General features: G+C 73.5%; 50 protein-coding genes (2 of these 50 cut by a window edge). 26 read left to right on the top strand and 24 right to left on the bottom strand.

Translation table 11 applies throughout. The features are described from left to right. Nucleotides 1–1369, bottom strand: partial view of an ATP-binding protein gene (locus tag Plo01_RS19905; protein WP_203892145.1) — the start only. It extends 2219 nt beyond the left edge of the window; only the first 1369 of its 3588 coding nucleotides appear in the window; the start codon lies at nucleotides 1367–1369; the stop codon falls past the left edge of the window. A 70-nt stretch (nucleotides 1370–1439) separates the two neighbouring features. Here Plo01_RS19905 and Plo01_RS19910 point away from each other — a divergent pair, with 70 nt between their 5' ends. Further along, nucleotides 1440–2816, top strand: a complete 1377-nt coding sequence (locus Plo01_RS19910) for an FAD-binding oxidoreductase (RefSeq protein ID WP_307837388.1) — start codon at nucleotides 1440–1442, stop codon at nucleotides 2814–2816. 153 nt (nucleotides 2817–2969) lie between these two features. Here Plo01_RS19910 and Plo01_RS19915 read toward each other — a convergent pair whose 3' ends face one another. Beyond that, the gene (locus Plo01_RS19915) at nucleotides 2970–3665 is read right to left on the bottom strand and encodes a DUF4097 family beta strand repeat-containing protein (RefSeq protein ID WP_203892146.1); all 696 of its coding nucleotides are present in this window, start codon (nucleotides 3663–3665) and stop codon (nucleotides 2970–2972) included. Nucleotides 3666–3925: 260 nt separating this feature from the next. On the opposite strand from Plo01_RS19915, the gene aceB reads away from it, so the two are divergent. The 6 genes from aceB to Plo01_RS19945 all read left to right on the top strand — a co-directional run bounded on the left by aceB (nucleotide 3926) and on the right by Plo01_RS19945 (nucleotide 11048). After that, nucleotides 3926–5512 carry a malate synthase A gene (aceB, locus tag Plo01_RS19920; protein WP_203892147.1) on the top strand — a complete coding sequence of 529 codons (1587 nt, stop codon included), beginning with the start codon at nucleotides 3926–3928 and terminating at the stop codon, nucleotides 5510–5512. Between the two features lie 19 nt (nucleotides 5513–5531). After that, nucleotides 5532–6116, top strand: a complete 585-nt coding sequence (locus Plo01_RS19925; protein WP_203892148.1) for a DUF1016 N-terminal domain-containing protein — start codon at nucleotides 5532–5534, stop codon at nucleotides 6114–6116. 63 nt (nucleotides 6117–6179) lie between these two features. Continuing rightward, complete coding sequence (locus tag Plo01_RS19930; RefSeq protein ID WP_203892149.1) at nucleotides 6180–7634, top strand: FAD-linked oxidase C-terminal domain-containing protein; 1455 nt, start codon at nucleotides 6180–6182, stop codon at nucleotides 7632–7634. Continuing rightward, the gene (locus Plo01_RS19935) at nucleotides 7634–8983 is read left to right on the top strand and encodes an FAD-binding oxidoreductase (protein WP_203892150.1); all 1350 of its coding nucleotides are present in this window, start codon (nucleotides 7634–7636) and stop codon (nucleotides 8981–8983) included. Before Plo01_RS19930 ends, Plo01_RS19935 begins: the two co-directional genes overlap by 1 nt. A 2-nt stretch (nucleotides 8984–8985) precedes the next feature. Next, nucleotides 8986–10224 carry a (Fe-S)-binding protein gene (locus tag Plo01_RS19940; protein ID WP_203892151.1) on the top strand — a complete coding sequence of 413 codons (1239 nt, stop codon included), beginning with the start codon at nucleotides 8986–8988 and terminating at the stop codon, nucleotides 10222–10224. Next, nucleotides 10221–11048 (top strand): IclR family transcriptional regulator, encoded by an 828-nt coding sequence (locus Plo01_RS19945; RefSeq protein ID WP_203892152.1) that lies wholly within the window; start codon nucleotides 10221–10223, stop codon nucleotides 11046–11048. Before Plo01_RS19940 ends, Plo01_RS19945 begins: the two co-directional genes overlap by 4 nt. A 69-nt stretch (nucleotides 11049–11117) precedes the next feature. On the opposite strand, the gene Plo01_RS19950 is transcribed toward Plo01_RS19945, so the two are convergent. Beyond that, nucleotides 11118–12062, bottom strand: a complete 945-nt coding sequence (locus tag Plo01_RS19950; protein WP_203892153.1) for an SPFH domain-containing protein — start codon at nucleotides 12060–12062, stop codon at nucleotides 11118–11120. 165 nt (nucleotides 12063–12227) lie between these two features. Here Plo01_RS19950 and Plo01_RS19955 point away from each other — a divergent pair, with 165 nt between their 5' ends. Continuing rightward, nucleotides 12228–13085, top strand: a complete 858-nt coding sequence (locus Plo01_RS19955; protein ID WP_203892154.1) for an IclR family transcriptional regulator — start codon at nucleotides 12228–12230, stop codon at nucleotides 13083–13085. Nucleotides 13086–13094: 9 nt separating this feature from the next. Next, nucleotides 13095–14204 carry a sensor histidine kinase gene (locus Plo01_RS19960; protein WP_203892155.1) on the top strand — a complete coding sequence of 370 codons (1110 nt, stop codon included), beginning with the start codon at nucleotides 13095–13097 and terminating at the stop codon, nucleotides 14202–14204. A 30-nt stretch (nucleotides 14205–14234) separates the two neighbouring features. Here the strand turns inward: Plo01_RS19960 and Plo01_RS19965 are convergent, their stop codons facing one another. Next, nucleotides 14235–15092: a TetR/AcrR family transcriptional regulator C-terminal domain-containing protein gene (locus Plo01_RS19965; protein WP_203892156.1), complete on the bottom strand. Its 858-nt coding sequence runs from the start codon at nucleotides 15090–15092 to the stop codon at nucleotides 14235–14237. 106 nt (nucleotides 15093–15198) lie between these two features. On the opposite strand from Plo01_RS19965, the gene Plo01_RS19970 reads away from it, so the two are divergent. Then, entirely contained in the window at nucleotides 15199–16095 is an 897-nt protein-coding gene (locus Plo01_RS19970; protein WP_203892157.1) for an alpha/beta fold hydrolase, read from the top strand. A 79-nt stretch (nucleotides 16096–16174) separates the two neighbouring features. On the opposite strand, the gene Plo01_RS40395 is transcribed toward Plo01_RS19970, so the two are convergent. After that, a complete protein-coding gene (locus Plo01_RS40395) occupies nucleotides 16175–17596 on the bottom strand; it encodes a pentapeptide repeat-containing protein (RefSeq protein WP_239316685.1) in 1422 nt (473 codons plus the stop codon). 105 nt (nucleotides 17597–17701) lie between these two features. Further along, on the bottom strand, nucleotides 17702–19135 hold the full coding sequence (locus Plo01_RS19980; protein ID WP_203892158.1) for a trimethylamine methyltransferase family protein: 1434 nt from the start codon (nucleotides 19133–19135) through the stop codon (nucleotides 17702–17704). Between the two features lie 171 nt (nucleotides 19136–19306). On the opposite strand from Plo01_RS19980, the gene Plo01_RS19985 reads away from it, so the two are divergent. The 11 genes from Plo01_RS19985 (at nucleotide 19307) to Plo01_RS20030 (ending at nucleotide 29748) form a co-directional block, all read left to right on the top strand. Next, complete coding sequence (locus tag Plo01_RS19985) at nucleotides 19307–20083, top strand: IclR family transcriptional regulator (protein ID WP_203892159.1); 777 nt, start codon at nucleotides 19307–19309, stop codon at nucleotides 20081–20083. Next, complete coding sequence (locus tag Plo01_RS19990) at nucleotides 20049–20720, top strand: cobalamin B12-binding domain-containing protein (protein WP_203892160.1); 672 nt, start codon at nucleotides 20049–20051, stop codon at nucleotides 20718–20720. Before Plo01_RS19985 ends, Plo01_RS19990 begins: the two co-directional genes overlap by 35 nt. Then, the gene (locus tag Plo01_RS41035; protein WP_275415404.1) at nucleotides 20717–20848 is read left to right on the top strand and encodes a hypothetical protein; all 132 of its coding nucleotides are present in this window, start codon (nucleotides 20717–20719) and stop codon (nucleotides 20846–20848) included. The genes Plo01_RS19990 and Plo01_RS41035 overlap by 4 nt, the downstream gene beginning before the upstream one ends. Then, complete coding sequence (locus Plo01_RS19995; protein ID WP_203892161.1) at nucleotides 20833–21684, top strand: dihydropteroate synthase; 852 nt, start codon at nucleotides 20833–20835, stop codon at nucleotides 21682–21684. Before Plo01_RS41035 ends, Plo01_RS19995 begins: the two co-directional genes overlap by 16 nt. Nucleotides 21685–21755: 71 nt before the next feature. Next, nucleotides 21756–23648: an ASKHA domain-containing protein gene (locus Plo01_RS20000; protein ID WP_203892162.1), complete on the top strand. Its 1893-nt coding sequence runs from the start codon at nucleotides 21756–21758 to the stop codon at nucleotides 23646–23648. A gap of 1 nt (nucleotide 23649) precedes the next feature. Then, nucleotides 23650–24285, top strand: coding sequence for a DUF1638 domain-containing protein (locus Plo01_RS20005; protein WP_203892163.1), 636 nt, complete (start codon nucleotides 23650–23652; stop codon nucleotides 24283–24285). 206 nt (nucleotides 24286–24491) lie between these two features. Further along, nucleotides 24492–26678, top strand: coding sequence for a hypothetical protein (locus Plo01_RS20010; RefSeq protein WP_203892164.1), 2187 nt, complete (start codon nucleotides 24492–24494; stop codon nucleotides 26676–26678). A gap of 104 nt (nucleotides 26679–26782) precedes the next feature. Next, nucleotides 26783–27265, top strand: coding sequence for a hypothetical protein (locus Plo01_RS20015; protein ID WP_203892165.1), 483 nt, complete (start codon nucleotides 26783–26785; stop codon nucleotides 27263–27265). 243 nt (nucleotides 27266–27508) lie between these two features. Next, nucleotides 27509–28099 carry an RNA polymerase sigma factor gene (locus Plo01_RS20020; RefSeq protein WP_239316687.1) on the top strand — a complete coding sequence of 197 codons (591 nt, stop codon included), beginning with the start codon at nucleotides 27509–27511 and terminating at the stop codon, nucleotides 28097–28099. Next, complete coding sequence (locus Plo01_RS20025) at nucleotides 28096–29211, top strand: CU044_5270 family protein (RefSeq protein ID WP_203892166.1); 1116 nt, start codon at nucleotides 28096–28098, stop codon at nucleotides 29209–29211. Before Plo01_RS20020 ends, Plo01_RS20025 begins: the two co-directional genes overlap by 4 nt. 162 nt (nucleotides 29212–29373) lie before the next feature. Then, nucleotides 29374–29748: a PepSY domain-containing protein gene (locus Plo01_RS20030; RefSeq protein ID WP_203892167.1), complete on the top strand. Its 375-nt coding sequence runs from the start codon at nucleotides 29374–29376 to the stop codon at nucleotides 29746–29748. A gap of 2 nt (nucleotides 29749–29750) precedes the next feature. Here Plo01_RS20030 and Plo01_RS20035 read toward each other — a convergent pair whose 3' ends face one another. Further along, nucleotides 29751–30272: a hypothetical protein gene (locus Plo01_RS20035; RefSeq protein WP_203892168.1), complete on the bottom strand. Its 522-nt coding sequence runs from the start codon at nucleotides 30270–30272 to the stop codon at nucleotides 29751–29753. Nucleotides 30273–30375: 103 nt separating this feature from the next. Between Plo01_RS20035 and Plo01_RS20040 the strand changes: the two genes are divergently transcribed. Both Plo01_RS20040 and Plo01_RS20045 read left to right on the top strand, forming a co-directional pair. Further along, nucleotides 30376–31056: a response regulator transcription factor gene (locus tag Plo01_RS20040; RefSeq protein ID WP_203892169.1), complete on the top strand. Its 681-nt coding sequence runs from the start codon at nucleotides 30376–30378 to the stop codon at nucleotides 31054–31056. 43 nt (nucleotides 31057–31099) lie between these two features. After that, nucleotides 31100–32443 (top strand): sensor histidine kinase, encoded by a 1344-nt coding sequence (locus Plo01_RS20045; protein ID WP_203892170.1) that lies wholly within the window; start codon nucleotides 31100–31102, stop codon nucleotides 32441–32443. 81 nt (nucleotides 32444–32524) lie between these two features. On the opposite strand, the gene Plo01_RS20050 is transcribed toward Plo01_RS20045, so the two are convergent. The 3 genes from Plo01_RS20050 to helR form a co-directional block, all read right to left on the bottom strand. Then, nucleotides 32525–34549, bottom strand: a complete 2025-nt coding sequence (locus tag Plo01_RS20050; protein ID WP_203892171.1) for a sensor histidine kinase — start codon at nucleotides 34547–34549, stop codon at nucleotides 32525–32527. 347 nt (nucleotides 34550–34896) lie between these two features. Beyond that, nucleotides 34897–35283, bottom strand: coding sequence for an anti-sigma factor antagonist (locus Plo01_RS20055; protein ID WP_203892172.1), 387 nt, complete (start codon nucleotides 35281–35283; stop codon nucleotides 34897–34899). 138 nt (nucleotides 35284–35421) lie between these two features. Beyond that, on the bottom strand, nucleotides 35422–37569 hold the full coding sequence (gene helR / locus Plo01_RS20060) for an RNA polymerase recycling motor ATPase HelR (protein WP_203892173.1): 2148 nt from the start codon (nucleotides 37567–37569) through the stop codon (nucleotides 35422–35424). 329 nt (nucleotides 37570–37898) lie between these two features. Here helR and Plo01_RS20065 point away from each other — a divergent pair, with 329 nt between their 5' ends. Then, nucleotides 37899–38264 (top strand): PepSY domain-containing protein, encoded by a 366-nt coding sequence (locus Plo01_RS20065; protein ID WP_239316689.1) that lies wholly within the window; start codon nucleotides 37899–37901, stop codon nucleotides 38262–38264. Between the two features lie 97 nt (nucleotides 38265–38361). On the opposite strand, the gene Plo01_RS20070 is transcribed toward Plo01_RS20065, so the two are convergent. The 12 genes from Plo01_RS20070 to Plo01_RS20125 form a co-directional block, all read right to left on the bottom strand. Then, the gene (locus Plo01_RS20070; protein ID WP_239316691.1) at nucleotides 38362–39054 is read right to left on the bottom strand and encodes an HNH endonuclease family protein; all 693 of its coding nucleotides are present in this window, start codon (nucleotides 39052–39054) and stop codon (nucleotides 38362–38364) included. 178 nt (nucleotides 39055–39232) lie between these two features. Further along, nucleotides 39233–42607: a 2Fe-2S iron-sulfur cluster-binding protein gene (locus Plo01_RS20075; RefSeq protein WP_203892174.1), complete on the bottom strand. Its 3375-nt coding sequence runs from the start codon at nucleotides 42605–42607 to the stop codon at nucleotides 39233–39235. Beyond that, complete coding sequence (locus Plo01_RS20080; RefSeq protein WP_203892175.1) at nucleotides 42604–42879, bottom strand: sarcosine oxidase subunit delta; 276 nt, start codon at nucleotides 42877–42879, stop codon at nucleotides 42604–42606. The genes Plo01_RS20075 and Plo01_RS20080 overlap by 4 nt, the downstream gene beginning before the upstream one ends. A gap of 49 nt (nucleotides 42880–42928) precedes the next feature. Next, nucleotides 42929–44140, bottom strand: a complete 1212-nt coding sequence (locus tag Plo01_RS20085) for a sarcosine oxidase subunit beta family protein (RefSeq protein ID WP_203892176.1) — start codon at nucleotides 44138–44140, stop codon at nucleotides 42929–42931. A gap of 128 nt (nucleotides 44141–44268) precedes the next feature. After that, on the bottom strand, nucleotides 44269–46896 hold the full coding sequence (locus Plo01_RS20090; RefSeq protein ID WP_203892177.1) for a GcvT family protein: 2628 nt from the start codon (nucleotides 46894–46896) through the stop codon (nucleotides 44269–44271). 94 nt (nucleotides 46897–46990) lie between these two features. Next, nucleotides 46991–47365, bottom strand: a complete 375-nt coding sequence (locus tag Plo01_RS20095; RefSeq protein ID WP_203892178.1) for a phosphomannose isomerase type II C-terminal cupin domain — start codon at nucleotides 47363–47365, stop codon at nucleotides 46991–46993. Between the two features lie 96 nt (nucleotides 47366–47461). Beyond that, on the bottom strand, nucleotides 47462–48220 hold the full coding sequence (locus tag Plo01_RS20100) for an SDR family NAD(P)-dependent oxidoreductase (protein WP_203892179.1): 759 nt from the start codon (nucleotides 48218–48220) through the stop codon (nucleotides 47462–47464). A gap of 247 nt (nucleotides 48221–48467) precedes the next feature. Further along, nucleotides 48468–50744: a tetratricopeptide repeat protein gene (locus Plo01_RS20105; RefSeq protein WP_203892180.1), complete on the bottom strand. Its 2277-nt coding sequence runs from the start codon at nucleotides 50742–50744 to the stop codon at nucleotides 48468–48470. A gap of 165 nt (nucleotides 50745–50909) precedes the next feature. After that, nucleotides 50910–51668 (bottom strand): SCO6745 family protein, encoded by a 759-nt coding sequence (locus Plo01_RS20110; protein ID WP_239316693.1) that lies wholly within the window; start codon nucleotides 51666–51668, stop codon nucleotides 50910–50912. A 96-nt stretch (nucleotides 51669–51764) separates the two neighbouring features. After that, nucleotides 51765–52571, bottom strand: a complete 807-nt coding sequence (dapF, locus tag Plo01_RS20115; RefSeq protein WP_203892181.1) for a diaminopimelate epimerase — start codon at nucleotides 52569–52571, stop codon at nucleotides 51765–51767. 87 nt (nucleotides 52572–52658) lie between these two features. Then, on the bottom strand, nucleotides 52659–53582 hold the full coding sequence (gene miaA, locus Plo01_RS20120) for a tRNA (adenosine(37)-N6)-dimethylallyltransferase MiaA (protein WP_203892182.1): 924 nt from the start codon (nucleotides 53580–53582) through the stop codon (nucleotides 52659–52661). Nucleotides 53583–53608: 26 nt separating this feature from the next. Then, on the bottom strand, nucleotides 53609–54124 hold the full coding sequence (locus Plo01_RS20125; protein WP_239316695.1) for a methylated-DNA--[protein]-cysteine S-methyltransferase: 516 nt from the start codon (nucleotides 54122–54124) through the stop codon (nucleotides 53609–53611). 19 nt (nucleotides 54125–54143) lie between these two features. On the opposite strand from Plo01_RS20125, the gene Plo01_RS20130 reads away from it, so the two are divergent. Then, a complete protein-coding gene (locus tag Plo01_RS20130) occupies nucleotides 54144–55067 on the top strand; it encodes a ribonuclease Z (RefSeq protein ID WP_203892184.1) in 924 nt (307 codons plus the stop codon). 83 nt (nucleotides 55068–55150) lie between these two features. On the opposite strand, the gene Plo01_RS20135 is transcribed toward Plo01_RS20130, so the two are convergent. Beyond that, nucleotides 55151–55840 carry a class III extradiol ring-cleavage dioxygenase family protein gene (locus tag Plo01_RS20135; RefSeq protein WP_203892185.1) on the bottom strand — a complete coding sequence of 230 codons (690 nt, stop codon included), beginning with the start codon at nucleotides 55838–55840 and terminating at the stop codon, nucleotides 55151–55153. A 327-nt stretch (nucleotides 55841–56167) separates the two neighbouring features. Further along, the gene (locus Plo01_RS20140) at nucleotides 56168–56758 is read right to left on the bottom strand and encodes a hypothetical protein (RefSeq protein ID WP_203892186.1); all 591 of its coding nucleotides are present in this window, start codon (nucleotides 56756–56758) and stop codon (nucleotides 56168–56170) included. A gap of 208 nt (nucleotides 56759–56966) precedes the next feature. On the opposite strand from Plo01_RS20140, the gene Plo01_RS20145 reads away from it, so the two are divergent. Further along, a protein-coding gene (locus Plo01_RS20145) for a hypothetical protein (protein WP_203892187.1) crosses the window boundary here: on the top strand, nucleotides 56967–57267 show its 5' portion. 248 nt of this gene lie beyond the right edge of the window; the window shows 301 of its 549 coding nt (coding positions 1–301); its start codon is at nucleotides 56967–56969; the stop codon falls past the right edge of the window.

Here is a 57267-nt window from a genome sequence, read left to right on the forward strand (position 1 = left end):
GCTGGTACAGGTCGAACAACTGCATGTCCGGACATTCCACGGAATCACCGGCGAGGAGGCGAACGGCGTCGGCGGCCTCCGGCCCCGCGTCCCGCAGCGCCTGCGTCCACGGCCAGAACGGCGGGGCCGTGGCGGTGTCGAGGCACCGCCCCCACAGCACCGTCATCCCCCGGGTCTCCGCCTCCGCGGCCGCCGCCCGGGCGAGCCGGGTCTTGCCGATGCCCGCCTCGCCCTCGACCAGCAGCACCCCGCCCTGCCCCCGCCGGACCCCGGCCACCAGCGCGCCGATCCGCGCGAGCTGCCGTTCCCTGCCGACGAGCGCCTCCCCTGTCCCCGGGGCCGGACGGGAGGGGAAGGACGCGGCCGCGCCCGTGAAGCCCGCGGAGCCCGTGACGTTGACGGAACCCACGGAACCCGCGGAGCCCACGAAGTTCGCTGAGCTTGAGGAGTTCGCTGAGCTTGAGGAGTTCGCTGAGCTTGAGGAGCTCGCGGAACCCGGGAACGCGGTCCCGAGCTCCGCGAGCTCCGCGAGCTCCACCGGAGCGGGAGCCGCACCGGCGGGCCCGCGGCCGGGAACCGGCCCGGCCAGCCCGGGATCCTGGCCGAGCACCGCCTGCTCCAGGCGGCGCAGCTCCGGGCCCGGATCCAGGCCGAGCTCCGCGGCGAGCATCTCGCGGGCCCTCCGCAGGGCGGCCAGCGCGTCGGCCTGGCGGCCGGAGCGGTACAGCGCCAGCGCGAGCAGCCCCTGGAGGCGTTCCCGGTAGGGGTGGGCCTCGACGAGCCGCTCCAGGTCGGCGACGCACGTCCCGCTCTCCCCCAGGGCCAGCCGCGCCTCGAACCTGTCCTCCTCGGCCGTGACGCGCAGCTCGGCGAGCCTGGCGAGGGCGGGCGCGGCGAACTCCTGGTCGGCGAACTCCACCAGGGGATCGCCCCGCCAGGCCGCCATGGCCCGGTCGAGGGTGCGCACCGCCTGGCCGTGCTCCCCGCGCACCAGGGCACGGCGCCCCTCCTCCGCCCAGGCCCCGAAGCGGAACAGGTCCACCTGTCCCGGGGCGACCGCGAGCAGGTAGCCGGGCTCGCGCGTGAGCAGGACGCGGGACGGGGCACGGGGCGGCCGGTCGGGTTCCAGCGCCCTGCGGAGGTGGGAGACGTACGCCTGGAGCGTCCCCGTCGCGCTGGAGGGCGCCTCTCCCGCCCACAGCTCGTCGATCAGCCGGTCGAGCGAGACCACCCGGCCGGGTTCGAGGGCCAGCATCGCCAGGACCGCCCGCTGCTTGCGGGTGCCCAGCTCGACCGCCCGCCCCTCGGCGTCCACGACCTCCACCGGGCCGAACAGCCGGATCTCCATCTCACCCCAAGTCGCGGACAAACCAACCTCAAACCCTCCACAAACGACCTCGGGCAGTATCGGTGCCAACGAAGACACGGGGAGGAAGAACGTGAGCAAGGACAGCATGAATATAGGCAGCGAGCTGCGCCGGACGGTACGCGGCCGGGTCCTCGTCCCCGGGGACGAGGGCTTCGACGAGGCCCGGACGCCGTGGAACCTGGCCGTCGGGCAGAACGTCCTGGCCGTGGTGGAGGCGCAGGACGCCGACGACGTGGCCGCCGTGATCGGATACGCCGGCCTCGCCGGGATCGGCGTCAGCACCCAGCCGAGCGGCCACGGCGCGAGCGGGGACACGGACGGGACGATCCTGCTGCGCACCGGGCGGCTGCGCGGGCTGGAGGTCCGGCCGGGTGAGCGGCTGGCCCGGGTGGGCGCGGGCGTCTCCTGGGGCGAGGTGCTCGCCGAGGCGAGCGGTCACGGCCTCATCGGCCTCGCGGGCAGCTCACCCGCGCCGAGCGTGGTCGGATACACCCTCGGCGGCGGGCTGAGCTGGTTCGGCAGGAAGTACGGCTTCGCCGCCGACAGCGTGCGCTCCTTCGACGTGGTGACCGCCGATGGGACGCGGGCCCGGGTGGACGCGGGTTCCGATCCCGAGCTGTTCTGGGCGCTGCGCGGCGGCGGCGGGGACTTCGCGGTGGTCACCGCGATGGAGTTCGCCCTGTACGCGGAGCCGCGCCTGTACGGCGGGCGGATGGTGTGGCCCGCCGGGCGCGCCGCGGAGGTCCTGGCCGCCTACCGCGAGGTCACGGCCGAGGCCCCGGAGGAACTGACCGTGTGGTTCTCGCTCGCGCAGTTCCCGCCGTTCCCCCATGTGCCGGAGCCGCTGCGCGGCCTGTCCGCGGTGGTCGTGGACGTCACCCATCTCGGCGACCCCGCCGAGGGGCAGGCGCTGCTGCGCCGGTTCGAGAAGATCGACGGCCGGGTCCTCGACACCCGGGGGCCGCTGCCGGTGTCCGAGCTGGGGAACATCTGCGCCGAGCCCACCGACCCGGGACCCGGGATGTTCCGCGGCGAGCTGCTGACCCGGTTCGACGACACGGTGGCCGCGACGGTCCTGGACGAGATCGCGGGCTCCGGCACTGTGGCCCCGCTGGTCGCGGCGCAGCTGCGCCACCTGGGCGGGGCGCTGGCCCGGCCCGTCGCCGGGGGCGGCGCCTGCGGACGCATCGAGGAGGAGTTCCTGCTCGGCATGCTGGGCGTGCCGTTCACCCCCGAGGTCGGGGCGGCCATCGGGGAGCGGCACCGGGCGGTCTCCGCGGCGCTGGTGCCGTACACCAGCGGGCGCAAGCCGTTCACCAACCTCGGCGCGGGCGAGAAGGCCGCGAACGCCTTCCCCGGCGACGTGCTGGCCCGGTTGCGGGACGTCAAGCGCCACCGGGACCCGCGCGGCGTGCTGCGCAGCAACTACCCCGTGCTGGCCGGCTGAGCCTCCGGCCCGTAGGTCCGAGAAGTCTGCGCCCGCGGACCTGAGAAGCCCGCGGGTCCGAGAAATCCGCGCCCGCGGACCTTCGCCCGCGCCGGGAGACCCCGGGAATCCGCTCAGGGGACCCTCAGGGGATCCCCGGGGTCCGCGCGGCGATCAGGAGGGCAGGACCTTCGCGTCCCCGGAACCGGTCGAGACCTGGACGGTCCGGGACGCGGACGGGTCGTTGGTGACCCCGACGGTCTCGTCCCCGCTGCCGGTCTCGGCGGTCACCCGGTAGGTCTCGCGCGGCAGCCGTACCGTGGCGTCGCCCGAGCCGGTCTCGACCTGGACGTCGTCCGGCACCGCGGTGAACTTCGCCTCGACGTTCCCCGACCCGGTGTCGGCGAGGAACCGCTTGCCGGTCAGGGTGCTGCCCTCGATGTCGCCGGAGCCGGTGCCCGCGTCCACCTCCCCGCTGAGCGAGCGCAGCGTGATGTCCCCCGAGCCGGTGTCCGCCTTGACCGACATCCCCTTGGGGATCTCGACCTTGTAGTCGACGCTGCAGGCCATCGAGTCGAGACCGTCCGGGCACTTGTACGTCAGCGTGAGGGTGTCACCGCTCACGACGTGCTCGGTCTTCGGCTTGTCCTTCCGCCAGTGGATCGTCTCGGTGACCTTGATCCCCGTCCGGCCGGACTCGTTCACCACGATGTCCCCGGACCCGCTGTCCACGACGAGCTTCAGCACCTTCTCGGGCACGTCGTAGGAGGCCACCTCCTGCTCGCTCGGGCCGAACCCGTCGAACTGACAGGCGGAGAGCACCATGACCGAGCCCACGACGGCCCCCGCGGCAAGCAGCTTCTTCTTCATCGGCTCAATCCTCAGCTCCCGGGAAGCTCGCCGCCTCCCTCATCCGACCGGTTCCCGCGCCCCCTCGGAAGGGGGTGACCCCACTATGGCCGTCCGGCGCGGCGCGCCCCATCCGGGAAGCCCCCCGAATCGGCCCTGAGGGGGACCTGAGGGAGCCCCAAGGAGGACCCTGCCTTTGACCGGCAAGTGACCGTCCAGTAGCGTCTATTCCACAATCCAGAAGAGATTTTCCATCATGTGGAAAATAGGAAAGGGAGCCCATGGACGGCGTTGAGATCACCGGCACCTCCCAGGACCGGTTCGACGAGATCCTCACGCCGGAGGCGCTGGCCTTCGTGGCCGCCCTCCAGCGCGAGTTCGGCGCCCGGCGCCTCGAACTGCTCCAGGCCCGCCAGGACCGGCAGACGGAGCTCTCGGCCGGCGGCACCCTGGACTTCCTTCCCGAGACCAAGCACGTGCGCGAGTCCGAGTGGCGGGTCGCCCCTCCCGCGCCCGGTCTGGTGGACCGCCGCGTGGAGATCACCGGCCCGGTCGACCGGAAGATGACGATCAACGCCCTCAACTCCGGGGCCAAGGTCTGGCTGGCCGACTTCGAGGACGCCAACGCCCCCACCTGGGAGAACACCGTCAACGGCCAGCTCAACCTGCGGGACGCGCTGGACCGGGCCATCGACTTCGAGACCGGCGGCAAGAGCTACACCCTCAAGCCCGACGAGGAGCTGGCCACCGTCGTGGTCCGCCCGCGCGGCTGGCACCTGGAGGAGAAGCACCTCGTCCTCGACGGCGCCCCGATGTCCGGCTCCCTCGTCGACTTCGGCCTCTACTTCTTCCACTGCGCCGCCCGGCAGATCGCCAAGGGCAAGGGCCCCTACTTCTACCTGCCGAAGATGGAGTCGCACCTGGAGGCGCGCCTCTGGAACGACGTCTTCGTCCGGGCCCAGGACCTGCTCGGCATCCCGCAGGGCACCATCCGCGCGACCGTGCTGATCGAGACCTACCCGGCCGCGTTCGAGATGGAGGAGATCCTCTACGAGCTCCGCGACCACTCGGCCGGGCTCAACGCGGGCCGCTGGGACTACCTGTTCAGCGTCATCAAGAAGTTCCGCACCCGCGGCAAGGAGTTCCTGCTCCCCGAGCGGAACGCGGTGACCATGACCGCGCCGTTCATGCGCGCCTACACCGAGCTGCTGGTGCGCACCTGCCACAAGCGCGGCGCGCACGCCATCGGCGGCATGGCGGCGTTCATCCCCTCCCGCCGCGACGCCGAGGTCAACAAGATCGCCATGGAGAAGGTCCGCGCCGACAAGACCCGCGAGTCCGGCGACGGCTTCGACGGCTCCTGGGTGGCCCACCCCGACCTGGTCCCGATCTGCCGCGAGATCTTCGACGGTGTGCTCGGCGACCGGCCCAACCAGCTCGACCGGCTCCGCGAGGACGTCTCCGTCTCCGCCGCCGACCTGCTCGCGGTCTCCGAGACCCCCGGCGACATCACCGAGGCCGGCCTGCGCAACAACGTGGACGTGGCGCTGCGCTACCTTGCCGCCTGGATGGGCGGGCTGGGCGCGGTGGCGATCCACAACCTGATGGAGGACGCCGCCACCGCCGAGATCTCCCGCTCCCAGATCTGGCAGTGGATCCACAACGGCATCGAGCTGGCCGACACCGGCGCGGTCGTCACCGAGGAGCTCGTCGAGCGGATCATCGACGAGGAGCTCGCCAAGATCAAGGCCGAGCCCGGCTACGACGAGGCCCTCTACGCCCAGGCCACCGCCCTGTTCAAGGAGGTCGCCCTGGACGACGACTTCGCCGAGTTCCTCACCCTGCCCGCCTACGCGCGCATGCCGTGACGACATGAGGAGGCCGGGGGTGGAGGATCGTCCTCCGACGAGGAGGATTTCCATCCCCGGCACCATTCGGGCACGGAGAGTAGTTAGACGCATCCGATACGTTCCGTCCATAAACGATTACACAAACGGCAAAGACATCCACCCCGACGAGTACGCCACGCTCCTGGCGGACATCAAGCGGGAGATCACCACAAGCAGGATCCGGGCCGTACTGGCGGCCAACGCCGAGCTGATCCAGCAGTACTGGCGGATCGGCCGCCATATCCTCGACCTGCAGGCCGACGGATGGGGCAGGAAGGTCATCCCGCGGCTGTCGGCCGATCTCCGTACCGCGTTTCCCGAGGCCAGGGGCTACTCCCGGACCAATCTCCTCTACATGAGGGCCTTCGCCGCGGCCTGGCCGGAATTTGTCCGACAGCCTGTTGGACAAATTCCGTGGGGCCGCATCATCATCCTTCTCGACATGCTGGACGAGCGCGGTCGGCACCCACACCGCGCCGCCTCCTCGCGTCCGGGCGGCCCTGCCGAGCGCGGAGGAACTGGCAGGTGCCATCACTCCGGTACTCAACAGGAACGCGGCTCCGGAGGACGATGTCCTGGATGAACCGATCGATTCTGGAATCGGCGACACGACCGCGCCTCCGCGTGTGCTTGAGGAGGATCCACATTGACCGAGACGCTCGATGAGCTGGCCCGGGGGTTGGCGGGGGTGCTGCCGCCGGGGGCGGTGATCACTGATCCGGTGCGGCTGCGCACCTACGAGTGCGACGGCCTCACCCACCACCGGGCCGTGCCCGGGGTCGTCGTGCTGCCGGAGAGCGCCGAGCAGATCGCCGCCGTCGTGGAACTCTGCAACGAGTACGGCGTGCCGTTCGTGGCGCGCGGCGCCGGGACCGGGCTGTCCGGCGGGGCGCTGCCGCGCACCGACGGGGTGCTGGTGGTGACCGCGAAGATGCGGCGGATCCTGGAGATCGACCTGGTGAACCGGCGGGCCGTGGTGGAGCCGGGGGTGACCAACCTGGCGATCACCGAGGCGGTCCGCGAGCACGGCTACTACTACGCGCCCGACCCCTCCAGCCAGCAGGTCTGCACGATCGGCGGGAACGTCGCGGAGAACTCCGGCGGCGCGCACTGCCTGAAGTACGGCTTCACGGTCAACCACGTGCTCGCCCTGGAGATCGTCACCCCCGACGGCGACATCGTCACGCTCGACGCCGACGACCCCGGCTACGACCTGCTGGGCGCGTTCGTCGGCTCGGAGGGCACCCTCGGGATCACCACCAAGGTCACCGTACGGCTCTCGCGGGCGCCGGAGACCGTGACGACGCTGCTGGCGGCGTTCGAGAGCATCGAGCAGGGCGGGCAGGCCGTCTCGGCGATCATCGGCGGGGGCATCGTCCCGGCGGCGATCGAGATGATGGACGCCCTGGCGATCGCGGCGGCCGAGGCGGCGGTGGCCTGCGACTATCCGGCGGGCGCGGGGGCGGTGCTCGTCGTGGAGCTGGACGGACCGGCCGCCGAGGTGGCGCACCAGTTCGCCGAGGTGGAGCGGATCTGCCGGGACAGCGGCGCGTTCGAGCTGCGGATCGCGGCCGGGCCCGAGGAGCGGGCGGCGATCTGGAAGGGCCGCAAGTCGGCGTTCGCGGCGGTCGGCCGGATCAGCCCGGCCTACATCGTGCAGGACGGGGTGGTCCCGCGGACCGCGCTGCCGGAGGTGCTGGCGAGCATCGACCGCCTCTCGGCCGAGTACGGCATCCGGGTCGCCAACGTCTTCCACGCCGGGGACGGGAACCTGCATCCGCTGGTGCTGTTCGACGACGCCGAGCCGGGCGCGGAGGAGCGGGCCGAGCTAGTCTCCGGGCGGATCCTCGACCTGTGCGTCGAGCACGGTGGATCCATCACGGGAGAGCACGGCGTTGGTGTAGACAAGTCCCGATATATGCCGAAAATGTTTACCGACGACGATCTGGACACCATGCAACTGGTCCGCTGCGCCTTCGATCCCCGCGGCCTGTCCAACCCGGGCAAGGTCTTCCCCACCCCGCGCCTGTGCGGCGAGGTCCCGGGCGTGCGCAGGGGCGTGCACCCGCTGGTGGAGTCCGGCCGGGCGGAGCAGTTCTGATGGGCGCACCGCACGGCACCGGCACGAATGGAGCACCGCACGGCACCGGCGCGGATCGACCGCGGCACGCCCCCGGGGCGGATGGCGCGCCGCGCGGCACCGGCGCGTACGACGCCCTGCTCGCGACCGGCGTGACCGTCCGGGACGCCGGTCCCGGCGACGCCGTGGCCGGAGTCGCGCCCCGCTGGGTGGCGCTGCCCGAGAGCACCGAGGAGGTCGCGGCGCTGATGCGCGTCTCGGCCGGGCACGATCTCGCCGTGGTCCCGGTCGGCGGCGGCACCAGGCTGCACTGGGGACTCCAGCCCGAGCGCTGCGACCTGCTGGTCGACACCTGCTGCCTGAACGGGGTCCTGGAGCACGCCTCCGGCGATCTCGTGGTGCGGGTCCAGGCCGGTGTGACCATGGACGCCCTGGCCGAGGTCCTCGCCGCCCGGGACCAGGAGCTGGCCCTCGACGTCCCCGTCGCCGGCGCCACCGTCGGCGGCACGCTCGCCACCGCCGCGGCGGGCCCCCGCAGGCTCCGCTACGGCACCGCCCGCGACCTGCTGATCGGCATCACGGTCGTGCTCGCCGACGGCACGATCGCCCGCTCCGGCGGGAAGGTCGTCAAGAACGTCGCGGGATACGACCTCGGCAAGCTGTTCACCGGCTCGTACGGCACGCTCGGGATCATCACCGAGGCCGTCTTCCGCCTCCACCCGATCTCCCGGGCCCGCCACTGGGTCACCGCCGCGCTCCCCGCCGGGCCCTCCACGGGCCCCGGGGCCGTCGCCGCCGCGCTGGCCGCCTCGCAGGCCGAGCCGAGCGCGGTCGAGCTGGACTGGCCCGCGCCCTCCGGGACGTTCACGGTCGCGGCGCTGGTCGAGGGCACGGCGGCCGAGGGGCGGGCGGGCGCCGTACGGGATCTGCTCGCGGGCGCGGCCGAGACCGTGCCGGAGGTGACCGGCGGGGAGAAGCCGCCCGGGTGGTGGGGGGTCCCGCCGGGCGAGGACGTGCTGCTGGAGGTGCGGGTCCCGCCCTCGGGGGTGGACGGCGCGCTGCGGGCGATCGCCGCGCGCGGGCTGCCCGTCCGGGTGCGCGGCTCGCTGGCCTCGGCGGTCCTGCAGATCGCACCGGCGCCGGAGCTCGGCGGGCCGGAGCTCGCGGAACTCGCGGCGTTCGTCTCGGGAGTGCGCGACGACGTCGCCCCCCTCGGCGGCAGGCTCACCGTGCTCGCCGCCCCGCCGGGGCTCGCCCGTCTCGTGGACCCCTGGGGCCCGGTCGGGGCGCTGCCGCTGATGCGGCGGGTCAAGGAACGGTTCGACCCCGGCCGGAGGATGTCCCCCGGCCGGATGGCGGGAGGCGTCTGACCGTGGATCCCAAGCTGATCAACGACTGCGTGCACTGCGGGTTCTGCCTGCCCGCCTGCCCGACGTACGTGCTGTGGGGCGAGGAGATGGACTCCCCGCGCGGCCGCATCCACCTGATGAAGCAGCACGTCGAGGGCACCCCGGTGACGGACGGGATGGCCGGGCACTTCGACGCCTGCCTGGGCTGCATGGCGTGCGTGACGGCCTGCCCCTCGGGAGTGCGCTACGACAAGCTGATCGAGCGGACGCGTGCCGTGGTGGAGGAGGAGCACGTCCGCGAGCCCGCCGACCGGGCGCTGCGCGAACTGGTCTTCCAGCTGTTCCCCTATCCCCGGCGGCTGCGGGCGATGCGGGTGCCGCTCCGGCTCACCGCGGGGCTGCGGCGCAGGGTCGCGCCGCGGCTGGAGCGGGTCAACCCGTCCCTGGCGGCGATGGCCGACCTCGCGCCCGACCGGGTCGAGCGGGTACGGCTGCCGCGCCGGGTCGAGGCGATCGGCAGGCGCAGGGCCACCGTCGGGATGCTCACCGGGTGCGTGCAGGGCGAGTTCTTCCCCCAGGTCAACGCGGCCACGGCGCGGGTGCTCGCGATGGAGGGCTGCGAGGTGGTGATCCCGCCGTCGCAGGGCTGCTGCGGGGCGCTGTCGCTGCACTCCGGCCGCCCGGAGGAGGCCCGGCGGTTCGCCCGGCGGACGATCACGGCCTTCGACCGGGCGGGCGTCGACACGATCGTGGTCAACGCGGCCGGGTGCGGATCGACCATGAAGGAGTACGCCGACCTCCTCGACGGCGCGTGGGCCGAGCGGGCCCGGGAGATCCGCACCGTGGACCTGGCGGAATATCTCGTCGAGCTCGGCCCGGTGGCCAGGCGCCACCCGCTCCCGCTCACCGCGGCCTACCACGACGCCTGCCACCTGGCGCACGCGCAGGGCGTGCGGTCCCAGCCGCGGGAACTGCTGACCGCGATCCCCGATCTGGAGGTGAGGGAGATCGCCGAGTCGGCGATCTGCTGCGGCTCCGCCGGCACCTACAACCTGTTCCAGCCCGAGGCCGCCCGCGAGCTGGGCGACCGCAAGGCCGAGCGGGTCCTCGCCACCGGCGCCGACCTGCTGGTCTCGGCCAACCCCGGCTGCACCATGCAGATCGCCTCGGCGGTCCGCCGGTCCGGCGCGCCCCCGATCCCGGTCGCCCACACCGCGCAGGTCCTGGACGCCTCCCTGCGCGGCCTGGGGAGGGTCGCATGAGCACGGACCACCTCGGCGCCGATACCGGTCACGCGAACGGGGACCGCCCGGCCGCGCAGTCCCCGGCCGCCAAGGCGGTGAACACGGTGCAGTCCGTCGACCGGGCGCTCGACCTGCTGGAGGCGCTGGCCGGGCACGGCGGCGAGGCCGGCATCTCGGAGCTGGCCGCCGCGACGGGCCTGCCGTACGGGACGATCCACCGGCTGCTGCGCACGCTGCTCGACCGCGGGTACGTGCGCCAGGAGTCCGACCGGCGCTACGCGCTGGGCGGGGCGCTGGTACGGCTCGGCGGCATGGCCGAGCGGCTGGTCGGCGTGTGGGCGCAGCCGTACCTGAAGAAGATGGTGGAGCTGTCCGGCGAGACGGCGAACATGGCCGTGCTGGAGGGCGACTTCATCGTCTACGTCGCGCAGGCGCCCTCGCCCCGGCGGCTGCGGATGTTCGCCGAGGTGGGCCGGCGGGTGCTGCCGCACAGCACGGCCGTGGGCAAGGTCCTGCTGGCCGACCGGCCGGACGCCGAGGTGACCTCGCTGGTCGAGCGGACCGGGATGCCCCGGCGGACCGCCAACACGATCACCGACCTGTCCTCCATGCTCACCGAGCTGGAACGGGTGCGCGACCGCGGGTACGCGATGGACCTGGGCGAGGAGGAGCTGGGCGTGCACTGCCTGGCGGTGGGGGTCCGCGACGGCTCGCGGACGGTCGCGGCGATGTCGGTCTCCGGCCCGGCCGAGCGCATCGACGCGCTCGACCGGGAGGAACTGGCCGCGGGCATGCGGAGGATCGCCCGGGACTTCGGCGCCGAGCTGGGCGGCGGCCAGTGACCGCCGGTCCCGGAGACCGGGGCCGTGACCCGCGGGCTCCGAGGACGACCCGCGGGCGGTGGAGATCCGTCAGCGGCCCGGCGGGGTGATGTTGAGGTCGGCGCCCTGCGGGACCGGGACCACCGTGACCTGTCCCTTCTGGATGGCCTGCCAGAGGACGGCGCCGTCCTTGCCGAGGACCTTCACCAGATCCCTGATGGACTCGAGCTCGGTGCGGACCTTGGCGTTGCGCTGCGCCTGGGCGACGTTCTCCGCCTTGGCGGCCTGCTCGGCGGAGAGGGCGTCCACCAGCGTCCCGGGCGGCTCGGGCTTCTGGATGGTCAGGGAGATGTCGCCGCAGTCACCGCTGCCGGCGTAGTTCTGGCCGCAGAAGTAGCCGGCCCCGGCGGTCTCCTTGATGAACTGCCGTGCCAGCTCGCCGACCCGCGCCTCCCACGCCTGCTTGACCTGCGGGTCGTTGAACAGCCCGCGCCACTCGAACTCCTGCGAGGCCGCGTCGAGCGCCCGGTCCAGCGGGACCCGCATGTAGATGCCGAGCATCCGCCGCCATCCCTCGGACTCCCCCTCCTCGTAGTAGGCGCGGAACTTCAGCCCGATCTTCTCGTGGAACTGCTGGAGCGTCTTGCACTCGGTGTTGAGCGTGAAGGTCGCCACACCCGAGACCTTCATCTCCACGTTGTCCTTGCTGACGACCGTCAGCGGCTTGGACTCGGCGTCCTCGGCGCCCGAGAAGTCGAAGGTCCGCTGGCCGAACGGGTAGGAGTAGGCGGTGTCGCCGGGGCCGAGCAGGGTGGCGCCGCTGGAGGGGTTGACGCACCGCTCGAACTCGATCGGCTCGAAGACGCCGCCCGCGTAGTGAAGGATGATCTCGTCGGGCTGGGTGCTCACCCGGGAGCACGCGCTCAGCAGCACGCTGAACACCACCACCGCGCCGACGGCCAGCGCGAACCCTCTGACCAGCAGTTTCCTTCCTCCGGACCGCTGTTCGCCGCTTTTGGACCTCTGTGCGCTCATCGCCACCCCTTGATATCCGCTTTACCAAACGCGGATCTTAGAGGCTGTCCGCGGGACCGCGTCACGGCGAGGGTCACGGCCGGGGGCGGCGGTGAGGGGCGCGGTGAGGACGGCCGTACCGCGAGAAAGAAGATCTGCGGGAGACGTCCCTTGTAGCGTTACGGCATGGGCGGCGGGGAAGCGGGCCGGGCCGCGGACAGGGCCTCCGTCCAGTCCGTGGACCGGGCGATCGAGATCCTGGAGATCCTCGCCAGGCGCGGCCAGACCGGCGTCACCGAGCTGGCGCAGGCGCTCGGCGTGCACAAGTCGACCGCGTTCCGGCTGCTCGCCTCGCTGGAGCGGCGCGGGCTGGTGGAGCAGCGGGGCGAGCGGGGCGCCTACCGGCTCGGGTTCGGCGTCGTCCGGCTGGCCGGCGCCGCCACGGCCCAGCTCGACCTGGCCGGGGAGAGCCGGGAGATCTGCCGCCGGCTGGCGGCCGAACTCGGCGAGACCGTCAACATCGCGGTCCTGGAGGGCGGCCATGTGATCAACATCAGCCAGGTCCGGGGACCGGCCGCGATCACCGGCTACAACTGGGTCGGGCAGCGCACCCCGGTGCACGCCACCTCCAGCGGCAAGGTCCTCCTCGCCTACCGGGACTCCGCCGGCCATGCCCCCCAGGCCGCTCCCGCCGGCTCCCCCGGCCGCCTCGGCCACGCCGCCCCCGCCGATCCCGCGGGCCTGGCCGCGTACGGCCCGCTGGAGCGCTACACCCCCGACACCGTGGTCTCCCCCGCCCGGCTCGCGGCGGAGCTGGCGGAGATCAGGAAGCGCGGGTACGGCTTCACGACGGAGGAGCTGGAGGTCGGCCTGAACGCGGTGGCCGCGCCGATCCGGGGCCACGACGGCTCGGTGGTCGCCGCGGTGAGCGCCTCCGGCCCCTCCTACCGCCTCACCCCGGCCCGCATCCCCGAGGTCGGCGCGATCCTGTCCGCCGGGGCCGGGGAGATCAGCGAACGCATCGGCTTCTCCGGCCCGCTCTAGGCTGAGGGGGTGGAACGCAGGCGGGTCGAGGACGCGGCGCTGGCGGCCGGGGCGGTGCTGCTGGCGACCGTCGGGACATACGTGGCCGCGCAGGACGAGGTGCCGCCGTTCCGGGCGCTGGACGGGCGCGCCTACGTCCTGCTGGCCCTCTCGGGGCTCGTCCTGGCGGCGCGCTCGCGGTTTCCGTGGGCCGTCCTCGCCGCCACCCTGGCGGGCTGCTCGGCGCTGGTGGCGCTGAACTATCCGTACGGTCCCGTCTTCCTGACCCTGACCGTCTCCCTGTACACGGTGACCGCGCACCGGCCGGTGCCGCACGGCGCGGCGGCGTTCCTGCTGTCCGGAACCACCCTGTTCGCGGCGGACCTCGTCGCCGGGAGCGACGCGACCGGCCCGGGCAACCTGCTGGCCTGGTACGCCTCGATGCTCCTGCCGTACGGCATCGGCCTCGTCGTGCGGGCGAACCGGCGGGCGCTGCTGGCCACGGCCGAGGCGGAGGCGGCGCGGCGGGAACAGCAGGCGCAGCAGGAGCGGCTCGCCATCGCCCGGGAGATCCACGACGTGCTCGGCCACAGCCTCACATTGATCAACATGCGGGCGGGCGCCGCCCTGCACGCGGCCTCCCGCCGCCCCGGGCCGGACGGGGACGCCGCGGAGCCCCTGGAAGCCCTGGAGTCGATCAAGCAGATCAGCAGGGAGGCCCTGCGGGAGTTGCGGACCACCCTCGGCACGGTGCGCGAGCACGGCGCCCGGCCGGGCACGGACCGGCTGCCCGAGCTGGTCGCGTCGATGGGCGGCGCGGGGGTCGAGATCGAGCTGAACGTCGCCGGCGAGACCCCCGCCGCCGCCGGCCACGCGATCTACCGGATCGTCCAGGAGTCCCTGACCAACGTGCTGCGCCACTCCGGGGCCCGCCACGTCGTGGTGACCGTCGACCGCTCCACCGTCACCGTCACCGATGACGGCACCGCTCCCGCGGGCCCCGCGGGCAGCGGCATCGCCGGCATGCGCGCGCGGGCCGAGGCGCTGGGCGGCACGCTCACGGCGGGCCCCCGCGCGGGCGGCGGCTTCACGGTGGAGGCGCGGCTCCCGGACGCCCTCCCCGCCCGGTCCGCTCCCTAGGGCGTCGTCCTCGCGAGGGCCCGCCGGCGGTCACGGCGCCCGCCCCTCGGGTGACCAGGGCGCGCCGCCCGGCTCCGGGGAACCGCCGGGGGACGTGTTCCTCCTGGTCGCCTCGATCCCCTCCAGGAGGACGGCGAGGCCGGTCCCGAAGGTCTCCTCGGCGCCGCGCTCCAGGTAGGACGTGCCCTCGGCCCCGTCGTCGTACTGATCCGCCGTCTCCCTGCCGAGCCGCACCGACATCGGGAACCGTTCGGCGAAGTCGGGGGCGACCTTCTCCAGCATGCCCGCCCGGCTGACCCACCACTCCCGGTCGGACACGCCGGTCGCCGTCGCGGCCAGCCGGGACTCGGCTATCGTCTGCGCCATCCCGCGCACGAAGTGGAACAGGGCGCTGACGACGCTCCGGAGCGTCCTGGCCGGCAGCCCGGTCTCGTAGAGGATGCCCGTGAGCGCCTCCAGGACGGCCTGCTCGTTGGGGCCCAGCACGGGGCGCGCGTAGGAGACCTGCAGCACCCACGGGTGCCGCAGGTAGAACGCCCGCAGGTCCCCGGCCCAGGCCGTCACCGCGGCCCGCCACCCCCCGTCCGGGTCGTAGCGGGTGGGCAGCTCGGCGTGCACCCGGTCGTACATCAGGTCGAGGAGCTCTCCTTTGCCGGGCACGTAGGTGTACAGGGCCATGGAGGAACGGCCGAGCCGCTCGGCCACCGCCCGCATCGACAGCCCCTCCACAGGGCCCGCGTCGGCCACCGCGATCGCCGCCTCCACGATCGCGTCGACGCTCAGCCCCGGCCGGGGCCCCGGGGCCACCCGCGTGTCCCCGGCTCCCGGCGCGGCCCACAGCAGGGCCATCGACCGCTCCGGATCACCCTGTCCGCCGAAGATCCCCACAGAACTCCTTATGCCGTACGGTATTATCGTCCTTATCAATCTACAGCCTACGGAATTACCCCGCCCGCCACCCCGGCGAGTGGTTTCCCAGAGTTGGAGATGCACGATGCACGAGGCGAAACTGCACGACGGAAGCACGATCGAGGTGGAGGTCCACGGCTCGGGTCCCGCCGTGCTCCTGCCGGTCAACCCGCGGCCGGTCGAAGGACCCCGGGCCGACGAGATGCGGAAGTGGGGCGTCGACCCCGCGCTGGGCCGCTCCCTCATCGACGGTCTCCGCGACGCCTTCCGGGTGGTCGCGTTCGACTACGAGGGCCACGTCCTGAGCACTCCCAAGCCGGACACGCTGACGCCCGCCGCCATCGCCGGCGACCTGCTCGCCGTGGCCGACGCGGCGGGCGCCGGCCGGTTCGCCTACTACGGATACTCGTGGCTGGCGCTGAGCGGCCTCCAGCTCGCCATCCGCACCGACCGCCTCTCCGCGCTCGTCATGGGCGGCTTCCCGCCGATCGGGGGGCCGTACGCGGAGATGCTGAGCGTCACCGTGGCGACCCACGAGCTGGCGAAGGCCGCCCCGGACACCGCCACTCCGGGCACTCCGGACGCCGCCGCTCCGGACGCCCCGTCCGCCCCGGCCACCGGGGAGGAGCCCGACTCCTACGACTGGTCGTCCGCGGAGGTGACGGTGTCCGAACCGCAGACCCGGCAGTTCGTCACGCTGTACCAGGCGCTGCGGGGGTTCGACGATCTGGCCGTCCAGGAGCGCGTCCGCTGCCCCCGCCTCTGCTTCGCGGGCTCGGCCGACGAGATCGTGTACGGCGAGCGCTGGGGCGACGTGCGCGTGGACATCGCCGGGCCGATCGTGAGCCGGCGCGCGGAGCTGGAGTCCCTCGGCTGGGACGTGCGGGTGCTGGACGGGCTCGATCACACTCAGGCGATGCAGGCCGCCCAGGTCCTGCCGATCCTGCGCCCGTGGCTCGTCTCCCGGGTGGACGGCGGCTGAGGGACGGCCGGATCTGCGGGTGGGACCCGGCCCCCGCCGGCGGCCGGCGGGCGGGGCCCAGTCGGGCGCGCCGCCCGTTTCACGAGCCGTCGAAGTCGGTGAAGTGCCGGCGGATCCAATCGACGGACCGCTTCCGGACCCGGGCGAAGTCTGCGATCTTGCGATCGGGATGCCCGCAGAGTTCATCCAGCAGGGCGAAGGCGGAGCGCACGTCCTCCGGCGGCGGCCTCCTCGCCTTCTCCTCCCATTTCGCGACCTCTCCCGCCTCCTCCAGACGCCGTTCGAGGCCGAGCACGACGCCCCTGCGCACCCTCGGCCCGCCGGACGAGAGCATCTCGTCCAGCTCGGCCCACCGGCTCTCCCCCGCCAGCCGCGCCGCCAGGCCGGCGGCGCAGCGCTCCACCACGGCCGCCCTGCCGTCCAGGCCCGTGCGCAGCGCCGCCTCGGCGGCCGGCCTGGTCTCCGGATGGCGCATGAGACCGCCCAGGGCGAACGCGGCCTCCCGGCCGGGGTCCATCGTGAACCGCACCTGGCCCCCGTGCTCGGGCACGTGCACCGCGGTGCCGCAGGCCAGCAGCGCGGTCAGCTCCTCGACGACGCCGAGCGCCATGCCCTCCCGCCGGGCGATGTCCGCCGTGGCCCGGCAGGCGCGGTGCAGCACGAGCAGCGCGTCGTCGGCGAGCAGGCGCCGCAGCAGTTCCTCGGTCGCGGCCCGCTGCGGGTCCCCGCCCCTCAGGGCTTCCCAGACCCAGTCCCCCGGGCGGCGGCGGTAGAGCTCGACGGCCCGCCGCGCGTCTCCGCGCCGCAGATAGCCCCGCAGGGCCGAGGCGCGGTCGACGGCGGGCGGCCGCGGCTCGACGGCGGGCGGGTCTCCGTCGAAACGCGCCGATCCGACGGCGGCGCCGCCGAACGTCGCCCCGTCGAGAAGGGCCCCGGTGAAGTCGGCCCCGGTGAGATCGGCGAGGCTGAAGTCCGCCTCCCGCAGGTCGGCCCCGCGGAAGTCCGCCTCCGGCAGCCCGGCGCCCCGGAACGACGCGCGGGCCAGCCGGGCGCCGCGGAGGATCACCGCCTCGCCGGCGGCCAGATCGAAGAGCGCCTCCTCCAGGCCCGCCTCCCGGAAGTCGGCGTGCGGCAGGCGCGCCTCCCGGAAGGACGCCCGGGGAAGGTCGGCCCGCCGCCACCAGCTCATCGCGGAGTGCACGCCGTGGAAGGAGACGCCCTCGCCGGTGGCGTTCTCGAAACCGCACTGGAAGAGCGTCGCTCCGCTGAAACCGGCCCGGCCGCACCTGGCGTCGGTGAAGTCGCAGTCCATGAGGTGGGCGCCGGACAGGTTGGCTCCGGACAGGTCCGCTCCGGAGGCGTCCAGGAAGTCCGCCTCGAGCCGGGGCAGCCAGGCGCCGGCGAGGTCGAGGCCCGGCGCGGCGACGTCTTCGAGCCGGGTCCGCCCGCGGGCGGCCTTCTCGAGTTCCTCCCGCGTCACCGCGCGCCGCTCGGGAGCCATCGTCCTCCGTCCGTCTCGGGAGCGCACACGCCGGACCGCCGGGGAGGAGGGGGTCGTGACGCCACGGGCGCCGCACGCCCGTCCGGGACCCACCTTAACCCGGTCTCAGGCGTCGCCCAGTTCGCGGCGGCGGCGGGTCACGTAGTCCCGGAGCTCCTCGCGGATCGCGTCGTCGAGCGGCGGGAGCTCGTACTCCTGGAGCTTCGCCTGATAGACGTCCGCCGCCCGGGCCGCCGCGTCCTTGGCGCCGCGCCGCATCCAGCGCTCGTAGTTGTCGGAGGAGGACAGCAGCGGCCGGTAGAAGCAGGTGCGGAAGCGCTCCATGGTGTGCGCCGCGCCCAGGAAGTGACCGCCGTGGCCGACCTCGGCGTGGGCGTCGAAGGCCAGGGACTCCTCGGTGATCTCCATCGGGGTGAACTCGTGCTGGAGCATGCGCAGGATCTCCACGTCCATGACGAACTTCTCGAACCCGCTGACCAGGCCGCCCTCCAGCCAGCCCGCGGCGTGCATGACCCAGTTGGCGCCCGCCAGGAAGGTCGGCAGCATCGTCATCAGCGCCTCGTAGCCGGCCTGGGCGTCGGTCGTCTGCGAGGAGGTCAGGGCGCCGCCCGAGCGCCAGGGCAGCCCGAAGCGCCGGGCGATCTGGCCGGTGCACAGAAGGCCGACGGCCGACTCGGGAGTGCCGAAGCACGGCGAGCCGGACTGCATGTCGATGTTCGACAGGAACGAGCCGAAGATCACCGGACAGCCGGGGCGGATGAGCTGGGACAGGGCGATCCCGGTGAGCGCCTCGGCGATCTGCTGGACCAGGGTGGCCGGGACCGAGACCGGCGACATGGCGCCCATCAGCAGGAACGGGGTGAGGACGACCGGCTGGTTCGCCGCGGAGTACTCGAACTGGGCGTCCAGCATGCGGTCGTCCCAGCGCAGCGGCGAGTTGCAGTTGATCAGGGAGATGGTCGCGGGGGTCGTCTCGATGTCGCCGAGCAGGATGCGGGTCATCGCGACGGTGTCGGCGGCGTTCGGCCCGGAGACCACGTTGCCCATGTAGACCTTGTCGGTCAGCGTCTGGAGCGCGTAGACCATGTCGAGGTGCCGGGAGTCGAGCGGGGCGTCGTTCGGCTCGCAGACCACTCCCCCGGCGGAGTCCATCTCCCCGAAGACCTGGGAGAGCTTGCAGAACCGGTGGAAGTCGTCGAGGGTCGCGTCGCGCCGCACGTCGCCCTCGCGCACGAACGGCGCGCCGTACACCGCGCCGAAGGCCATGTGGTCGCCGCCGATGCGCACGGTGTTGGCGGGGTTGCGCGCCTGGACGTCGAACTCCCGGGGAGCCTTGGCGACCTGTTCGAGGACGAACTCCGGATCGAAGAAGACGTTGTTCTCCTCGACTTTCATCCCGGCCCGGCGGAACAGCTCCAGCGCCCGGGGGGACATGAACTCCACCCCGATCTCGGAGACGATGCGCCGCCAGCCCCGGTCGAGGGTGGCCATCGCGTCGGCGGACAGGATCTCGTAGCGGGGCATCTGGTTCAGGAACACGGCCACTCCTTCTGGACCCTCGTGACCCTCTTGACCCGGATCTGCGGCCGATCTTACGCTCGTTTAATGGAACTTCGGTTCCACAATATGGAACTTCATCCGGGGCTCCGATCTGCAGGACCACGGCGCGCCGGCGCCGCGGCGAGCCCGTGACCAGCAGGGAGCACCGACGTGAAGACCCCGTCCGGGACGCAGGCGATCGACCGGGCCGCGCAGCTGCTCGTCCGCGTCGTCGAGGCGGGCGAGCCCCAGCCGTTCACCGCCCTGCTCGCCGAGTCGGGGCTGCCCAAGAGCACCGCCTCCCGCCTGCTGTCGGCCCTGGAGCGGCACGGCCTGCTCCAGCGCGACCGCGACGGCGCCTTCCGGCCGGGGCCGGTGCTCGCCCGCTACGCCAGCCGGTCCGGCAGCGCCGACCTGGCCGTCACCGCCCAGCCGTACCTGGAGCGGATCGGCGGCAAGACCGGCGAGACCGTCAACCTCGCCGTGCTCAGCGGCGGCGCGGTCGAGCAGATCGCCCAGGTGGACAGCAGCTACCTGCTCGGCGCGACGAACTGGGTGGGGCTGCGGGTGCCGCTGCACTGCTCGGCGCTGGGCAAGGTCTTCCTCGCCCACGGCGCGGCCGAGCTGCCCGGGGGCCCGCTGGAGCGCCGCACCGCGCGGACCGTCACCGACCGCGAGCAGCTCGGCCGGGAACTGGCCGGGATCCGGCGGCGCGGGTACGGCGTGGCCCGCGAGGAGCTGGAACCCGGGCTGATCGCCGTGGCCGCCGCCGTACGGGGCAGGGACGGCGCGGTCATCGCGGCCCTGTCGGTCTCCGGCCCCTCGGTCCGCCTCACCCCGGACCGCGTCACCGAGACCGGCGAACTCCTCGCCGGCGAAGCCGCCGCACTCTCCGAAGTGTTAGGAGCCCCCCTTGACCGAGCAAGAGATCCTGCAGGGCCTCTATGACCGGACCCTCGTGGGCGACGCCCCGGCCGTCCTCGACCTGACCGACCGGGGCCTGGCCACGGGCCTGCCCCCCGAGACCATGCTGTTCGAGGCGCTGATCCCCGCCCTGGAGGAGGTCGGCGCCCGGTTCGAACGCGGCGACTTCTTCGTGCCGGAGATGCTGATCGCCGGACGGGCGATGGCGGGCGCGATGGAAGTGCTGCGCCCGCTGCTGGCCCAGACGGGCGCGGCGTCGCTGGGAAGGTTCCTGATGGGCACGGTCAAGGGCGACGTGCACGACATCGGCAAGAACCTGGTGAACATCATGCTGGAGGGCGCCGGGTTCGAGGTGATCGACCTGGGCGTGCAGGTGGCGCCGGAGAAGTTCGTGGCGGCGATCCGCGAGCACCGGCCCGACATCGTGGGCTTCTCGGCGTTCCTGACGACGACGATGCCGATGTTCAAGGCGAACATCAACGCGCTGGAGAAGGCGGGCCTGCGCGACCAGGTGATCGTGATGGTCGGCGGGGCCCCGGTCACGCAGGAGTACGCCGACGCGGTGGGCGCGGACGGCTACGCCGCCGACGCCTCCACCGCCGTCCGCCGCGCCAAGGAGCTCCTGGCCCGGCGCCGCGCCGTCGCCGGGACGCCGTCATGAACCCGGACGCCGCCGCCGACCCGGACACCGTCGAAAGCCCGGACACCGTCATGAGGCCGTACGCCGTCGCAAGCCCGGACACCGTCACGGACCGGCCGAGGAGGTTCCCGTCGTGCACACCGTTCTGAGGTCCCGGACCCGGGAGGTCGTCATCGGCCCCGACCGTCCGTTCTGCGTCATCGGGGAGCGCGTCAACCCCACCGGCCGCGCGAAGTTCGCCGAGGCGCTGCGCGCGGGCGACCTCTCCCAGGTGATCGTCGACGTCCGGCGGCAGGCCGAGGCCGGGGCGCACGTTCTCGACGTGAACGCGGGTGTGCCGCTCACCGACGAGGCCGAGCTGCTCACCTCCATGATCAAGATCACCCAGGAGAACACCGACCTGCCGCTGTGCATCGACTCCTCGGTGGTCGAGGCGCTGGCCGCGGGGCTGGCGGTCTACCAGGGCAAGGCGCTGGTCAACTCGGTGACCGGCGAGGACGACCGGCTCGCCGAGATCCTCCCGCTGGTCAAGCGGCACGGCGCGGCGGTGATCGCGCTGGCCAACGACGAGACCGGGATCCCCGAGACCGCCGAGCAGCGGCTGGAGATCACCGGGAAGATCGTCCGGGTGGCCACGGAGGAGTACGGCATCCCGATCGAGGACATCGTCGTCGACCCGCTCGCGATGGCCGTCGGCGCCGACACCGACGCGGTGAACGTGACGCTGGAGACCATCCGGGCGATCCGCGACGCCTACGGGCTCAACATGTGCCTGGGCGCCTCCAACGTCTCCTTCGGCCTGCCGGACCGGCACGCGCTGGGCTCCGCCTTCCTGGCGATGGCCGCCGCGGCCGGGCTGACCAGCGCCATCATGAACGCGCTCGCCCCCGAGTGCGTGACCGCCGCCCGCGCCTCCGACCTGCTGCTCGGCAAGGACCCGTGGGGCTCGAACTGGATCTCCGCCTACCGGGCCCGGCAGGGATGACAGCGCAGGACCCCGCGGCGCAGGACCCCGCAGCCGGGCGCGGCCCCGGAGCCGGACGGGACACCGGCCCCGTGACCGGACGGGACAGCGGGACCGGCCGGGTGCGGCTGCGCCTGCTGGCCGAGGGCAGGCCGCCCCGGGAGGTGACCGTGCCGCCGGGGGTGAGCGTGTTCGAGGCGGCGAGCTGGAACGGCGTCGCGATCGACTCGACGTGCGGCGGGCACGGGACCTGCCGCAAGTGCAAGGTCAGGGTGGCGGCCCCCGGTGCGGGGGGCGGGAACGACGGGAGTGCCCCGGACCGCGCGGACGGCACAGGGGGAGCGGGCTGCCCGGTGCCGGTCTCCCGGCTGGATCCCCGGGCGTTCACCCCGGAGCAGCTGCGCGAGGGGTGGCGGCTGGCCTGCCTCGCCCGGGCCGTCTCGGATCTGGAGGTGGAGATCCCCGCGCTGTCCACCCGTCCGAAGGCGGCGACCGTGGGGGTCGGGCGGCAGGTCATCCTCCGCCCCGCCGTGCAGAAGCGCTACGTCGAACTGGCCGAGCCGTCCCTCTCCGACCAGACCCCCGACCTGGAACGGCTCCTGGCCGCCCTGGACGACCTGGAGCCGGTGCCGGACCTGCACGCCGTACGGGCCGCGGGAAAGACGATGCGGGCGGCGGACTTCAAGGTCACCGCCGTGGTGGTGGACGACGTCCTGATCGACGTGGAGCCCGGCGACACGAGCGGGTCGCGCTACGGGGTGGCCTTCGACCTGGGGACGACGACGGTCGTGGCCACGCTGCTGGACCTGTCGTCGGGGACGCCGGTGGCGGTGCGCTCGATGCTCAACCTCCAGCAGCCGTACGGCGCGGACGTGATCTCCCGGATCAGCGCGACGATGCTGGACCCCTCGGCGCTGGACCGGCTGCGGGACGCGGCGCGCGAGACGCTGGACCAGCTCGCGCGGGAGGTGTGCAAGGAGGGGGACGTCTCCCCCGGGCACGTCTACGAGGTGGCGCTCGCCGGGAACGCGACCATGGTCCATCTCGTCCTGGGCGTCGACCCCGAGCCGCTGGGGGTGGCGCCGTTCGTGATGGCCACCCGCGCGCTGCCCGCCCTGCTCGCCTCGGACCTGGGCCTGCGGTTCCATCCCCGGGCGCGGGCCGTGGTGCTGCCCGCGCCGGGGGCGTACGTGGGCGGGGACATCGTGGCCGGGGTCCTGGCCTCCGGCATGGACCGGGACCGGCGGCTGCGCCTCTTCATCGACGTGGGCACGAACTGCGAGATCGTGCTCGGTGACGCCGACCGCCTGCTGGCCACCGCCGCCCCGGCGGGCCCGGCCTTCGAGGGCGCCCAGATCCGCTGCGGCATGCGCGCCTCGGCCGGGGCGATCGAGACCGTACGGCTGACGCCCTCGGTGGAGCTGGGCGTGATCGGCGACGTCGCACCGGCGGGGTTGTGCGGGTCGGGGCTGGTGGACGCGGTGGCGGAGCTGCTGCGGGTCGGGCTGCTGGACCGCTCGGGGCGGTTCGTCCCGGACGAGGAGGCCGTACGGCTGGCGCCGGAGCTGGCCGGGCGGCTGGCCGCGGTCGGCGGGGAGCGGGTCTTCACGCTGGCCGGGGACGTCTTCCTGTCCCAGCGGGACGTGCGCGAGCTGCAGTTCGCCAAGGCGGCGATCGCGACGGGCTGGCGGCTGCTGCTGGCGGAGCACGGCGCCGCGGAGGACGAGATCCAGCAGGTCCTGCTGGCCGGGTCCTTCGGCTCCTACCTGTCCCCGGCCTCGGCCGTCCGGATCGGCCTGGTCCCGCGGCTGGCCCTGCCCCGGATCGTCAGCGCGGGCAACGTCGCCGGGGAGGGCGCCAAGCTCGCCCTGCTCTCGGTCCAGGAACGCGCCGGGGCCCTCGCCCTCCTGGAGGAGATCCACTATGTCGAACTCTCCGACCGCCCCGACTTCAACGACCGCTTCGTCGACCTCCTCGCCTTCTGAGGTGGGGGTGGTGGCGTGCGGGGCGCTGGCGGGGCACGTGCGGGACATCGCGGGGCGGCGGGGCTGGGCGGTGGAGGTCTATCCGCTCGCGCCGCTGCTGCACAACCGGCCCGCCGCCATCGCCGCCGCGGTCGAGGCGGTGATCGAGGAGGTCGGGGACAGGCACCGGCGGCTGGCGGTGGCCTACGCCGACTGCGGGACCTACGGAGCCCTCGACGAGGTGTGCGGGCGGCGCGGGCTGGTACGGCTCCGCGGCGAGCACTGCTACGACGTCTTCGCCGGGCGGGACGTGCGCGAGCTGACCGAGCAGGAGCCGGGGACGTTCTTCCTCACCGACTACCTGGTCCGCACCTTCCGCCGCTCCGTCGTCGCCGAGCTCGGCCTCGACCGGTACCCCGGCCTCCGCGACGCCTACTTCGCCCACTACCGCCGCGTCGTCTGGCTGGCCCAGCGCCCGACCCCGGACCTGCGCGCGCGGGCCGTCCGGGCCGCCGCGGCCCTGGGCCTGCCCCTCCTGGTCCGCGAGGTGGGGGACGCGGGCCTGGAACGCGGGCTGGAGGAACTCGTGAACCCGTACCCGGGAACCGCGGAACCCGGTGAAGCCGTATCCGGGGACCTCGTAGAACAAGGTTCGTGATACCGGTCTGGCCCCGCGGTCATATTCGCGCCGTCCCTCCCGTCACCCCATTGACAGGCCAGGGGACGAGGAGAAGTGTCCGGGTATATCTCCGCGAGTCTGCGCGGCCAGACTTCCGGCGGCACGTCATCGAGCGTTCATGGGCCCTGCGATCCTCGGTGGCGCCGCCGTGCCCGAACCACGACGCGAGCGACTGGAGAGAGCGTATGTCCGCTCCATCCGACCCGACCCAGGGGACATCGGCGTCCCTGTCCGGCGTGACCGACCTCGAACAGCATCTGCGCGAGGAGACGGTCCAGGCCGAGGGGAGGGTTCCCGAACAGCATGAGGCGGCCGGCCTCTACCAGGAGACCCAGTGGCAGCTGACGCGCGGCAGATACCGCAGCGGGGGCCAGGGCTACCAGCTCGAACTCCGGGTGGACGTCGACGGGACCCGCCCGCAGAACCGGGTCAGCGCCGACTTCTTCTCCATCAGCGGGAGCACGGTCTCCTACTTCGGCTCCTTCATCGTGCACTTCCCCACGGTCGCCGTCACCGCCGACCAGGTCGTCCTGGAGGGCCTGGGAATCTTCACCTTCACCGCGGGCGCCCCCCGGGTGCGCGTGACCGTTCCGCGCCGGACGACCGCGCAGCCCCAGGCCGACGCCACCGTTCAGTTCCTCACCGACTCCGGCCGGCCCGGCGCGAACTACGCCTGCGCGTTCGTCTCGCCGTACTTCCGCAGCGTGATCCTGGAGCAGGACTCGGTGACCGGGTCCGTGCCGTTCGTCTCCTACAACACCGCGGCGCTGCCCCAGCCCCCGAGCAGTCCGGCGCGCGTGCTCACGGTCGTGAAGTCCTACGCCGAGGCCGGCATCGAACTGCAGATGTCGGGCATCTCCGACATCATCACCGACGCTCCGGGCACCGACCTGCGCTGGGACGACGCCGAGCTGCACAACGCGATGGTGCAGCACTTCAGCGGTCACGCCAACGCGCCGCAGTGGAAGGTGTGGATGCTGGTCGCCAGCGCGCACACCGGCGGCTACCGCGGGATCATGTTCGACTACAACGACGCCAGCCAGCGCCAGGGCGCGGCCGTCTTCTACGACGCCATCAAGGGCGACACCCCGCAGTCCCAGCGCGCCCAGCTCCGCACCTACGTGCACGAGATCGGCCACGCCTTCAACCTGCTGCACTCCTGGCAGAAGAACCTGGCCGTGCCGCCCCAGCCGCTCGGTCCCAACGGCGGTTTCGCGGACCTGAGCTGGATGAACTACGTCCAGAACTACCGTCCCGTCTCCGGCGCCGGGGGCGAGGCCGCCTACTGGGCGGCGTTCCCGTTCCAGTTCACCGACAGCGAGCTGGTCCACCTCCGCCACGGCAACTACCGTGATGTGATCATGGGCGCGAACCCCTTCGCGACCGGCGCGGCGGAGATCTCCCCCGAGCTGTTCGAGGAGCCGGTCGAGGACCAGTCGGGCCTGGCCCTGGAGGTCCGCGCCAAGGAGACCTTCGCCTTCGGCGAGCCGGTGGTCGTCGAGCTCAAGCTCTGCACCACCGACCTGCGCGGTCGCAGCACCCACGGCCACCTGCACCCGGACACCGACTTCACGCACATCGCGATCACCCAGCCGTCCGGCCGGACGGTGCTCTACCGGCCGATGATGCGCCACTGCTCGGACGATGCGGCCACGATCCGGCTCGACGGGAACAACCCGGCGATCTACCGCAGCGCCTACATCGGCCACGGCGCCGACGGGCACTACTTCCAGCAGCCCGGTGAGTACCGCATCCGGGCCCAGTACCTGGCCGGCGACGGTTCCCGGATCGTCTCCCCGGTCTGCGTGCTCCGGGTCCGCTACCCCCTCGCGCAGGCCGACCAGGAGGTCGCCGAGCTGATGCTGGGCGAGGAGGCGGGCACGCTGCTGTCCCTGCTCGGCTCCGACTCCCCCTGCCTGACCTCGGGCAACAACGCGCTGCGCGAGGTGATCGAGCGGTACGGCGACCATCCGCTGGCGGTGTACGCCCGGATGGCCCAGGGCATCAACGCCGAGCGCGAGTTCAAGGACATCACCGCCGACAAGGAACTGAAGATCCGCCGGCCCGACACCAAGGAGAGCATCCAGCAGCTCACCGCGGTCGCGGACGCGTCGGCGAGGGGCGAGGGCGTCGACAACATCACGCTCAACATGGTGATGCGCCGTCTGGCCCGCGCCCAGGCCAGGCAGGGCGACCTGGAGCAGGCCACCGGCACGATCGACAAGATGGTCCGCACCTTCGAGTCCAAGCAGCTGCGTCCCCCGGTGCTGGAGCAGATCCGCGGGCAGGCCGAGCGCACCAAGGCGGCGCTCCTCGCCGAGGCGGGGAAGGGCCCCACCCAGAAGAACCAGAAGAACCAGAAGAAGCAGTGACCACGGATCAGAAGAAGCAGTGGACCACGGAACGGTGACCCGAAAAGAGGTGACATGTCCGTCACGGGTGACATGATCACCGGGAAACCGAGAAGGAAGACACCGTGATCCGGATAGAACTGACCGCTCCCGGCGGGCCGTACCCCGCCGGGAAGCCGGTCCCCGTGACCGTGTCCGTCGTCAGCACGTCGGACGTGCTGCTCGTCGGCGTCCTCGACGGCTCGGAGGACGGCAGCCGCTACCCCCGTTACCGTCCCACGGTCTCGCTCGGCGGCCGGGTCGTCGCCGCCCCGCCCGCCCCGGAGGACCCCCTCGTCGGCCCCCTGCGGCTCTCCGATTTCGTCCGGCTGGCGCCCGGCGAGCCGTACGACCCCTGCACGACCCGGACGCTGGCGACCTTCGAGACCTTCGTCCCGGACGGCCCCGGCTCCTACGCCTACGAGCTGACCCTCGACACCGAGAGCGACACCCCCGAGCAGTGGCTCGGCCGCGTCGGCCAGACCGACGTCCCCGAGGTCCTGACCCTGGTCCGCGAGGTCCCCCGCCTCCGGATCACCTCCTCCCCCCTGGTCGTCGAGATCCGCTGAACCGTCCGGGCGGCCGCTCCCACTCGTCCCGGGCTCGCCTCCCCGTCCACCGCGTCGGCGAAGCCCGGCACGGTGGTGCCCGTGACGCCGCCTCCGCGTGCGGCTGGTCGCGGAAGGCGATGAGAAGATGCGATCTCCGGCGTGCGCGCCGGGAACCGGATGGCGGTGGACGGCGGAGTAGGGGGTGAGGGCGCGGACGCGCCCCGCGAAAGGACCCCTTGCGATGACTGGACGAAACGGGTGGTGACCCTGTCGCTCCCCCAACGGGCGACGGAGCCCGCGCCGCCCCCGCCCTTCGACGACGCGGCGCTGATCGAGGCGTCGCTGGCGGATCCCGACCGGTTCGCCGTGCTGTTCGACCGGCACGCCGACGAGATCCACCGCTACGCCGCACAGCGGCTCGACGACGTCACCGTGGCCGACGACGTGACGGCCGAGACGTTCCTCGTGGCGTTCCGCAAACGCGCCCGCTACGACCTGGCCAGGCCCGACGCCCGGCCCTGGCTGTACGGCATCGCCTCGAAGCTGATCTCCGGCCACCGCAGGGCCGAGACCCGCAGGCTCAAGGCGCTCGCCCGCCAGGCCCCGGAGCGGGCGACCGGTTTCGAGGAGCGCAGCGCGGAGCGGGTGACCGCCGACGGGCTCCGGCCCGCGCTGGCCGCCGCGCTGGCGAAGCTCGGCTCGGCGGAGCGCGAGCTGCTGCTCCTGGTCGCCTGGGCCGAGCTCAGCTACGAGGAGGCCGCCCAGGCGCTGGACATCCCGATCGGGACCGTGCGCTCCCGGCTCTCCCGCACCCGAACCAAGATCCGTCGCTCCCTGGAGTCGCGCCCATGAACAAGGATGAGATCCGGCTGGTGGCGGAGATCCGCCCGGACGCGCCGCCGTACGATCCCGAGGCGAAATCCGCGGCCCGGCGGGGGCTGGTCGCGGCGGCCGCCTCGAACCCGCCCGCGCGGTCGTCGTGGCGCAGGCCGCCGGTGCTGATGCTGGCCGGGGCGCTCGCGGCGGCCACGGCGGCGAGCGTGACCATCCTGGCCACCGGCTCCGGAGAAGGCCCGGAACGCGGGCCGGGGCGCGATCCGGCACGGGAGATCGTGGTGACCCTGCCGAAGCTCGCCCCCGTGTCGGCGGGCGAGGTGCTCGGCCGGGCGGCCCGGGCGGCCGTCCGGACCGACCTGGACCCGCGCGACGACCAGTTCCTCAAGGTCGAGTCGGAGACGATGTACGGAGCGTCGAGCGGCGGCGGCGTCCGCCACGACACCGGTGAGACCGTCCCCCAGTCCCGCTACCTCTACCGGACGAAGCGGGTGATCTGGCAGTCCGCCGACGGGACCAGGGACGGCGCGCTGCGCATCGAGCACCTGGAGCCGAGGGCCTACCCCGGCTGGCCGATCCCGCAGGAGGCCCACCGGGAGGCCGGGATGGTCGAAACGCTCGCGCTGCGGGTCTGCGAGCCCCTCCCCGCGCACCTCCGCAGGGACTACGCGGCGCTGAAGCAGCTCCCCACCGACGCCGAGGGCATGCGCGCCCGCCTCTACGCGGGCGTCTCCGAGGACGACGGCAAGGAGATCTCCCCGGACGAGGTCGCCTGGGAGCGGGTGGGCGAGATGCTGCGGGAGACCTACATGCCCGCCGCGCAGCGGGCCGCGCTGTTCCGGGCCGCCGCGACGATCCCCGGGGTCGACGCGGTGGACGGCGCCGAGGACGCCGCGGGGCGCACGGGCATCGGGGTGGGCCGGACCGGACGGGACGGCGTCCGGGCGGATCTCATCTTCGATCCGGAGACCTACGAGCTGCTGGGCGAGCGCGGGGTCGTGGTGGACGAGAAGCTGGCCCAGGCCCCCGAGGGAAGCCTGGTCGCCTCCACCGCGCAGCTGTCCATCACCGTGGCGGACGGGGCTCCCGCCGTCGAGGACGAGGGCGGCGTGTCCTCGGACTGCGGCTGAGGACGGGCGGGCCGGAGCATGCCGGGGTCGCCCGCACGGGCCATCCGACCGGGCCGCCCGCGCGCGGGGCGTCCGCCGGGCGGGAGCGCCGGGGCGGCGACCTGACCCTGTTTTGGCGCGGACTTGACGGGCTCCCCTGCATCATCAGGGAAGGCCTGAGGTATGAGACCGATCGACGCGATCACCGGAACCGTCCTCGCCGCCGGGACCGCCGCACTCCTGCTCGCGGGGGGCGGCGCCGTCCAGGCGACGACCGGGACGGCCGCCGCCCGGGCCGCTTCCCCCACCACGGCCCCCAGCACGGCTCCCACCGCAGCTCCCACCAGCGCCCCCGCCGAGGAGATCACCTCGGAGAAGGCCGTGGAGATCGCCAGGCATCACGCGCCCGGGGCCGAGGTCGTCGGCGTCGAGCGCGTGCACGAGCAGGGGATCTGGACCTGGTGGGTCCGGATGGAGGAGGGAGTGTGGCGGTACGACCTCTACATCTCGACCAAGAGCGGGAGGGTCGTCAGATTGAAGATCAACTACAACTGGTGACCTCAGTCGTGCAGCCGGTGCACCGGCGAGCCGTCCGCCGAGCACCACACCTCGATCTTGACGTCGGTCTCGTCCGACTCGAACTCGACGCGGACGCGGGCGGCGGGGCCGCGGTCCACGTCGTCCACCCGGAAGCCCTGCGCGGGACTCCACGCCCGGAGCGTAACCAGGCCATCGTCGCACCGGGCGATCGTGCTCCCGCCCTCCGTGCCGATCACCCGGCTCCGGCCGGTGGACGGCCCGCCGGGCGGGGGCGCGGGGGTGGACGCGCCGGTGCGGGCGGGATCACCGGACGGGAGCGGGGTCTCGGGCGGGGTGGCCGCCGGGGAAGGCACGGCGGCGGGCCGGGACGCGGACGGGGTGGTGCGGGCGAGCGCCGCGGTCACCTCGGCGGAGGAGAGGGGACGGTGCGCGGAGGCCGTCAGCGGCTCCCCCAGAAAAGTGATCACCGCGACCCCCGCCCCGGTCGCGAGGGCACCGGTGACCAGCCATCCGGCCATGACGAGAGGGAGACGCCTGCGCATGCGCCCACCCTGCCACCCTCATCGCTAAGGCGGGGTTAAGGGGCCGATAACGCGGTTCCGCGCCGGTTCCGCCATGGGCCCGGCGGGGCTAACGTGGCGGCAAATGCCGAACTTGCTGCTCATCGAGGACGACCCCGCGATCCGCACCTCGCTCACGCGGGGCCTGCGCGACCGCGGCCACGCCGTGTCGTCCGCCCCCGCCGCCCTGGACGGCCTCCGCCTCGCCGTCGAGGAGCGCCCCGACCTCATCGTGCTCGACCTCGGCCTGCCCGACATGGACGGCCTGGACCTGCTGCGCATGCTCCGCGCGGTCAGCCGCGTCCCGGTGATCGTCGCCACCGCCAGGGACGGGGAGGCGCAGATGGTCGAACTGCTCGACGCGGGAGCCGACGACTACGTGGTCAAGCCGTTCAGCGCGGCCCAGATCGACGCCCGGGTCCGGGCGGTGCTCCGGCGGTCGGGCGAGAGCCGCGCCGACAGCTCGGTGACCGTGGGCGGCCTGCGGATCGACCCGCGCAGCCGGGAGGCGACCCTGGACGGCGCGCCGCTGGACCTCAGCCCCCGGGAGTTCGACCTGCTCCATTACCTGGCGGCCCGGCCGGGCGAGGTGGTCAGCAAGCGCGAGCTGCTCACCCACGTCTGGCAGATCCCGTACGGCGGCGCGGACAAGACCGTGGACGTCCACCTCTCCTGGCTCCGCCGCAAGCTGGGCGAGACGTCCGCCGAGCCCCGCTACCTGCAGACGGTGCGCGGCGTGGGCGTACGGCTGGCCGTGCCCTCGTGAGAACGCGCGTGAAGGATCCCGCGAAGGTCCCGGCGAGGCGGCCATGAGACGCTGGCTGGCCGTGCTGGTCGCGGCGACCACCTCGCTCGTCCTCATCGCGCTGCTGATCCCGCTCGCCCTGCTCGTCCGCACCGCCGCCGAGAGCGCCGCCGTGGACCGGGCGAGCGCCGAGGCGGAGTCGGTGGCCGTCGCCGTCGGCGCCCTGGGCGCCGCGGCCCCGGACGCCGGAGCCCCCGGCACCGGTCCCGCGGACCTGGAGACCCTGCGCCTCACCGTGGAGCGGGCCGCGCACCCCGCCACGGTCTTCCTCGGCGACGGCCGGGTCGTCGGCGCCCCCGCGCCCCGGTCCGCGGCGGTCGAGCTGGCGTCGCGGGGGCGCAGCGTCACCGCGGCGGTCCCGGGCGGCAGGGAGATCCTGGTCGCGGTGGCAGGCGCGCCCGGCGGCACGGCGGTGGTCCGGGTGTTCCTCGGTGACGGCGAGCTGGCCAGGGGCGTCACGCGGGTGCAGGCCGGATTGTCGGTGCTCGGGCTGGTCCTGGTCGGGCTGGGCATCCTGGTGGCCGACCGGCTGGCCCGCGCGGTGATCCGGCCGATCTCGTCGCTGGCGAAGGTGTCGCACCGGCTCGCCGCCGGCGACATGACCGCCAGGACCGTGCCCGGCGGCCCGCCGGAGGTCCACGCGGTCGGCCTCGCGCTCAACCACCTCGCCGGGCGCATCACCGGCCTCCTCGCCGAGGAGCGGGAGAACGCCGCCGACCTGTCCCACCGGCTGCGCACGCCGCTCACCGGACTGCGGCTGGAGGCCGAGTCCCTGTCCGACCCGGACGAGGCGGCCAGGATCGAGGCCCGGGTGGACGCCCTGGAACGGGCCGTCACAGCGGTGATCACCGAGGCCCGGCGGCGGACGCGGGAGCGGCAGGAGTGCGACGCGGTGGCGGTGGCCCGGGACCGGGTGGCGTTCTGGTCGGTGCTCGCCGAAGACCAGGGGCGGACCGTGGAACTCGATCTCGCCCCGGGCCCGATTCCCGTCGCGGTCGCCGCCGACGAACTCGCCGCCTGCGTGGACGCCCTGCTGGGCAACGTGTTCGCGCACACCGGCGAGGGGGTCTCCCTCGGCGTCCGGCTGGCGCCCGCCCCGGGCGGCGCGGTGCTGACGGTCACCGACGCCGGGCCCGGGTTCGGGACGACCGCCCCGCTGGAGCGCGGCGAGAGCGGGGCCGGATCGACCGGGCTCGGCCTGGACATCGCCCGCCGTACGGCCGAGTCGTCGGGCGGCGCGGTCACCCTCGGCGCGTCCCCGGAGGGCGGGGCGAGCGTGTCCCTGTTCCTGGCCGCCCCCCGCCCGGCCCAGGCGCGGCCCTGCGCCAAGCCCCGTCCCGTCGTGTGACGCCCGGGGCACCGCCGCCGGCGTCGCGATCCCCGCCCCGGTTCAGACGGACGGTTCAGGCGGGCGGTTCAGGCGGGCGGTTCAGGCGGACATGGCGACGGCCTCGTCCCGGACTCGGCTGGCGGCGGGCAAGGTGAAGGCGAAGCAGGCGCCGTGGGCGTCGGCGGGGTTGTCGCGGGCGGTGATGGTGCCGCCGTGGCGTTCGACGATGCGCTTGCAGATCGTCAGGCCCAGGCCCGTGCCGGCGTAGCCGGCGGCCCGGTGGGCGCGGTGGAAGTTGCCGAAGATCGCTTCATGCTGGCCGGGCGGGATGCCGACGCCGTTGTCGCAGATCTCCACCCGGACCAGGCCGTCCGCGGTGCGGGCGGAGCGGATGGCGATGTGCGGGACGGCATCCGGCCGGGTGTATTTGAGGGCGTTGCCGACCAGGTTCTCCACCAGCTGGCGCAGCAGCACCGGGTCGGCGTGCACGTCCTGCAGGTCGCCGACGGTGAAGCGGGGCCGGGGCCTCGCGTCCCCGGCAGGCGTGTCGGCGCGGGCGGTGATGATCTCGGTGACCAGATCGCGCAGGCGCACGTCCCGCGGTGCGAGGCTCGCGTCCCGCGCGGTGGTGTAGGCGAGCAGGTCGTTGATCAGATGGCGCATGCGGAGGGCGGCGCGGCGGATCCGGACCAGGCCGTCGGCGATGTCGGGCTGGGCCGGGTGGCGGGCGGCGACGTCGTTCACCCGGTCGGCCCAGCCGTCGATCGTGGTGAGCGGGTTGATCAGGTCGTGGGCGACGACCCCGGCGAACGCCGCCAGCTCGTCGCGGTGGCGGCGGTCCCCGGTGACGTCGCGCAGGACCACCACGGCGCGGCGGTCGGGAGGGTCACCGTCCGAGATGGGCGTGGCGTTCACGCTGACGGTGACGCCTTCGGGAACGGACCGGTCGTTCACCACCACGTCCATGTCCTGCACGTGCTGCCCGGCCAGGGCCCGGACATGGGGCAGCTCCTCCGCGGCCAGCGGCCTGCCGTCGGGGTGGAACAGGCCGTAGTGGCCGGGATCCCGGGCGATCGTGGAGCCGTGGCCGGCGCCCAGCAGCCGGTGGGCGGCCGAGTTGCCCAGCACCATCCGGTCCCGGGAGTCGACCACGATCACACCCTCGGCCATGGAGTCCAGGATCGTGGACAGCAGCCTGGCCTGCGCGCAGGCCTCCTGCTGGGCGGTGGTGGCCCTGCGCGTCAGCGTCTCGCGTTCGGCGCGGGTGAGGCTCAGGGCCAGTCCGACGAGGGTGACCAGGCCGATGAACGTCTGCACGACCAGGGCCCGGGCGGCGGGCCCCTCCATGACGGCCAGCGGGCCCTCACCGCGCATGGTGAAGCCGACCGCGATCGCGCTGACGAGCAGGCTGTGCAGGGTCACGAACGTGAGGCCGCACCGCATCGCCGCCCACACCGTGAACGTCATCAACGAGAACGCCAGCGGCACGCCCTGAGTGCCGAACACCGCGCAGTAGGCCGCGACCGCCCCCGCCACCAGGGCGGCGCGCTCGGCCGGCGGCCCGGCGCCGGGCGCGGCCCGCGCCCGCCGCGCCGACCGGCCGCCGAGCGCCCCGTACAGGCTCAGCCCCGCCGAACCGACCACCACGACGCCGACCAGGTCGCGGGCCAGCCAGACGGCGGTGGCGGGCCACGACCACGATCCGGCCTGCAGCCACGCCGCAGCGGTCCCGAGGACGGCGCCGCAGGCGCCGGCCACCGCCGCGGCCAGCACGAAGCTCCGCAGGTCGGCCAGGCCCGTGAACGGCTCGCCGCCGGCCGCCGGCCGGTGCGACCGGCCCCATAGCCGGGCGAACACCAGTGCCTGGATGACGGTGGTCGCGGTGAAGGCCGCGACCAGCGGAACGGGGTCGCCGGCGGCGAGGTTGACGGCCGCGGACGTGACCGCCAGCGCCACCAGGTCCGTCCGCAGCCGTCGCGCGTCGGGCGAGGTGGCCACCCATACCGCCATGACACCGGCGGCGGGCCAGATCAGGCTGAGATGATCGGCGTCCATGAGGGTCAACCGGCCCACCCACTGCGCCCCCAGGTACAGGCAGGCGAACCCGGCTACGCGTCGCACCATCGCGGCCGGCGTCATCGTCGGCCCTCCTTCCCGGCCCTCCCCTTCGCCGCCCGCGCGGTCCGGGCGGCCCTCGCGCGAGACCGCGCCGGTCACCGGTCGACAGCCGGCGTCCCCGGGCCGCACGTGCGCCGTCCTGACGCGGCGGGTCCGCGCCCGACCACGCATAGGGCGTTCCCGCCCTCGCCTTCATCACGGCCGATATACGGAATCTCTCCACAAAAATGGATAAATCCGTATCAATTGGTGCATCCCGCCGGGCATGGAACCGCAGACCGCCCCCGGACGCACGGGGGCGCACACACGCCCCGGAGGCGATCAGGGGCGCCGCCGAGGAGGGGTCCCCGCCCTCACCGCTCGGGCGGACTCGCCAGGTTCCGCACGGCGGCGTCCGCGTCGGGATAGGTGTCCAGGTACGGGTGCAGGCCGGTCAGGACCAGCAGCCGCTGCATGATCCCGACCGCCCCGGCCAGGGCGAAGCCGACGCCACGCCCCTGGCAGAGGTTGCGCGCGCCCATCAGCTTGCCCAGACCGGTGGAGTCGCAGAAGTCGACCTCGGCGACATCGACCACCAGCCCGGACAGCCGGGGTTGCCGCCACAGCGGTTCCAGATACGCCTGCAGGACCGGCACGGAGTTGATGTCCAGGTTCCCGCTCAGCCGCATCACCGCGATCTCCTCGGCGGTGGTGTCGACGGCGACGACCAGCCGTCGGTTGCTGCGGGCGGGGGTGGCCATGGCAGACCCTCCAGAGAAACGAAGGACTGGATTCCCTCTCCTTTACCGCTTCGATAGGTCCACTAACGCGTAAAAGCGACACATCTTCCCGTAAAAGTGACATTTCTTCTCGGTGATGCCATCGGCCCGGTCCCGGCGTCAAGAACTCGTGAGGATGACGAGTCGCTGGGTCGCCCGGGTCATCGCGACATAGCGGTCGACCGCTCCCTCGATGCCCTCGCCGAACGCCTCCGGGTCGACGAGGACGACCAGGTCGAACTCGAGCCCCTTCGTCAGCTCCGGGGCCAGCGACCGGACGCGCGGCCTCTCCTGGAACGCGGGATCGCCGATGACGCAGGCGATTCCGTCGGCATGGGCGGCCAGCCAGGAGCCGAGGACCGTCTCCAGCTCCGAGACGGATCCGCGGACGACGGGAAGGCCGCTGCCGCGGATGGAGGTCGGCACGTTGGCGTCCGGGAGCGCGGCCCGGATGACCGGCTCGGCCTCCGCCATGATCTCCGCCGGGGTCCGGTAGTTGACGCTGAGCGGGGACAGGGTGATCCGGTCGAGCCCGACCCGCTCGAGCCGTTCCCGCCAGGACTCCGTGAACCCGTGCCTGGCCTGGGCCCGGTCCCCGACGATGGTGAAACTCCGCGACGGGCACCGCAGCAGCAGCATCTGCCACTCCGCGTCGGTCAGCTCCTGGGCCTCGTCCACGACGACGTGCGCGAACGGCCCGGCCAGCAGGTCCGGGTCGGGGGCGGGCAGCTCGGACTCGTCGACCAGATTCCGCTGGAGGTCCGCCCGGCGCAGCTGTGTCACGAGCCCTTCGCCGTCGTCGTCGGCCTCGATCAGGTTGTCGACGACCTGGGCCATGCGCTCGCGCTGGGCGGCGAGAGCGGCTTCCTGCCGGCGCCTGCGCCGTGACGCCTCCGGGTCGCCGAGCCGCTGCCGCGCCGCGTCCAGCAGCGGCAGGTCGGACACCGTCCAGGCCTGGGCCTCCTCGCGCTGCAGCTTCCGCACCTCGTCGGGGCTGAGCCAGGGGGCGCACATCCGCAGGTAGGCGGGGACCGTCCACAGGTCCCCGACGAGGTCGGCCGCCTCGATCAGCGGCCAGGCCCGGTTGAAGACGGTGACCAGCTCCCTGTCCCGCAGCAGCGACTTGCGGAGCAGCTCCGCCGGGACGTCGCCCTCGTGCTTGTCGGCCACGATCGTGACCAGTTCCTCCCAGATCCGGTCGCGCGCCTCGTTGTGCGGGGTTCCGGGATCCGGCGCGTCGAACGCCTCGGCCCAGTCGTCGGCGCTCAGCCAGATGTCCTCCCACTGGGTCGTCACCGTCATCCCCTTGGCGGGCGGGTTCTCGTAGAACCTGACGGCCGGCTCGATCGCCTTCACCAGGTCCGCGGACGACTTCAGGCGAGCCGCCTCCGGGTCGGTCTCGATCGCCGCCGCGGCTCCCTCCGCGACGAGGTCCCGCAGGGTGCACGTCTGCACGCCCTCCTCTCCGAGGCTGGGCAGGACGTCGGCGACGTAGGCCAGGTAGGGCTGGTGCGGACCGACGAACAGCACGCCGCCCCGGTGGTGGCCGAGGCGGGGATCGGAGTAGAGCAGGTAGGCGGAGCGGTGCAGGGCGACGACGGTCTTCCCCGTGCCGGGACCGCCGTCGACGACGAGCGCCCCGTGGGATCCCGCGCGGATGATGGCGTCCTGGTCGGCCTGGATGGTGCCCAGCACGTCTCGCATCCGGCTCGACCGGCTGCCGCCCAGGCTGGCGATGAAGGCGGACTGGTCGTCGAGCGCGGCGTGCCCTTCCAGCCCGTCCGGGGTGAACACCTCGTCCCAGTAGTCGCTGATCCGCCCGCGGGTCCAGCGGTACCTGCGGCGGCTCGCCAGGCCCATCGGGTTGGCGTGGGTGGCGCCGAAGAACGGCTCGGCCGCCGGGGAGCGCCAGTCGAGCAGCAGCCGGCGGCCCGCGCTGTCGGTGAGGCCGAGCCGTCCGACGTACACGGGCCCGGAGTCGTCCGCGCCGACCATGCGTCCCAGGCACAGGTCCAGGCCGAAGCGGCGCAGGGCGCGCAGGCGGGCGCTCAGCCGGTGGATCTCCAGGTCCCGGTCCAGCGCCTGCCGGCCCTGGCCGCCGGGCGCCATGCGCTCGGCGTCGAGGCGGCGGGACAGCTCGGCGATCGACTGCTCGAGGGATTCGGCGACGGCCGCGAAGTGCTTCTCATCATCGGAGATCAGCGCCGGGTCGGCCTTGGGAGCGAGGTGGGCGGGAAGGTCGAACGCACCGGTGGTCTGGGTTCTCATGTCATCAGCTCCGATCTGAGGCCGCGTACGGCCGTTCCCCCGTTTCCGCAGGCTGTTGAGCCCCGGCCGACGATTGTGCGGCATGCCCCGGGTCTTGCCGCAAGCCCCCCGGTGCGCTATAGCTTGAGAGTGGAAGGGAGCGGTCGTCTCCCTTCTCCCCTCATCGCCCGCCGTGCGGACGCCCCCTCGCGGCCCGCCGGCGCCGCCTCGAACGCGCGCGGCCTCGATCGTTCAGGTGCTCCCGGGGGAACTTCTCTCAGGGATCTCGGAGGGCTTCTCTTAGGGGAGGGTTAGCGCGGCCCTATCCCGGCCCGCGCGAGCCTTGAGCCATGACGAAGACCCACATGATCTCCAAGATCGCACTCGCCGCGGCCGGAACCGTCGCCCTGCTGTCCGCCGGGAGCGGCGTGGCCCTCGCCGGGAGCGGGAGTCACCCCGCCGCCGCCTCCGCCCCGATCGCGGCGGCCGTCCCCGCCGCCGCCTCGGCTCCCGCCACGGGCATCTCGTGCGCGAAGGCCGTGAAGATCGCCAAGAAGCGGGTCCCGCGCGCCCGGGTCACCGAGGTCGAGCGGGAATGGGAGCACGGCCACCGCGTCTGCAAGGTGGAGCTGGTCCGGGGGAACTGGGAGTACGACGTCTACGTCTCCCTGCGGACCGGAAAGATCATCAAGTTCAAGAAGAAGTACGACGACTGATCTCCCGACCGCACGACCGCACGACCGCACGACCTCCTGATCTCCCGGCCGGCCCCGGCCCTCCGGCGATCCCGGGGCCGGCCGGGCGCCGCCGGCCTCAGCAGGACTTCAGCACCCGTTCCATCGCGGCCTTCTCCCCCGAGGTCACCCAGAGCTCGTACTTGAGCTTCACCGAGATCTGCCGGGAGACGTAGGGACAGCGGTAGGCGCGGCGCGGCGGCAGCCAGGTCGCCGCGTCCGCGTCGCCCTTCTGGTTGTTCAGCGGACCGTCCACGGCCAGCAGGTTCAGCGGGTCGTTGGCCAGTTCTCTGCGTTCGGCCGCGCTGAGCTGCTGGGCGCCCTTCTGCCAGGCGTCGGAGAGCGCGACCACGTGGTCGATCTGCACCTCCATGCTGCTCCGCTCGCCCCGCGTGAACTCGATGGTCTTGCCGCCGTACGGATCCTCCAGGACACCCGTGAGCACGACGCAGTCCTGGGTGCCCTTCTTGAACGTCTCGTCCTTCAGATCCCGCTTGAGGATGTCGTTGCGGGTGTCGCACCCGTTGTGGTCGACGTCCGCCCACGAGGGCCCGAATTCGTCCCGGTCGAAGCCCGTCTTCGGAGCACGGCCCTTGACCGGGAGCTTCTCCAGATCCTTGAGCGCCTCGGAGGCGGATTTGCCGCCCCCGTCCTTGCCGTTCCCCTCCCGGGAGGGGCCGCTCAGGGCCTCCCCGTCGAGACCGCACCCCGCCGACGCCCCGGCCAGCGCGAGCGCGACCACCGCGACGGCCGCGCGTCGCCCCCGTCTCACCTGCACTTTTCCATCGACTCTCACATGATTTGGCTACCCGGAAACGGGAAATTTACCCGAACAATCAGTCCCAGTCGTAAAAGCCCCGTCCGGTCTCCCGTCCCGGCCCGTCCGGCCTCCCGTCCCAGCTCGCCGCGGCGGATCGGGCCCGCCCGCCTCCCGCCGACCACCGCGACGTTCACAGCCCCTCCAGGGCGTCCAGCAGCCACTCGGCGAGGTACCCGGCGAGGGAGGAGCACACGAGGATCAGGTAGGCGTCCGGCTCGATCCGGTGCAGGACGACCGGGACGCGGGCCAGCAGGGTCCGGGTGTGCGCGCCGACGGTGAACACCGCCGGATGCAGGTCGATCCGGCAACCGGTCATGAGCACGTCCCCGGCCCGCGGCCCGGACAACCTGACGACGGCCCGCTGACCCGAGACGTCCACACCCGGCGGCCCGCCCGCGACCAGCCGCCCGCCCACGACCAGCCACCAGTCGGGCCCGAGCCGCAACCCCTTCCGTCCCCGCTCCTCCACCGGCGCTTCCCCCCGGGCCTCCCGCATCGGCACGAGCGGGACCTCGCGGATCATCGCCCCGCAAGAGCCCGCCGCGGCGAACCGGCCGCCGAACCCCGCCAGCGCGCTCCTCGCGCCGTACCCCCTGACGGGTTCCAGCCGGACGTCCGGAGGGTCGCCGTCACGGCGGGCGTTCTGCGGATCGTGGAAGACCGGGTCGGTCACGGTCACCGGCACCTCGCAGCCCCGACGGGCGTCGAAGGCGAAGAGCCGGTCGCCCGCCCGGACGTCGCGGATCATGGCCAGCGCGACTCCGGGATAGGCGGAGGTGACGTGGCCGAGCATCCGCCTCCCTCCGGGGGACGCGACGAGCTGGGCGCCCTCGGTGAGGACCTCGCGGGGATCGTCGGGGACGAGGCCGACCAGGCGCTTGCGACCGGGACGGGCGGTGTCGGGGCGGCTGTGGGAACGTCTGCCGACGAAGTCCGGCTTGCGCGCGGAGACGATCCACGACATCCCCAGATCCTGCGGGGTCACGGTCCCGTCGGTCTCCTGCCCGACGATCGCGAAGCCCTTCTCGGCCCGGAGCACGTGCATGGTCTCGGTCCCGTACGGCACCGCCCCCCGCTCCAGCGCGGCCTCCCACAGCGCCGCGCCGAACCACCGGGGCACGTTGATCTCGTAGGCCAGCTCACCGGAGAAACTGATCCGGAAAACCCTCCCGAATCGGCTCTCCCGGCAGGTCATGAACGGGAAGTCGGCGAAGTCGACATCGGTGACCAGCGCCTCGGCGACGGGCCTGGCCCGCGGGCCGACCACCGCGACGACCGCCCAGTGGTCGGTGACGGAGGTGAACGAGACGTCCAGGTCCGGCCACTCGGTCTGCCGCCACTCCTCCAGCCGGTCGAGCACGGCGGCGGCGTTCCCGGTCGTCGTGGTCACCAGATAGCGGTCCTCCGCCAGCCGGGTGATCACCCCGTCGTCGAGGACCATGCCGTCGGCCCCGCACATCACGCTGTACCGGCAGGAGCCGACCGGCAGCGTGGAGAGCGTGTTCGGGTACATCCGGTCGAGGAACTCCCCCGCGTCCCTCCCTACGACCTCGATCTTCCCGAGGGTGGAGGCGTCGATCGCCGCCACCCCGGTCCGCGCGGCCCGGCGCTCCCGCTCGACCGCCTCCGCCATGGACTCGCCGTCCAGCGGGAAGTAGCGGGGGCGCTTCCACTGCCCGACGTCCTCGAAGACGGCGCCGCGGGCGACGTGCAGGTCGTGCATGGCCGTGACCCGGATCGGGTCCGACAGCGCCCCGCGGTCCCGTCCCGCGAGCACCCCGAAGGCCACCGGCGTGTACGGCGGGCGGAACGTGGTCGTCCCCACCTGCCCGGGCTCCACCCCGAGCAGCGCCGCCACCACTCCCACGGCCGTCGCCCCGGACGTCTTGCCCTGCTCCGCGCCGGTCCCGGCGGTGGTGTAGCGCTTGACGTGCTCCACCGAACGCAGGCCCGCCCCGGCGGCCCGCCCGAGGTCCGCCACCGTCACGTCCCGCTGGAGATCGACGAACGCCTCCGCGTCGCCCCCGGCGCCGGGACCGTGCGCGGCCTCCGCCGTGGAATCGGACGGGTCCGGGGCCGCAGGCGCGGTTCCCGCCGCACCGGCGGGTCGATCCGGTGACGGCCGCCGGGCGGGAACCGTCCACAGGGCCGCGGGAGGGCTCTGTGCGGGCTCGTCGCACTCGGGGACGCGGAAGACCTCCCGTTCCCGGACCCCGGCCAGCTCGGCGGCCTGGGATCCGGCGGCGAAGCCGTCGGCGACGGCGGCGGCCGTGCCGTACACGCCCCGGCACGCCCCCGCCGACCGCTCGGCCTGGGCGGACAGATGCGGGACGAACGCCTGCAGGGTCTCGTCGAACCGGAGCCGTCCCTGGGACTGGCTGAACAGCTGGACCGCCGGGTTCCAGCCGCCCGAGACGGCGAGCAGATCACAGGCGGCCGCCCGTTCTCCGGCCGCGCCGCCGATCACGGCTCCGGCGAGGGCTCCCTCCCTGTCCGCGAGCGTCCCCACGACCAGTGAGCCGTCCCGGCGGGGGTCCACGATCTCCACGATCTCGACTCCGGCGGCGGCCAGGTCGCGGGCGGCCTCGTGACCGGAGTCGGTGCAGGTGAACACCACCGCGCGGCGGCCGGGGAGCACGCCGTACCGGTTGGCGTAGGTCCGCGCGGCCGAGGCCAGCATGACGCCCGGGCGGTCGTTGCCGGGGAAGGCGACCGAGCGCTCGTGCGCCCCGGTGGCCAGCACCACCCGGCCCGCCCGGAAGTGCCACAACCGGCACCCGCCGCGCCGCTCCACGGCGACGACGTAGTTGTGGTCGTGGTAGCCGATGGCGGTGGTCCGGGACAGGACGCGGACCTCGGGAAGCGCGGCGAGGCGGGCCGCGACCGAGGAGACCCAGTCCGGCGCCGGTCCCCCGTCCAGGAGGACCCGGCTGCTCAGCAGGTCGCCGCCGGGTTCGGGCTGGTCGTCGAGGAGCACGACGCGGGCGCCCACCTCTCCGGCCGCCAGCGCCGCCGCCAGCCCGGCCGGGCCGCCGCCGACCACGAGCACGTCGCAGTGCAGGTACGCCTTGTCGTGCCGGGGCTCGCCCGGCGGCGCGCCCGCGCCGGGACGACCGGCCGCACCCGGCGACCTGTCCGTGCCGGGACGACCGGCCGCACCGGACGGCGCACCCGGCACGGGACGGGCGCCGCCGGGTGGGAGCGCCGGGCCGAGGCGGCCGCGGCCCCGCAGGCTCCACGCCTCCAGGCCGTCCCGCAACTCCACCGTCGTCGCCGGGACCATGGGCTCGTCCCCCACCCGGACCAGCGCGTTCGGCTCCTCCGCCCCGGCGGTGAAGACGCCGCGCGGCCGTCCGAGGTCCACGCTCCCGCCGACGATCCGGACACCGCAGGCCAGCAGCGCCGAGGCGAGCGTGTCGCCCGGATGCCCGGTCAGCTCGCGCCCGTCGAAGGTGAAGCGCAGCACGCGCGAGCGGTCGATCCGGCCCCCGCTGTCCCGTCTCATCCGAACTCCTCACGCCGTGGAGACCCCGGGTCCCGGCCGATCTCGTGGGTGACGGTGTGCCGCCGTACCGAGAACCAGGTCCGGCAGCCGTGGACGTGGAACCAGCGCTCGTGGAACCAGCCCCGCGGGTTGTCGCGCATGAACACGTATCCGGCCCATTCCTCGTCGCTCAGCGCCGCCGGGTCCTTCGGGTAGGCGATCCCGGCCTGCCCGCCGTACCGGAACTCGATCTCGTCGCGCGGGCCGCACCACGGGCACTCGATCAGCTGCACCGCTCCGCCACCGCCCTTCCCCTCCCGCCGTCCGGCCGTCCCGGCCGCATCAGTGCGCCACCGCCGCCGCTCCGTGCTCGTCGATGAGCGCCCCCGTGGTGAACCGTTCGAGACCGAACGGCTCGGCCAGCGGGTGCGGCCTGCCGGAGGCGATCGTGTCGGCGTAGACCCAGCCGGAGCCGGGCGTCGCCTTGAACCCGCCCGTCCCCCAGCCGGCGTTGACCAGCAGTCCGTCCACCGGGGTCGTCCCGATGATCGGGGAGGCGTCCGGGGAGACGTCCACGATCCCGGCCCAGGTGCGCACCACCCGCACCCGCTTGAAGATCGGGAACAGCTCCAGCGCGGCGGACATCTGCTCCTCGATGACGTGGAAGGACCCGCGCTGGCCGTAGGAGGTGTAGGGGTCGATGCCCGCGCCCATGACCAGCTCGCCCTTGTGCGCCTGGCTGACGTAGACGTGCACCGCGTTGGACATGACCACGCAGTTCAGCACCGGCTCCAGCAGCTCCGAGACCAGCGCCTGGAGGGGGTGCGACTGCAGCGGCAGCCGCAGGCCCGCCCTGGCGGCCAGCACGCTGGTGTGCCCGGCCGCGGCCAGCGCGACGGTCCCGGCCGCGATCCGTCCCAGCGAGGTCAGCACGGCCCGCACCCGGCCGCCCGTGATCTCGAACCCGGTGACCTCGCACCCCTGAATGAGATCGACTCCGAGCGCGTCGGCTCCCCGCGCGTATCCCCAGGCGACGTGGTCGTGCTTGGCGATGCCGCCGCGGCGCTGGAGGGTCGCGCCGAGCACCGGGTGGCGGGTGTGCCCGCCGACCTCGAGGATCGGGCAGAAGGCGCGCGCCTCGTCGGCGTCCAGCCACTCGGCGTCGACGCCGTTGAGCACGTTGGCGTTGACCCGCCGCCGCCCCTCGCGCACGTCGTGCAGGCTGTGGGCGAGGTTGAGCACCCCGCGCTGGCTGAACATCAGGTCGTAGTCCAGCTCGGCGGAGAGTCCCTCCCAGAGTTTCAGGGAGTGCTCGTAGATCGCGGCGCTCTCGTCCCACAGGTAGTTCGAGCGGATGACGGTGGTGTTGCGGGCCATGTTGCCGCCCGCCAGCCAGCCCTTCTCCAGGACGGCGACGTCCGTGATCCCGTGGTTCTCCGCCAGGTAGTAGGCGGTCGCCAGGCCGTGCCCGCCGCCTCCGACGATCACCACGTCGTAGGAGGGGCGGGGGTCCGGGTTCCGCCAGAGGAAGTCGGGGTGGGCCCGCGCGCTCACCGGGGGACCCGCCGTTCGCTCCGATCCATGACCGTCCTGTCGCTCGTCCGCTCGTCCGCTCGTCCGCTCGTCCGCTCGTCCGTCGTTCTTCCCGTCTACCGCTCGTCCCGGCTGCCCGTTCGTCCGCCCTACCGCTTGATCCGGGACATGGCCGGGTCGAAGAGCGGTTCGGCGGCCACCCGCGCGGGCACCCGTTCCCCGAAGTACTCCACCTCGACGGCGGTGCCCGGCGCCGCCGCGGCGGCCGGGAGCCAGGCGTAGGCGATCGCCCGGCCGAGGGTGTGCCCGTAGGCGGCGCTGGTCACGTAACCGGCCGCGCGCCCGTCGTGGAAGACCGGTTCCCCGCCCATGACGACCCGCTCGGTGAGCAGCGGCACCAGCCTGCGCGTCACCTCGCCGCCGCGGGCCCTGAGAGCTTCGAGGGCCTGCCTGCCGACGAAGTCGTCGCCGTCGTCACCGCTCTTGCCCATCCGTACGGCCCAGCCCAGCCCGGCCTCCTCCGGCCGGTGCTCCGGGGTCATGTCCACGCCCCAGAGCCGGTAGCCCTTCTCCAGCCGCAGGCTGTTGAAGGCGGCCCGGCCCCCGGCGGCGACGCCGTGCCGGCGGCCCGCCTCCCAGAGCAGGTCCCAGAGCCGCAGGCCGAGGTCGGCGGTGGTGTAGATCTCCCAGCCCAGCTCGCCGACGTACGAGAGCCGCATCATCGTCACCGGCACCTGGCCGACATAGCCCGATTTAACGGTGAAATAGCGGAAACCTTCGTTGGACAGGTCCAGATCGGTGAGCGGCTGCACCAGGTCCCGCGCCCGCGGTCCCCACACGCCGACGCAGCACGTCCCGGGGGTGACGTCCCGCACGCCCACCCCGTCCGGCGGGGCGTGCCGGCGCAGCCAGGCGAGGTCGAGGTTGCCGTTGGCGCCGACCTGGAAGCGCTCCTCGCCCAGCCGGGCCACGGTCAGGTCGGACCTGATCCCGCCCCCGGGGTCGAGCAGCAGCGTGTAGGTGACCGCGCCGGGCGGCTTGTCCACGGCGCCGGTGGTCATGCGCCGCAGGAAGGCCGCCGCTCCCGGCCCGGTGACCTCGATGCGCTTCAGCGGCGTCATGTCGTACAGCGCCACGCGCTGCCGGGTGGCCCACGCCTCGGCGGCGGCGATCGGCGACCAGTAGCGCGCGGCCCACTCGTCGCGCGCCGCCGCGCCGACGAACGCCTCGGCGTCGGGCGCGAGCCGTACCGGATCCTCCAGCAGCGCGGCGTTGGCCTCGAACCAGTGGGGCCGCTCCCAGCCGGCGGCCTCCAGGAAGAACGCGCCCAGTTCGCGCTGGCGCGGGTGGAACGGGCTGGTCCGCAGGGGCCGGGGCGAGTCCATCGGCTGGAGCGGGTGGACGACGTCGTAGACCTCGACGAAGTTCTGCCCGCCGCGCTCGGCGACGTAGGCGGGCGCGAGCTGGACCGGCTCGAACCGGCTCAGCTCGCACTCGTGCAGGTCGAAAGCGGAGTGGCCGTCCACCAGCCACTCCGCCAGCGCCCTGGCCACCCCGGCCGAGTGGGTCACCCAGACCGCCTCGGCGACCCAGAACCCGGCCAGCTCCGGAGCCTCTCCGATCAGCGGGAACCCGTCGGGGGTGAAGGAGAAGATCCCGTTGACGCCCTCCTCGGGCTTGGACCCGCCGAGCGCGGGCACCAGCTCGGCCGCGTCCCGCCAGGCGGGATCGTAGTCGCCGGGGGTGAACTCCTGGACCGACGGCATGGTCGTGGCGCGGAGCGGGATCTCCTCCTGCCGGACGGGCATCGGGCGGTGGGAGTAGGAGCCGACGCCGATCCGGTCGCCGTGCTGGCGGAAGTACAGGTCGCGGTCCTGGTGCCGCAGGATGGGCAGTACGGCCTCCGCCCCGCCCTCCCCTCCGGCCCCCGCCCCGCCGCGTTCCCCGTCGGAGGACCGCACGGCCCGGCGACCGGCGGCGAGCACGGGCAGCGGCCCGGACCGGGCGTACTGATGGGCCAGCGGCAGCAGCGGCACGGTCAGCCCGGCGAGCTCCCCGATCCGCGGCCCCCAGAACCCCGCCGCGCAGACCACGAGGTCGGCGGGCAGCGTCACCCGTTCCAGGACCTCACCGCCCGCCGGGGACCCCGTGACGGCCGGAACCCGGCCCGGCCCCCGCGACCCGGCCGCCGGGCCGCCCGTGAGCACCTCGGCGGTGACCCCGGTGACCCGTCCGCCGCGCTGATCCACCGCGACCACCCGGTGGCCCGCCAGGAAACGCGCGCCGCGCTCGATCGCCCGGCGGGCCTGGGCCTCGCCGCAGCGCACCGCGTCGGCCAGGCCGTCCGACGGGATGTGGAAGCCGCCGTGGACCAGGGAGGCGTCGAGCGGCGGCCAGAGCGCGGCGCAGCGGGCGGGATCGACCAGCTCGCTCTCGACGCCCCAGGATGCGGCCCAGCCGTGTCTTCGGTGCAGGTCGCGCCAGCGTTCGGGGGTGGTGGCGACCTCCAGGCCGCCGACCTGGGTGAAACACGGCTTTCCGTCGAGCGATAAATCGCGGTATTTCGCAACCGTGTAAACCGCGAAATCCGTCATCGTCTTCGACGGATTGGTCTGGAAGACCAGGCCCGGCGCGTGGGAGCTGGAGCCGCCCGCGGCGAAGAGCGGCCCCTGCTCCAGGACGGTGACGTCCGTCCAGCCCCGCACGGTGAGCTCGTCGGCGAGGGCGCAGCCCACGATGCCGGCTCCGATGATCACAACACGAGGCCGGCCCGCCATGCGCCCTCCGGGTGTTCCCTAATACGCAACAATCACCGGACTACGCAACGAACATAAGGCGCGGCGGAACGCCGAACAAGAGGAGAACCGTCGATCAGGCTCGGCCGTAGGAGTCTTCGAGGCGCTCGATGTCGTCCTCGTCGAAGTAGCCGAACGCTATCTCCAGGATCCTGGTGGCCGGGCCCGAGGAGCTGAGCCGGTGGGTCTGACCGGCGCGGATGAGAACCCGGTCACCGACCGCCGGCTCCGTCCGCACTCCGTCGATCTCGAAGACCGCGCCCGGGTCCAGGGCGACCCAGAGCTCGTCGCGGTGCTCGTGCCGCTGCAGACTGAGCCGCTGGCCGGGGGCGACGTCGATGATCTTCACGGTGGTCGGCTCGTTGAGGGTGAAACGCTCGAACCCACCCCACGGACGCTCGTCGCGCACCACGGCGCCGAGCCGGTCGACTTCCAGCAAGATGCCCTCCATCTGCTCCACAATGTAAGAGAAATTTTCGCATGCGCACATGACAGATGCGCATTATTCATGCAACTAGCCGATTAATTCATGTGATCGAAATTTGATTCACGTGACCAGAATCCCGCCGTCGACCGGGATCACCGCGCCGGTGACGTACGATCCCGCGTCGCTCGCCAGGAAGACGGCGGCCGCCACCAGCTCGGCCGGGTCCCCGGCGCGCTTCATCAGCACCCGGTTCTCCAGCTGCCAGGCCATGTATCCCTCGGCGTACTGTTCGGTCATCTCCGAGGCGAAGAAGCCCGGCTCCAGGCAGTTGACCCGGATGCCGCGCCGCGAGGTCCACTGCTGGGCCAGGTCGCGGGTGAGGCCGACGACCGCGGCCTTGGAGGCGCTGTAGGCGGCCTGCGGCAGGCCCGCCGTGGTCTCCCCCAGGATGCTGCCGATGTTGACGATCGAGGAGCCGGGGCGCATGACGCGCGCACACGCCTGGGCCATCCAGTAGGTGCCGTGCAGGTTGATGTCCACGACCTGCCGGAACTGCTCGGGCGTCTCCTTGAGCGCGGGCACCGCCGTGCCGACGCCGGCGTTGTTGATCAGGACGTCCACCGCGCCCAGCTCCGCGACCGCCGCCTCCACCAGGGCCTGGCAGTCCTCGGGCCGGGTCACGTCGGTGGCGAGCGCCACGCACCGGCGGCCGGTCTCCTCCACCAGCGCCCTGGTCTCCTCCAGGCGGTCCTTGCGACGGGCGCCGATCACGATGTCGGCTCCGGCCTCCGCCAGGCCGCGGGCGAAGGCGACGCCCAGCCCCGAGGAGGCGCCGGTGACGATGGCGACCTTGCCGTCCAGCCGGAATCGGTCCAGCATGCGAATCTCCTTCACCCGGGGAACACACCGAACGAGATTCTAGAGGCGGACGGCGCATGCCCTCGACGGCGCGCTCCCGCAGCGCACCCCCGGATCTCCGCCGTCGCGGTCGCGACGACGGAACGACCCGGGGAACGCCACGCCTCACGGCGGCCGCCCTCCTTGACGACCCGCTCGCCTCAGAAGCCGTACTTCCTTGACGGCATGCTCGCCTCAGAAGCCGTACTTCCTTGACGGCATGCTCGCGTCAGAGGCCGTACTCCTTGACGATGCGCTCGTGCCGCTCGACCTCGACGTCCACGGCCTTGGCCAGTTCGAGCCAGGCCAGCGGGTGCACCCAGCGCTCGGTGGCGTCGTCGAGCACCGCGTCCAGATCGACCGGGGTGGCGTCCGGCGGGATCGCGATCCAGCCGAACACGCCCGGCAGGGGCTCGCCCGTCGTCGGGTGGGTGACCTTGTAGTTCTCGTCGCTGTAGACCCACATCGGCCAGCCGCGCTCGGCCATGACCTCGTTGAACTCGGTCCAGTCGGCCTCGCTCGGCGCCGCGCCGTCGAAGAACCAGCTGGTGTAGCCGCCGGGACGGAGCACGCTGACCGCCGCGAACGGCGGGATGAAGCCCTCCTGCTCGGCGGGGTCCTCCGGGACGGGCTCCAGCAGCGCGGGGTCGAAGACGACCACGTCACCGGCGTTGTACTCCATGCCGGGCGGCTGCGGGATGGCCAGGCGGGCCGTGGCCGGGCCGGTGCGCAGGCTGAGGACCTGGCGCTGGCTGCCGTCGGGGGCGGGGAGGATGACGCGGATCAGGCCCATCTCCTCCTCGATCGGCCCCTCGGAGGACGAGAGCGGCATGCCGATCTTGGCGGCCCCGGCGCGGACGGTCTCCCAGTCCTCGGCGGCGGTCGCCATGGTGATCATCCGCCAGACGTCCTCACCCTCGATCTCCTCGGAGTCGAGGATCTCCTTCAGGATCGCGGCGCCCTTGGCGTTGTCGCCGGTCTGCTGGACGGTGCTGGCCCACAGGCGGCGCGCCTCCAGGCCCGCGCCCGCGGCGACGGCGGCCTCCGCCTCGGCCGCGGCCTGCTCCCAGCGCTCCCGCGCGCGGTGCAGGCGGGCCAGGGCCATGTGGCGCAGGGCGACGGGGAGCCGCTGGGCCATCTGCTCCAGGCGCTCGTCCTGGCGGGCCTCGATCAGCAGGCCGGTGAGGTAGGAGACGTCCTGCTCGTCGGCGGTCTCGACGGCGCCGGACTCGACCAGCATGTTCCAGTAGACGTCCGCGCCCCTGGCCGGGTAGCCGAGGAAGCCGATGGTGGTCGTGTGCCGGCGGGTGGCCTCGACGTCCTGCCCGGACAGCGGCTCCAGCCAGCCCACCCAGCGCTCGGGGTCGGCGTTGAACCCGTCGGCGGCGTCGAAGTAACCGACCAGCTCGTCCTGCGGACCGGGCGCCTCGGGGGCGGTCGTCGCGTCGGCGGCGGCGCGCAGGGCGGCGATCCGGCCGGCCACGTCGTCCGGGTTCTTCAGCTCCGCGGCGGTCGACTCGGCCAGGTCGGCCAGGGCGCGGGCCTGCCAGACACCCTGGCGGGCGACGGCGAGGTCGCCGGCGACGAGGGCGAGGTCGATGCGCGCGCGGTAGCCGCCCATCACGGCGAAGTAGTCGACCCACTGCTTGATGACGCGGCCGAGCTGCCAGCTGTTGGTGATCCGCTCCGAGCCCGCGAGCCCGCGCACGGCGTGCGCCCACTCCACCCAGACGCGGGGGTGGTCGCCGACCACGTCGAGGTCGGGCAGGGCCTCCACCGCCTCGTCCACGCGCTCCAGCGTGGCGAGCACGAACGCGCGGAGCACACCCTCGCGGTGCTGCTTGGCCACCGGGTCGTCGGGCTTGAAGCCGGCCGCGGCGTCGAGCGCGGTGAGCGCGTCCTCCGCGCGGCCGGCGGCCAGCAGCGCCCGGACGGAGGCCGCCCCCAGCTCCCAGCTCGCCTCGCGCCCGGCGGCGCCGAGCTCCGCCACGGCGGCCTCGGCGTGCGCGACGGCCTCGTCGGCGCGGCCGGCGTCGACCAGCGCGGCGACGTACTGCTCGGCGACGGCGGAGAAGGCCTGCGAAGCGGGCTCGACCCCCAGGGCCGCCAGGGCCTCGAGCCGCTCGGCCGCGTAGCCGGGGCCGTCCGTGTTGGCCTGGGCGATCGCCAGCGCGACGACGGCGCCCGGGGCGGAGGGGCAGTCACGCACGTCCTCGCGCCCGGCGAACTCCACCAGCGTCCGGGCGTCGTCGAGGGCGACCACGCCCTGAGCGCGGTTGCCGATGCGGCCGATCAGGTGCCAGTAGCGGGCGTAGAACTCCAGCCAGGGCAGCCCCAGGTTCTCCGCCTGCTGCGCGATGGCCGGGGCCAGCACGTCGAGCTGCGCGTAGCGGCCTTCCAACGCCTGGGCGGGAACGTCGCCGATCGCCATCGCCAGACCGGTGTTCCCGGCTTCGTGCAGTTGCCGCTGGGTCTCGCCGACCCAGGACCAGATGTCCACGTCCATGGGACGCCAGTCTGCCAGGTCGGGGAGGATGCCCAAAACGGCTCGCGCTCCCGGCCCCCGCCCGGCGGCACGCGGACCCGTCCCGGACGCCCCGCCTCCCCTTCCCGGCTCACGGGCCCGTCCCGGACGGCCCGCCCCGCCTTTCCCGCTCGCGGGCCCGCCGGACTATCCCGCCTGGCCGGCCAGTCCCGTCAGCTCCACCACCTCGGCGGCCTCTTTCTCGTCCAGGACGGAGAAGGCGGGCGCCATCAGCCGGTCGGTGAGCTCCTCGGCCCGCGCCCGGCGCTCGACCAGCTCCGGGCTCGGCGCCGGGTACGGCTCCGGCCACTCGAAGAAGCGCGCCACGGCCTCCCCCGCCGAAAGCCCGAGCGGGGTGCCGTCGTGCGCGGCCAGCAGCGTGGCCTCCAGCGGCGTCACGCCCTCGGCCAGGACGGCCACCGCGTGCAGGCCGCCGCGCAGCTCACGGACCAGGTGCATGAGCTGCGTGACCCGGGCGGGGGCGTCATCGGGCAGCGGCAGCCGCCGCCAGCCGGCGAAGAGCGGGGCGCCGAGCACGTCGGCGTTGTCCACCACCGGTTCCAGCAGCTCGGCCAGGCGCGACGCCCCGGCGAAGCCGCCGAGCCTGCGGCGGCCCCATTCGTGACAGGCCCCGGCGTAGAGCTCGACCGCCTCGTCGACCGGGAGCGACCGGCCGGCCTCCCAGTTCTCCCTGACGTGTTCGGCGGGGAAGAAAACTGTGGCCGCGAGGACCACGTCGGCGTCCACCTCGCCGAGCACCCCGCACCGGCCGCGGAAGTACATCGCCCGGGGGCTGAGGCCCGTCCGCTCGCACAGCCCCTTGACCTCTCGCGAGATCATGAACCCGCCGCCGAGCTTCCCGATCGTCCCCTTGACCGCCGCCGCCGTCGCCTGCGAATCCGTCATACCGATCCCCTCCTTCTCGGTCTACCAAAGGAACCCAGCTTCTCTCACCAGAACAACCTTCGGCAACCCGGAGTCCCCACCCTAAGGGCGAGAAGATCAGAGGCCGGTCTCGCCCGAGGCCACCAGGACCGCCGGACCCGCCAGGTAGCTGGTACGGCCGTCGAGGGTGACGGTGACGGTGCCGCCGAGCACCTCGACCTCCCAGGTCCCGGTCTCCTCCCCGGCGAAGCGGGCGGCGGCCACGGCCGAGGCGACCGAACCGGTGCCGCAGGACCGCGTCTCGCCCGAGCCCCGCTCGAAGACCCGCATCACGACCCGGCGCGGGCCCACCGGGTTGAGCAGCTCGACGTTCACCCCGTTCGGGAACGCCGCCGGGTCGAACCCGGGCTGCCGGGTCAGGTCGAGCCCGGCCACCGGGTCCTCGATGACGCACGCCAGGTGCGGGTTTCCCATGTCCACGCGGAGCCCGCCGTACTCCGCACCGGAGACGGTCGCGCGGCTCTCCCCCAGCACCCGGGGCATGCCCATGTCCACGGTCACGTCACCGGTCTCCGCCAGCCGCACCCGCTTGATCCCGCCCCGCGTCGCCACGCCGAACTCGCCGGCCGCGGCCAGCCCGGAGTCCACCAGGTAACGGGCGAAGACGCGCACCCCGTTGCCGCACATCTCGGCCACGCTGCCGTCGGCGTTGCGGTAGTCCATGAACCACTCCGCCTCGCCCGCCTGCTCCGCCGCCTCCGGGACGAGCTTGGTCCGCACCACCCGCAGCACGCCGTCCCCGCCGATCCCGGCCCTGCGGTCGCAGAGCGCCGCCACCCGCGTGCCGGGGAGCTCCAGCTCCCCTTCCGGATCGGGGAGGATGACGAAGTCGTTCTCGGTGCCGTGACCCTTGACGAAGCGCATGCCCTCAACTCTATTGACGGCGACGTCGCGCATCGCGGCCCGGGGGCCGGTAACCGGCGCCCGCGCCGCGCGCGTTCCCCCGCCGGTTCACCGGCGCCCCTCCGCGCGGTCGAGGACCTCGGCGAGAGCCCGGTCCAGGAGGTCCGGGGCCTGCTGGGGGAGCCAGATCACCCGGGGGTCGCGGCGGAACCACGACTCCTGGCGGCGGACGAACCTGCGGGTCGCCCGGATCGTCTCCTGCCTGGCCTGCTCCTCGGTCCATTCACCGGCCAGGAAGCGCATCACCTGGGCGTAGCCGAGCGCGCGGCCGGCCGTACGGCCCTCGGCCAGGCCCCGGCCCATCAGCTCCCGCACCTCGTCCACCAGCCCGGCCGCCCACATCCGCTCCACCCGGACCGCGACCCGCTCGTCCAGCACGTCCCTGGGCACCTCGACGCCCAGCTGCACGCTGTCGTAGACCGCGTCGTAGGACGGCATCGTGGCGGAGAACGGCCGCCCGGACAGCTCGATGACCTCCAGCGCGCGCACGATCCTGCGGCCGTTGCCCGGCAGGATCGACCGGGCCGCCTCCGGGTCCCGCTCGCGGAGCCGCTCGTACAGCGGGGCCGGGCCGACCCGCTCCAGCTCGGCCTCCAGCCGGGCCCGGATCTCCGGGTCGGTGCCGGGGAACTCCAGCCGGTCGAGCGCGGCCCGCACGTAGAGCCCGGACCCGCCGACCAGGACCGGCACGACCCCCCGGGCCGTCATGTCGTCCATGAGCGGCCGGACCAGCGCCTGGTACTCCGCCACGCTCGCGGTCGTGCGCACGTCCCAGACGTCCATCAGGTGGTGCGGGACCCCGCGCCGCTCCTCCATCGACAGCTTCGCCGTCCCGATGTCCATCCCCCGGTACAGCTGCATGGAGTCGGTGTTGATCACCTCTCCCCCCAGTCGGATGGCGAGGTCCACGGCCAGGTCGGACTTTCCGGCCGCGGTGGGGCCGACGACGGCGATGACGGGTAGCTGAGGCACGCAGACAAGTGTCCCAGCCGGGGAGGTCAGCTCCAGTCGAGCATGGGCTGCAGGTATCCCTCCAGGGTCAGCAGCCACCGCTTGGACTCGACGCCCTCGCCCCCGCTGAACCCGCCCAGGCCCCCGGCCGCCACCACCCGGTGACAGGGGACGATGACCGGGATCGGGTTGGCGCCCATGATCGACCCGATGGCCCGCGCGGGGATCCCGGTCCCGCTCCGGTCGGCGAGCTCGCCGTAGGTCACCGCCTGGCCGTAGGGGACCGTCTCGTACAGCGTGCCCAGCACCGCTCGCTGCACGGACGTCGTCAGCCGCCAGTCCACCGGGACGGTGAAGACCTTCAGCCGCTCGGCGTAGTAGTCCGCGAGCTCGCCCAGCACCGGGGCCGTCCGCCCCGGATCGTCCGCCTCGGTCAGCCCGAGCCCGTCCAGCAGCCGCCCGGCGAGCCACCGCCGGTCGCCCCAGCCGGTCCCGGCCACGCCCTCCTCGGTGACGGCGACGGTCATCTCCCCCAGGGGTGTCGCAAGGCTCCCGAACGCCACGGTTCCTACCATTGGCCCTGTGTCCCTTCGTGAGCTCGTCGTTCTCGGCACCTCCAGCGCGGTCCCTACCCGCCACCGTAATCACAATGGATATCTCCTGCTATGGGATGGTCAGGGCTTCCTGTTCGACCCGGGTGAGGGCACCCAGCGCCAGATGACCCGGGCGGGCGTCGGCTCCCACGACATCACCTGGATCTGCGTCACCCACTTCCACGGCGACCACTGCCTCGGCGTCCCCGGCATCGTCCAGCGCATCGCCAGGGACGGCGTCGCCCATCCCGTCCAGGCCGCCTATCCGGCGAGCGGCGAGACCTTCTGGCGCCGCCTGCGCCACGCCTCCGCCTTCGCCGACACCAAGGTGATCTCCGAACGCCCGGTCTCCGGCGAGGTCGCGACCTTCGACGCGGGCCCGGTGACCCTCACCGCCCGCCCGCTCTCCCATCCCGTCGAGGCGTACGGCTACCGCCTCGACGAGCCCGACGGCCGCCGGATGCTCCCCGAGCGGCTGCGGGAGCGCGGGATCCGGGGCCCGCTCGTCGGCGAGCTCCAGCGCGCCGGGACGGTGACGGCGCCGGACGGGTCCGCCGTGCGGCTGGAGGAGTGCAGCGAGCCCCGCCCCGGCCAGAGCGCGGCCTTCGTCATGGACACCCGGCTCTGCGACGGGGTGTTCGCGCTCGCCGAGGGCGTGGACCTGCTGGTGATCGAGTCCACGTTCCTGTCCGGGGAAGCGTCCCTGGCCACCGACTACGGGCACCTGACCGCCGCCCACGCGGGCCGGGTCGCGGCCGAGTCCGGGGCCCGCCGCCTGGTCCTGACCCACATCTCCGAGCGGTACGGCGTCGACGACGAGCCCCGGTTCGTGGAGGAGGCGGGGCACTTCTTCGACGGCGACATCGTCCTGGCCCAGGATCTGGCGCGCGTCCCCGTGCCCAGGCGCGCCTGACGCGGCCCGTCCCCGGGCGCGCCGTGCGGCCCCGGTCGTTCCGTACGTCCCCGGTCGTTCCCGCGGCTCGGGGACGGCGGCCCTCAGGCGCCTGTCAGCAGGGCCACGAAGTATCCCACCCCGTACGGGGCGTCGTCGTAGAGGATCTCGCCGCGGAACGGCCCCCCGGCCCCGGCCCCGGCTCCGGCTCCGGCGAGGACCGTCAGGGCCGCCCGGCCCGCGACCCAGAGCCCGGCCGCCTCCCCGGGGTCGAGCTCGGGAGCCCCGCCCCGGGCGAGCGCGCCGACGATCGCGGCGTTGTACGGCTCGGCGCGGGGGTCGAGGTAGCCCGGCGCCTTCTCGGTCAGGCAGGCGGAGCCGTCCGCCATGACGAGGAGCGCCGCCCGCGCGTCCCCGGCGGCCAGGTCCGCGCCCAGGGCCGCGCACTCCTCCGGGGAGGCGTCGAAGGGCACCGCGTGGAAGGCGGAGGCGGTCAGGCCGCCGGCCTCCAGGAGCCGGCGGCCGACGGTGAGGGAGAGCGGCAGGATGGGCTCGCCGGCGCCGGCGCGCGCGTCCACGCCCCACGGCGCGAGGGTGCCCGCCGCGGCCGGGCCGTAGCTCCCGGCCGTCTCCGCCCCGCCGACCACCACGACGGTCTCGGGCGCCGCCTCCGCCAGCCTTCCGACCGCGGCGGCGCAGGCCGCCCGGAGCTCGTCGAGCTCGGCCGCGGCGGCGCCGGCCAGCTCGGGGAACAGCAGCGGAGGATGCGGGCACACGGCCGCGGCGACGATCACGCCGCCAGACTAACGGAGCTCGCGGAGCCCACGGAGCCCACCGGAGCTCGGCTCACCTGCGGCGCGGCCCGGAACAGGGGTCCACCGCCCGCGTGCCGGACGGCGGGACCGGCGCACACCCGGCGACCAGCGGATGTCCGGGAGCCGGCGCAAGCCCGGGGACCGGCGTATGCCCGGGGACCGGCGTATGCCCGGGGACCGGCGTATGCCCGGCGACCGGTGCACGCCCAAGACCAGCGCACGCCCGGCGACCGGTGCACGCCCAAGACCAGCGCACGCCCGGGGACCGGTGCACGCCCGGGGACCGGTGCGCCCACGGGCCCTCGATCAGCCCGTGGGCCCCTGCGGGGCGACGAACCCCGCGGGGCCGTCGGCGGGCAGGCAGCAGTCCGGGGCGGCGGGCAGATCCTGCTTCTCGCCGCCCTTGCCGGAGTCGTTCTTGCCGGTGTCGGGCGTGGTCGAGTCGGAGCCCGATCCTGAGCCCTTCCTGTCCGACGTCCCGGTTCCGGAACCGGAGGTGTCGCCGTCGCCGGAGCCGCCGGACCGGTCGGCCGCGTCGGAGCCGCCGGACCGGTCGGCCGTGCCGGAGTCACCGGACCGGTCGGCGTCGACGGAGACGTTCGCGGGGTCGGACGGCTTGCCCTCGGGCTCGCCGGACTCCCCCTCCGCCGTCGCGGGGTTCTGCGGGGCCGCCTCCTGCCCGCTCGACGGCGGCTGCGGGGCCGGGGCGGCGTCGCCGTCCATGCCCTTCATGACGGCGAACACGGCGCCTCCGCCCACGAGGGCGGCGGCGACGACGGAGACGACGGCTATGGCCGGGCCGCCCTTCCGCCGGGATCCGGGTCCGCCCGCTGGACCGGTGAGGATCTCGCGTTCTCCGGGCTGCTCGGGGTGACCCGGAGGCGGGGGGACGTGCATGCGGAACAACTCCCTAGGTTTTCGACGGAAACCTCCGCGGCTTCCGAGGGTGCCGAACCACACTAGCCACAGAGGCGAAGTGCTTGCACGTCAATCACTAAGGGATCACGACTTGTCATACTTTCAAATACTGAAGAGAGCCTCGCGGACATATGTCCTGATCAGTGTCACAACCGCCGCCGGCGTCGCCGGAATCGGCGTATTGATCATGATGAACACCGCTCCGGATCCGGCCCCCGGAAACGGCACCTTCGAGAGCGGGAGATTCCCCGGGGACCGGCCCGTCTCATGGGACTCCTCCTGGATCTCCCCCGTCCCGGAACCCGCCTCCGCCGGGCCCGCCGGGGGGTTCCCCGCCGAACCGGCGCCGCCGGCCCGCGACCCGCTCGGGCGCGTCCTCGCCCCGGGCCCGTTCCCGCCGTCCGTCCCCCCGGTCCTCCCGCACGCGCGCGCCGTCCCGGAGAACGGGAGCGCCCCGCGAGGCCGCCTCGCCCCGCCGGTCCCCGCCG

It is taken from the genome of Planobispora longispora, assembly GCF_016863135.1.
Lineage (GTDB): Bacteria > Actinomycetota > Actinomycetes > Streptosporangiales > Streptosporangiaceae > Planobispora > Planobispora longispora.

Bases quoted from the DNA above. Each gene is read 5' to 3' on its own strand.
- Plo01_RS20050 (WP_203892171.1), bottom strand. From the start codon at position 34,549: ATGGTGCGACGCGTAGCCGGGTTCGCCTGCCTGTACCTGGGGGCGCAG.
- Plo01_RS20095 (WP_203892178.1), bottom strand. From the start codon at position 47,365: ATGGAGGGCATCTTGCTGGAAGTCGACCGGCTCGGCGCCGTGGTGCGC.
- helR (WP_203892173.1), bottom strand. From the start codon at position 37,569: ATGAGAACCCAGACCACCGGTGCGTTCGACCTTCCCGCCCACCTCGCT.
- Plo01_RS40395 (WP_239316685.1), bottom strand. From the start codon at position 17,596: ATGGCTCCCGAGCGGCGCGCGGTGACGCGGGAGGAACTCGAGAAGGCC.
- Plo01_RS20090 (WP_203892177.1), bottom strand. From the start codon at position 46,896: ATGGCGGGCCGGCCTCGTGTTGTGATCATCGGAGCCGGCATCGTGGGC.
- Plo01_RS41035 (WP_275415404.1), top strand. From the start codon at position 20,717: ATGAACCCGGACGCCGCCGCCGACCCGGACACCGTCGAAAGCCCGGAC.
- Plo01_RS20010 (WP_203892164.1), top strand. From the start codon at position 24,492: ATGTCCGCTCCATCCGACCCGACCCAGGGGACATCGGCGTCCCTGTCC.
- Plo01_RS20035 (WP_203892168.1), bottom strand. From the start codon at position 30,272: ATGCGCAGGCGTCTCCCTCTCGTCATGGCCGGATGGCTGGTCACCGGT.
- Plo01_RS20100 (WP_203892179.1), bottom strand. From the start codon at position 48,220: ATGCTGGACCGATTCCGGCTGGACGGCAAGGTCGCCATCGTCACCGGC.
- Plo01_RS20075 (WP_203892174.1), bottom strand. From the start codon at position 42,607: ATGAGACGGGACAGCGGGGGCCGGATCGACCGCTCGCGCGTGCTGCGC.
- Plo01_RS20055 (WP_203892172.1), bottom strand. From the start codon at position 35,283: ATGGCCACCCCCGCCCGCAGCAACCGACGGCTGGTCGTCGCCGTCGAC.
- Plo01_RS20025 (WP_203892166.1), top strand. From the start codon at position 28,096: ATGAACAAGGATGAGATCCGGCTGGTGGCGGAGATCCGCCCGGACGCG.
- Plo01_RS20030 (WP_203892167.1), top strand. From the start codon at position 29,374: ATGAGACCGATCGACGCGATCACCGGAACCGTCCTCGCCGCCGGGACC.
- Plo01_RS19945 (WP_203892152.1), top strand. From the start codon at position 10,221: ATGAGCACGGACCACCTCGGCGCCGATACCGGTCACGCGAACGGGGAC.
- aceB (WP_203892147.1), top strand. From the start codon at position 3,926: ATGGACGGCGTTGAGATCACCGGCACCTCCCAGGACCGGTTCGACGAG.
- Plo01_RS20140 (WP_203892186.1), bottom strand. From the start codon at position 56,758: ATGCACGTCCCCCCGCCTCCGGGTCACCCCGAGCAGCCCGGAGAACGC.
- Plo01_RS20040 (WP_203892169.1), top strand. From the start codon at position 30,376: ATGCCGAACTTGCTGCTCATCGAGGACGACCCCGCGATCCGCACCTCG.
- Plo01_RS20105 (WP_203892180.1), bottom strand. From the start codon at position 50,744: ATGGACGTGGACATCTGGTCCTGGGTCGGCGAGACCCAGCGGCAACTG.
- Plo01_RS20045 (WP_203892170.1), top strand. From the start codon at position 31,100: ATGAGACGCTGGCTGGCCGTGCTGGTCGCGGCGACCACCTCGCTCGTC.
- Plo01_RS19935 (WP_203892150.1), top strand. From the start codon at position 7,634: ATGGGCGCACCGCACGGCACCGGCACGAATGGAGCACCGCACGGCACC.
- Plo01_RS19950 (WP_203892153.1), bottom strand. From the start codon at position 12,062: ATGAGCGCACAGAGGTCCAAAAGCGGCGAACAGCGGTCCGGAGGAAGG.
- dapF (WP_203892181.1), bottom strand. From the start codon at position 52,571: ATGCGCTTCGTCAAGGGTCACGGCACCGAGAACGACTTCGTCATCCTC.
- Plo01_RS19955 (WP_203892154.1), top strand. From the start codon at position 12,228: ATGGGCGGCGGGGAAGCGGGCCGGGCCGCGGACAGGGCCTCCGTCCAG.
- Plo01_RS20065 (WP_239316689.1), top strand. From the start codon at position 37,899: ATGACGAAGACCCACATGATCTCCAAGATCGCACTCGCCGCGGCCGGA.
- Plo01_RS20110 (WP_239316693.1), bottom strand. From the start codon at position 51,668: ATGACGGATTCGCAGGCGACGGCGGCGGCGGTCAAGGGGACGATCGGG.
- Plo01_RS19970 (WP_203892157.1), top strand. From the start codon at position 15,199: ATGCACGAGGCGAAACTGCACGACGGAAGCACGATCGAGGTGGAGGTC.
- Plo01_RS19915 (WP_203892146.1), bottom strand. From the start codon at position 3,665: ATGAAGAAGAAGCTGCTTGCCGCGGGGGCCGTCGTGGGCTCGGTCATG.